The organism is Paenibacillus lemnae (assembly GCF_012933385.1).
Classification (GTDB): Bacteria; Bacillota; Bacilli; order Paenibacillales; family Paenibacillaceae; genus Paenibacillus_AQ; species Paenibacillus_AQ lemnae.
On record NZ_JABBPN010000021.1, the window covers coordinates 1 to 57,671 of the forward strand.

Annotated in this window: 47 protein-coding genes (1 of these 47 running past the window's edge); 8 read left to right on the forward strand and 39 right to left on the reverse strand. The window is 46.6% G+C overall.

What is annotated here, in order from left to right; all coding sequences use genetic code 11:
- Positions 1–130: 130 nt before the first annotated feature.
- The 6 genes from HII30_RS17900 to HII30_RS17925 form a co-directional block, all read right to left on the reverse strand.
- A complete protein-coding gene (locus HII30_RS17900; protein ID WP_169506415.1) occupies positions 131–853 on the reverse strand; it encodes a class I SAM-dependent methyltransferase in 723 nt (240 codons plus the stop codon).
- 111 nt (positions 854–964) lie between these two features.
- Positions 965–1,927 carry a hypothetical protein gene (locus HII30_RS17905; protein ID WP_425496007.1) on the reverse strand — a complete coding sequence of 321 codons (963 nt, stop codon included), beginning with the start codon at positions 1,925–1,927 and terminating at the stop codon, positions 965–967.
- Positions 1,928–2,199: 272 nt separating this feature from the next.
- Complete coding sequence (locus tag HII30_RS17910) at positions 2,200–3,600, reverse strand: aldehyde dehydrogenase (protein ID WP_425496006.1); 1,401 nt, start codon at positions 3,598–3,600, stop codon at positions 2,200–2,202.
- A 73-nt stretch (positions 3,601–3,673) separates the two neighbouring features.
- On the reverse strand, positions 3,674–3,982 hold the full coding sequence (locus HII30_RS17915; RefSeq protein WP_169506418.1) for an ArsR/SmtB family transcription factor: 309 nt from the start codon (positions 3,980–3,982) through the stop codon (positions 3,674–3,676).
- Between the two features lie 132 nt (positions 3,983–4,114).
- The gene (locus HII30_RS17920; RefSeq protein WP_169506419.1) at positions 4,115–5,278 is read right to left on the reverse strand and encodes an AI-2E family transporter; all 1,164 of its coding nucleotides are present in this window, start codon (positions 5,276–5,278) and stop codon (positions 4,115–4,117) included.
- A gap of 95 nt (positions 5,279–5,373) precedes the next feature.
- Positions 5,374–6,573 (reverse strand): MFS transporter, encoded by a 1,200-nt coding sequence (locus HII30_RS17925; protein WP_169506494.1) that lies wholly within the window; start codon positions 6,571–6,573, stop codon positions 5,374–5,376.
- A 276-nt stretch (positions 6,574–6,849) separates the two neighbouring features.
- Between HII30_RS17925 and HII30_RS17930 the strand changes: the two genes are divergently transcribed.
- From HII30_RS17930 to HII30_RS17940, 3 genes are all read left to right on the forward strand, one after another.
- Positions 6,850–8,814, forward strand: coding sequence for an asparagine synthase-related protein (locus tag HII30_RS17930; protein ID WP_169506420.1), 1,965 nt, complete (start codon positions 6,850–6,852; stop codon positions 8,812–8,814).
- 5 nt (positions 8,815–8,819) lie between these two features.
- Positions 8,820–8,966, forward strand: a complete 147-nt coding sequence (locus tag HII30_RS17935) for a paeninodin family lasso peptide (protein WP_169506421.1) — start codon at positions 8,820–8,822, stop codon at positions 8,964–8,966.
- A gap of 92 nt (positions 8,967–9,058) precedes the next feature.
- Positions 9,059–10,942, forward strand: coding sequence for an ABC transporter ATP-binding protein (locus HII30_RS17940; RefSeq protein ID WP_246246663.1), 1,884 nt, complete (start codon positions 9,059–9,061; stop codon positions 10,940–10,942).
- A gap of 124 nt (positions 10,943–11,066) precedes the next feature.
- Here HII30_RS17940 and HII30_RS17945 read toward each other — a convergent pair whose 3' ends face one another.
- The 9 genes from HII30_RS17945 to HII30_RS17985 form a co-directional block, all read right to left on the reverse strand.
- A complete protein-coding gene (locus HII30_RS17945) occupies positions 11,067–11,447 on the reverse strand; it encodes a winged helix-turn-helix transcriptional regulator (RefSeq protein WP_169506423.1) in 381 nt (126 codons plus the stop codon).
- 88 nt (positions 11,448–11,535) lie between these two features.
- Positions 11,536–12,102, reverse strand: coding sequence for a 6-phospho-3-hexuloisomerase (hxlB, locus tag HII30_RS17950; protein WP_169506424.1), 567 nt, complete (start codon positions 12,100–12,102; stop codon positions 11,536–11,538).
- A gap of 4 nt (positions 12,103–12,106) precedes the next feature.
- Positions 12,107–12,736: a 3-hexulose-6-phosphate synthase gene (hxlA, locus tag HII30_RS17955; protein ID WP_169506425.1), complete on the reverse strand. Its 630-nt coding sequence runs from the start codon at positions 12,734–12,736 to the stop codon at positions 12,107–12,109.
- Between the two features lie 221 nt (positions 12,737–12,957).
- Positions 12,958–13,488 (reverse strand): DinB family protein, encoded by a 531-nt coding sequence (locus HII30_RS17960; protein WP_169506426.1) that lies wholly within the window; start codon positions 13,486–13,488, stop codon positions 12,958–12,960.
- Between the two features lie 77 nt (positions 13,489–13,565).
- Positions 13,566–14,699, reverse strand: coding sequence for an NAD(P)/FAD-dependent oxidoreductase (locus HII30_RS17965; protein ID WP_169506427.1), 1,134 nt, complete (start codon positions 14,697–14,699; stop codon positions 13,566–13,568).
- A gap of 20 nt (positions 14,700–14,719) precedes the next feature.
- Positions 14,720–15,826, reverse strand: coding sequence for a DNA alkylation repair protein (locus tag HII30_RS17970; RefSeq protein WP_169506428.1), 1,107 nt, complete (start codon positions 15,824–15,826; stop codon positions 14,720–14,722).
- Between the two features lie 207 nt (positions 15,827–16,033).
- A complete protein-coding gene (locus HII30_RS17975; protein WP_169506429.1) occupies positions 16,034–17,806 on the reverse strand; it encodes an extracellular solute-binding protein in 1,773 nt (590 codons plus the stop codon).
- A 109-nt stretch (positions 17,807–17,915) separates the two neighbouring features.
- Positions 17,916–18,806: a carbohydrate ABC transporter permease gene (locus HII30_RS17980; RefSeq protein ID WP_169506430.1), complete on the reverse strand. Its 891-nt coding sequence runs from the start codon at positions 18,804–18,806 to the stop codon at positions 17,916–17,918.
- Positions 18,807–18,837: 31 nt separating this feature from the next.
- Entirely contained in the window at positions 18,838–19,794 is a 957-nt protein-coding gene (locus HII30_RS17985) for an ABC transporter permease (protein ID WP_169506431.1), read from the reverse strand.
- A 153-nt stretch (positions 19,795–19,947) separates the two neighbouring features.
- Here HII30_RS17985 and HII30_RS17990 point away from each other — a divergent pair, with 153 nt between their 5' ends.
- The gene (locus HII30_RS17990; RefSeq protein WP_169506432.1) at positions 19,948–20,814 is read left to right on the forward strand and encodes a helix-turn-helix domain-containing protein; all 867 of its coding nucleotides are present in this window, start codon (positions 19,948–19,950) and stop codon (positions 20,812–20,814) included.
- An 84-nt stretch (positions 20,815–20,898) separates the two neighbouring features.
- Here HII30_RS17990 and HII30_RS21950 read toward each other — a convergent pair whose 3' ends face one another.
- The 11 genes from HII30_RS21950 to HII30_RS18045 all read right to left on the reverse strand — a co-directional run bounded on the left by HII30_RS21950 (position 20,899) and on the right by HII30_RS18045 (position 33,120).
- Entirely contained in the window at positions 20,899–21,948 is a 1,050-nt protein-coding gene (locus HII30_RS21950; RefSeq protein WP_169506433.1) for a redoxin domain-containing protein, read from the reverse strand.
- A 113-nt stretch (positions 21,949–22,061) separates the two neighbouring features.
- Positions 22,062–23,231: a staphylopine family metallophore export MFS transporter CntE gene (cntE, locus tag HII30_RS18000; RefSeq protein ID WP_169506495.1), complete on the reverse strand. Its 1,170-nt coding sequence runs from the start codon at positions 23,229–23,231 to the stop codon at positions 22,062–22,064.
- A 51-nt stretch (positions 23,232–23,282) separates the two neighbouring features.
- A complete protein-coding gene (locus tag HII30_RS18005) occupies positions 23,283–24,029 on the reverse strand; it encodes an ABC transporter ATP-binding protein (protein ID WP_169506434.1) in 747 nt (248 codons plus the stop codon).
- A complete protein-coding gene (gene cntD / locus HII30_RS18010) occupies positions 24,016–24,840 on the reverse strand; it encodes a staphylopine uptake ABC transporter ATP-binding protein CntD (RefSeq protein ID WP_169506435.1) in 825 nt (274 codons plus the stop codon). Before cntD ends, HII30_RS18005 begins: the two co-directional genes overlap by 14 nt.
- Before the next feature lie 3 nt (positions 24,841–24,843).
- Positions 24,844–25,737 carry a staphylopine uptake ABC transporter permease subunit CntC gene (cntC, locus tag HII30_RS18015; protein ID WP_169506436.1) on the reverse strand — a complete coding sequence of 298 codons (894 nt, stop codon included), beginning with the start codon at positions 25,735–25,737 and terminating at the stop codon, positions 24,844–24,846.
- A complete protein-coding gene (gene opp1B / locus HII30_RS18020; RefSeq protein ID WP_169506437.1) occupies positions 25,738–26,670 on the reverse strand; it encodes a nickel/cobalt ABC transporter permease in 933 nt (310 codons plus the stop codon).
- 25 nt (positions 26,671–26,695) lie between these two features.
- The gene (gene cntA, locus HII30_RS18025) at positions 26,696–28,282 is read right to left on the reverse strand and encodes a staphylopine-dependent metal ABC transporter substrate-binding lipoprotein (RefSeq protein ID WP_169506496.1); all 1,587 of its coding nucleotides are present in this window, start codon (positions 28,280–28,282) and stop codon (positions 26,696–26,698) included.
- Positions 28,283–28,322: 40 nt separating this feature from the next.
- Complete coding sequence (locus HII30_RS18030) at positions 28,323–29,681, reverse strand: opine metallophore biosynthesis dehydrogenase (RefSeq protein ID WP_169506438.1); 1,359 nt, start codon at positions 29,679–29,681, stop codon at positions 28,323–28,325.
- Entirely contained in the window at positions 29,678–30,481 is an 804-nt protein-coding gene (locus tag HII30_RS18035) for a nicotianamine synthase family protein (protein WP_169506439.1), read from the reverse strand. Before HII30_RS18035 ends, HII30_RS18030 begins: the two co-directional genes overlap by 4 nt.
- 25 nt (positions 30,482–30,506) lie before the next feature.
- Positions 30,507–31,328, reverse strand: a complete 822-nt coding sequence (locus HII30_RS18040; protein WP_484549380.1) for a histidine racemase CntK family protein — start codon at positions 31,326–31,328, stop codon at positions 30,507–30,509.
- Positions 31,329–31,554: 226 nt separating this feature from the next.
- Entirely contained in the window at positions 31,555–33,120 is a 1,566-nt protein-coding gene (locus tag HII30_RS18045) for a glycoside hydrolase family 43 protein (protein ID WP_169506441.1), read from the reverse strand.
- 165 nt (positions 33,121–33,285) lie between these two features.
- Between HII30_RS18045 and HII30_RS18050 the strand changes: the two genes are divergently transcribed.
- Both HII30_RS18050 and HII30_RS18055 read left to right on the forward strand, forming a co-directional pair.
- The gene (locus tag HII30_RS18050; RefSeq protein WP_169506442.1) at positions 33,286–34,056 is read left to right on the forward strand and encodes a protein kinase family protein; all 771 of its coding nucleotides are present in this window, start codon (positions 33,286–33,288) and stop codon (positions 34,054–34,056) included.
- Positions 34,057–34,117: 61 nt separating this feature from the next.
- On the forward strand, positions 34,118–34,327 hold the full coding sequence (locus HII30_RS18055) for a hypothetical protein (RefSeq protein ID WP_169506443.1): 210 nt from the start codon (positions 34,118–34,120) through the stop codon (positions 34,325–34,327).
- 83 nt (positions 34,328–34,410) lie between these two features.
- Here the strand turns inward: HII30_RS18055 and HII30_RS18060 are convergent, their stop codons facing one another.
- Both HII30_RS18060 and HII30_RS18065 read right to left on the reverse strand, forming a co-directional pair.
- Positions 34,411–37,653 carry a DEAD/DEAH box helicase gene (locus HII30_RS18060; protein ID WP_246246665.1) on the reverse strand — a complete coding sequence of 1,081 codons (3,243 nt, stop codon included), beginning with the start codon at positions 37,651–37,653 and terminating at the stop codon, positions 34,411–34,413.
- Positions 37,654–37,805: 152 nt separating this feature from the next.
- On the reverse strand, positions 37,806–38,105 hold the full coding sequence (locus HII30_RS18065; protein WP_246246669.1) for a Dabb family protein: 300 nt from the start codon (positions 38,103–38,105) through the stop codon (positions 37,806–37,808).
- Between the two features lie 130 nt (positions 38,106–38,235).
- Here HII30_RS18065 and HII30_RS18070 point away from each other — a divergent pair, with 130 nt between their 5' ends.
- Positions 38,236–38,418 (forward strand): hypothetical protein, encoded by a 183-nt coding sequence (locus HII30_RS18070; protein WP_169506446.1) that lies wholly within the window; start codon positions 38,236–38,238, stop codon positions 38,416–38,418.
- A 111-nt stretch (positions 38,419–38,529) separates the two neighbouring features.
- Here the strand turns inward: HII30_RS18070 and HII30_RS18075 are convergent, their stop codons facing one another.
- The 10 genes from HII30_RS18075 to HII30_RS18120 all read right to left on the reverse strand — a co-directional run bounded on the left by HII30_RS18075 (position 38,530) and on the right by HII30_RS18120 (position 56,597).
- The gene (locus HII30_RS18075) at positions 38,530–39,354 is read right to left on the reverse strand and encodes a DUF368 domain-containing protein (protein WP_169506447.1); all 825 of its coding nucleotides are present in this window, start codon (positions 39,352–39,354) and stop codon (positions 38,530–38,532) included.
- A 168-nt stretch (positions 39,355–39,522) separates the two neighbouring features.
- Entirely contained in the window at positions 39,523–39,900 is a 378-nt protein-coding gene (locus HII30_RS18080; RefSeq protein ID WP_211184676.1) for an RDD family protein, read from the reverse strand.
- 198 nt (positions 39,901–40,098) lie between these two features.
- Complete coding sequence (locus tag HII30_RS18085) at positions 40,099–44,673, reverse strand: S-layer homology domain-containing protein (RefSeq protein WP_169506449.1); 4,575 nt, start codon at positions 44,671–44,673, stop codon at positions 40,099–40,101.
- 45 nt (positions 44,674–44,718) lie between these two features.
- Positions 44,719–48,408: a glycosyl hydrolase gene (locus HII30_RS18090; protein WP_169506450.1), complete on the reverse strand. Its 3,690-nt coding sequence runs from the start codon at positions 48,406–48,408 to the stop codon at positions 44,719–44,721.
- A gap of 69 nt (positions 48,409–48,477) precedes the next feature.
- Positions 48,478–49,320 carry a carbohydrate ABC transporter permease gene (locus HII30_RS18095; RefSeq protein ID WP_169506451.1) on the reverse strand — a complete coding sequence of 281 codons (843 nt, stop codon included), beginning with the start codon at positions 49,318–49,320 and terminating at the stop codon, positions 48,478–48,480.
- Entirely contained in the window at positions 49,310–50,209 is a 900-nt protein-coding gene (locus HII30_RS18100) for a carbohydrate ABC transporter permease (protein WP_169506452.1), read from the reverse strand. The genes HII30_RS18095 and HII30_RS18100 overlap by 11 nt, the downstream gene beginning before the upstream one ends.
- Positions 50,210–50,286: 77 nt before the next feature.
- Positions 50,287–51,615: an ABC transporter substrate-binding protein gene (locus tag HII30_RS18105; RefSeq protein WP_169506453.1), complete on the reverse strand. Its 1,329-nt coding sequence runs from the start codon at positions 51,613–51,615 to the stop codon at positions 50,287–50,289.
- A 94-nt stretch (positions 51,616–51,709) separates the two neighbouring features.
- A complete protein-coding gene (locus tag HII30_RS18110) occupies positions 51,710–53,227 on the reverse strand; it encodes a response regulator transcription factor (RefSeq protein ID WP_169506454.1) in 1,518 nt (505 codons plus the stop codon).
- Entirely contained in the window at positions 53,205–55,016 is a 1,812-nt protein-coding gene (locus tag HII30_RS18115; protein WP_169506455.1) for a sensor histidine kinase, read from the reverse strand. Before HII30_RS18115 ends, HII30_RS18110 begins: the two co-directional genes overlap by 23 nt.
- Before the next feature lie 69 nt (positions 55,017–55,085).
- On the reverse strand, positions 55,086–56,597 hold the full coding sequence (locus tag HII30_RS18120) for an L-fucose/L-arabinose isomerase family protein (RefSeq protein WP_169506456.1): 1,512 nt from the start codon (positions 56,595–56,597) through the stop codon (positions 55,086–55,088).
- Positions 56,598–56,731: 134 nt separating this feature from the next.
- Here HII30_RS18120 and HII30_RS18125 point away from each other — a divergent pair, with 134 nt between their 5' ends.
- Entirely contained in the window at positions 56,732–57,604 is an 873-nt protein-coding gene (locus HII30_RS18125) for a helix-turn-helix transcriptional regulator (protein WP_169506457.1), read from the forward strand.
- On the opposite strand, the gene pgsA is transcribed toward HII30_RS18125, so the two are convergent.
- Positions 57,601–57,671: the end of a CDP-diacylglycerol--glycerol-3-phosphate 3-phosphatidyltransferase gene (gene pgsA, locus HII30_RS18130; RefSeq protein ID WP_169506497.1), read on the reverse strand. The gene runs 523 nt beyond the window's last position; only the last 71 of its 594 coding nucleotides appear in the window; its start codon lies off the right edge, out of view; the stop codon is at positions 57,601–57,603. The genes HII30_RS18125 and pgsA overlap by 4 nt on opposite strands.

Here is a 57,671-nt window from a genome sequence, read left to right on the forward strand (position 1 = left end):
GACCGCCGCTCGTTTTTTCTTTATTGTACACAAAAAAACCTACAAGATGACTTTTTTCAAAGTGTCCATCTTGTAGGGTACAGTTTAAGTAAAGGCTGCCTTTTTTATATTCACCTTTGCGATTGTAACGTTAATTCTGTGGCTTCCGAGCCGCAAATACGACCGTGTTCGCAGAAAATTCAGTAGGTTCTTCGTATTTTTCTTCCTTGATCGCTACCTCATCCTCATCCTCACGAATGATACGCCAATCCGAATAGGATTCCTCCAGCAGCGAAATGGCTTCTTGCTCGGATAAATTCAGCTCAATCTGTGCAGATTGTTCCTCTCCTGTTGTCAGCTTGGTTTCACTAACTTCGGTGTTCATGGTGATACAGTGAATGCCGCCGGGAGTCGTAGCATATTGCAGCCTGCTGATCACATCTCGCAGAGCCTCCTTGGACGATACATGCTCCAAGCAGCCGCAAGCCACAATGTAATCATATGTGTTGTGTTCATAGTCACCATGCTCCACATCGGCCTGCATTGCTTCAACGATCTCAGCTACACCGTACTTGTCTGCATTCTCTTTCAGCTTGCACACCGCTTCATCCAGCAGATCCGTCCCAACCAGACGTCCCTGTCCTGCCTTCTGAAGTTTCATCGCAATGGGAATCGCGTTCCGTCCAGGACCGCTGCCCAAGTCAAGCACGACGGGATTGGGATTTTGATCCAGTACGCTCTCCAGCAGTTCCATGACAATTGGCAGCGGCTTGGACATCCAGGTGCCTGGCTTTAAAATCTCTTCTTCTTCATACAGCTTGGCATGATAATGCTCTTCTGATTCTCTGGCTTTCTCGAATTCAGCCGATGACATTGCCTATCCCTCCTTATATCTAAACCCATCCTATTAGAAGTATCACTCCTACATACCCCTGACGGCAATGTCTGTAACAGTTACCCGAATGCCATGATGCGCTGCAATCGATTAAAATATACTATCTGAGACGTAATAGATCTTCTGCGTGTTTTTCTTGTTCACGGGGTCTGGCACAATGGTAAAGTAAACGTTGCCGTTTTTCGTCTGTACGCCTTCAATTTCCCGATTGCCTACATTTGTGATTTTGACTAGGCTTTTGTATGCGCCAGTGTTGGACATCATGGCTATCTGAGGGGTTTGGCCATCAGCACCGCCTGAGGTGAAAATTCTAGTGCTGCTCAGCATATCTGTACCCTGAAAAGAACCATTGGGTCTCACGATTGCGCTGCCGGACTGTGTAAAACTTCGAACAGCCGCGTTAACCGCTGCCGTACTGTCCATACGGACCTGATCATTGTTGTCGAGCAGCTGATTCAGAGTTGCTGTATCATAAATGGTCCAGGTTACCGTGCCCTGAGCGGTCTGCACCCGAAAGACCGTATGTGTGCTGTTTCCTCCTCCGTCAACACGGTAGGTATCGCCCAATCTTGTGCCTGTATCATTCGCGTAATTCATATAGGTGAAGCGCGGGAGATCTGTATAATCCAAAGTTACACCGGGTGAATACTGGAGCCTTGCTACCTGGAGGGACCAATAATAGTTAGTGGAGGGATCTGCTTTGGAACTGAAATAAAAATAGTTAACGCCATTGTAGGTGTACATATCGAGGGTTTGACAGTGACCTGTGTTCGTAACCGTCATTTCATCCACATAGTTGGCATCATTGCCGTCAATGAGCAGTCGGGAAAGATAACAGTTCCCCCCGGAACGCTGAGTCACATAAATGTATTTAGAAGCAATATAAGCTTTCTGGACAACCACATTGTGGTTCAATCCCTTGAGGTTATAAGCCAATTGAGCTGAAGCGTTGACTGTTTTTTCGGGCGTTGCGGCATATGCAGGCATACCTGACATACTAATCACAACAATGGCGAGCAGAAACGATGTGAACATTTTGAAATTCCTGAACATGTTCAGCAGACTCACGGGTTTCATTAAAAAACCTCCCATTTTAGATAGTGATATGAAATACTACATACACCCGGTTTATTTTAAAACATTTCATAAAAAAAGCCGCCATAAAAGGCGACTTGAATTAACGGTTCGTGACCGCGCAGTTATAGTAATTCCCATGATTTATGATGACGGACGCGATCAAAACCAGCATATCCGATCCATCCTCCTCTCTCAATCTTAAACCAAGTGTATGAATACTCCATACCCAATTTTAACAATTAGAAACATTATTTGAGAAGACGTTGAATCAGTTTTAACTTCTTATGATAAGGAGGGTATAGAATCTGCAGATTGATCCGAGTGCTCTTGCGCAGGATGCTTTTTTCGTGAGAGAAGGTATCGAAGCTGAATTTACCATGATATGCTCCGATGCCTGAATTCCCCACACCTCCAAAAGGCATGTTGGGATTGGCTACATGTGTAATCGTATCATTGATGCACCCGCCTCCAAAAGACACTTCGGACATTACCTTATCTTGAACTGCACGGTCCGAGGTGAAAAGGTACAGTGCCAGCGGTTTAGGCCGCTTCTGAATCTCATCGATTGCCTCTTCGAGATGATCATAGCTGATAATTGGCAGAATCGGGCCGAATATTTCATCTTCCATACTCGCAGCATCCCACGATTGAGCAAGAATCAGAGTCGGCTCGATGAATCGCTCATCCTCCACTGAACCTCCGCCATAGATGACCTGATCCTGGTCTCTTTCGATGAGATTCGTAAGCCGCTTGAAATGCGTATTGTTTACAATACGCCCATAGTCTGAATTATGACGAATATGGTCGCCGAAAAATGTATGGATGACCTTGATCATCTTCGATATCAGTGTATCCTTTACTTCTTCATGGACTAGCAGATAATCCGGCGCAATACAGGTCTGTCCGGTGTTCAGCAGCTTTCCCCAGATAATACGCTCCGCAGCGACTTGAAGATCTGCCTCACGGTCCACGATAACAGGACTCTTTCCTCCCAGCTCCAGTGTAACTGGAGTCAGGTTTTTGACGGCAGCCTCCATGACCACCTTCCCTACCGGAACACTCCCCGTGAAAAAGATATAGTCAAACTCTTCATGGATCAGAGCAGTCGTCGTTTCTTTCCCACCCTCTACTACCTGCACATATCCGGGATGAAACAGGCCTGAAATCATTTCCCGAATGACAGCGGAGACTGCTGGTGTATTCTCAGATGCTTTAAGTACGGCCGTATTGCCAGCCGCCAATGCTCCGACCAACGGCTCGATCAACAATTGAAACGGATAGTTAAACGGGCCAATAATTAAAACCGAACCATACGGTTCCGAGATTACGAAGCTCTTCGAAACCATAAGATGTAAAGGAGTTTTGACACGCCGCGGTCGTGCCCACTTTTTAAGGTGACGGATGGTATCGCGGATACTCTTCTGCATGAAGCCGATTTCTGTGGTATACGATTCGAATCTGCCCTTCCCCAAATCCTGATACAGCGCTTCAGTCAGTTTGCTGTCATACTGCTTGATCGCTTCTCCCAGCCGTTTTAAATGATAAATCCGTTCTTCTATTGGACGAGTTGCACCTGTAAGATAATATTGTCTCTGCTGTTGAAGTAACTGATGAATTTCACTTTGGTTCCACTCGAGATGATCTTTCAACATATTTCTCTCCTTTGATAGCCAATTACGATTAAGTGTTTAAACATTTAAACGAATAGGACAAAAATAACATTTATTTTAAAAGGCAGTCTTCTTCCAGCGCAGCGACTAGCTGTTTCAGCATGTCGATCGAGGATTCCAAAGAAATGGAATAATAACGCTGTGTCCCCTTTTGTTCGACGGTGATCAAACCTTTCTCCAGCAAAAGCTTGAGATGGTGTGAAATCGCTGGCCGTGAAAGCTTGGATTGTTCTGTAATTTCATTGACTGTCAATGTCCCCCGCTCATTCAGCAGCAGCAGGATGCCTTGGCGATGGCTGTCGCTTAGAACTTGAAACAACGGGATACAGGATTGAAAAATAGATATAGCGCGTTGACCCATCGTTACCCTCTTTTCAAACAATGTGTGCCTTTAATAGTACCTGATCTGGAGGTGTATTTCAATCATAAATAAGAACCCCTGTCATTGGCGAATGGCCATGAGTCAGGAGTTCTTATCGAAAGAAAGTGTTCATTATCCAAGATGATTATTGATTGGCGGCGGCGGTGGATCATACCAGCCAGACGTATCTTTGAACCATTGGAAAATATGCGTTACGCACACTTTAAGGACCGCATAACCAGGAACCGCCAGCAGAATGCCTACCACGCCGAACAAATTACCAGAAGTCAGAATGACAAAAATAATTGTAATCGGGTGAATTTTCAACGTCTTACCCATAATTTGAGGTGAAATGAACTTGCCTTCAATCAGCTGCACGATTGTCCAGACCGCTACCATTTTGAGGAGCATGATGGGCGAAGTAACCAGAGCTACAATCAGTGCAGGCGTAATGGCAATCGCAGGTCCCAGATATGGCACCACACTGGTGAATGAGGCAATAATGGCGAGAATCAGAGCATAGTCCAGGCCAATAATCATGTACCCGATGTAGAGCAGAATCCCTATACAAAAACTGACAATAATCTGTCCGCGTATGAATGAACTAATCTGATGGTTGATGTCCTGAAGGACATTCAGAATGCCCGCACGGCTTTGTGTAGGCAGAAATGACAAGATTCTGACGGGAAGTTTTTTACCATCTTTGAGCATATAAAACAGAATGAATGGCACCGTGATGATCGACACGACAGTTTCGGTAAAAGCACCCAGAAATCCGCCTACTCGTGACCAGGTTTGATTCAGAATATCCGTCGTTTTCGTCGTTACGGTCCCCCACCATTCTTCGGAGTTCAGGTTCGCCGCATCTTGAATCTGATTATACAGCTGGCTTCCTGTAAGGTCTTCAAACTGCTGTCTGATGTTCTCGCTGTATGTAGGAAAGTTGGTGATAAGCCCCATAATCTGGTTACGAAGCACGGGGATAACAGCAAGTACGACGACCGTGAGTATACCGGAAATGACCAGGTAGAGAATGAGGATCGACCATCCTCGCTGTATTTTCCACTTTTCCATCACATTAACGAGAGGATTCAGCAAATAGTACAAAATACCGGATAATATAATTGGTAAAATGACCGTTTTGATCAGCACTGCTATAGGGTGCAGCACAAATGTAATCTTGCTCATTACGAAAATATTAAGTCCAACCAGCAAGAGAACCAATAGCAAGATCACAACTTTGTTATTTAGAAAAAAACGTTTGAAACGATCCGGCCAAATGCGGGGTTGTTCCATATATGTCCTCCCTCGGATATACCTAACTAACTTATCCTTATTACTATAATGTTAATTACAGGCTCATGTCCAGTTGGACAATAAGGAAGTATTCATTAGATCAGCTGTTTTCTCTTCTTTAAAAATCTTAACAATACGATCCCGCTGCCCGTACAGATAGCAGCACACAGCCCAATGAATCCGTAACCGGCTTGAAGTCCGCGCAGCAGACCCAGGGAAGAATCAGCACCATAGTATCTTTTGACAAGTTCAATAATGCCGCCGATCATGTAGTTTCCAACCACACTTCCCAACCCCATCAGGGTTACGGTAAACGTAATGGCGGTATCACTTTCGTTAGGGTATCTTTGGGCGATAAAAGCCATCACCGTCGGATAAATCATCGCAATTCCAATCCCGGATAATGCAAACAGAAACGCAGCCTTTTCACCGCCCAAGAGCGCTAAAAATGTACAGACCGCTGAAAAACCCGAGAACAAGATCAGGGAACGAACAAAGCCGATACGATCGGTCAGCGGACCAAGCAGAATACGTGCCAGTGTAAAACATAAGAAAAATGTAGACAGCATGCCTGAAGCCGTGACCGTATCCCACTGATAAGCCTTCTCCAGAAAATTGACCAGCCACCCTCCGACCGCCAGTTCGGATACAACACCGGATGACAGGATGATAACCATAAACCACAGAACAGGGTCACGCACCAGATCTTTTAACGGTACCCTTACACTTTCGTTAAGATCATCTCCTGGAAACTTGCTGAACAGCGCCGAGATCATAGGCAGAAGAGACAATGACAGCACGATGACATACATCCCGCGCCAATCCAGGGTATAATCGCCAATCGTAACGTTCATCAGACCCGTTGCGACCAGCGGCGCTACCGTCGAGCTCAATCCATAAAACCCGTGACTCAAGTTCATCATGGTCCCGGTATTCTTCACAAAGATACGTGCTCCAAGAATCGCCAGTGCGATTTCGAGCATTCCGTTACCAATGTACATTAAAAAGTACGACGATGAAAACAGCGCATAGCTTTGAGAAAGAAAAATAAAAACGCCGGATAACATCATTAAAGCAAAAGATGCAATCGTGATGATCTTGATACCCCAGATTCGTGTAAGGTACGCCGTAAAGGAACATGCAATGAAGTAACCCAGCGCATTCAGTGACAACAGGGTCCCAAGCTGGGATTCACTTAACATAAAGTCAAACTGAATTCTCGGTATCGCAGGTCCTTTAATATTTTCTGAGAACCCGAAAATAACAAACCCTAAAAACACGGTGAATATCTGCATTATGTATGTCTTGTTGATTGTTCTGGTAGCTTTCTGTTTCTGCACGTTGAATTCTCCTTAAGATTTAAAACGTTTGATAGATTGGAGTGTACGCCCATCCGGAAAGCTGGTCAAGATAAATAATGAAGACTGCAGATTTCAATATTCAGGACTAAGGTATGATGCTTACAGGTCTCACGTCACTTGTTATCTGAACAACATTTGATCCAATACGTTGCATGTTACTGAGTATAATGATACAATTTGTATCATAAGACAGTGAATAGGAGCATGTTAATGAGTGCGATTGCCGGGATTTGGACACGCCATCCCTCTCCACTTCTAAATCAACATCTAGATACAATGATGCAGGTTCTGTCCCATTTTCCTGCTGACGATGCGGGGATATGGAGCAGCCCCGTAGTTGCACTAGGCTGTCATACAAGATGGATCACACCGGAATCTATTCTTGAATGTCTCCCGTATCATCACCCGACGTTTCGAAACAGCATTACCGCGGACGCAATACTGGACAACCGGGAAGAGCTGTTTTCCCTCCTCCACATTGATTACTTCAAGAGGCGTCATATGACCGACAGTGAACTCATTCTGCGCGCATATGCAAAATGGGGGATCAATTGCCCCCGCTATCTGCTAGGTGACTTTAGTTTTGTAATTTGGGATGAGTACAACAAGCGTCTTTTTGGAGCACGAGACCTGCTTGGAAACCGCACACTGTACTTTGAACATCACTGTGATCAATTTGCTTTTTGTACAACGATGAGCCCTCTGCTCGCTATATCTGACCAGAAACCCTCGATCAACGAGTCCTGGCTGGCAGAGTTCTTGGCGATCCCTGTCATTCTCGATACGATCGATGTGAAGAGTACAGTTTATCAAGGAATTCACCAGCTTCCCCCTGCTCACTTCTTTACTGTGGAAGATGGTCGATTGAAGATCGACCAATACGACGGGTTGAAAGAGCCTGCCGAGAAGCTGCGCTTACGTTCCAACGGAGAGTATGAAGAGGCTTTTAGAGATGTATTTCAGACTGCTGTAGCCAGCAAACTCCGGACATTCCGTCAGGTGGGTGTTAAATTGAGTGGAGGTCTGGACTCCGGATCGATTGCAGCTTTCGCTTCAAAGTTCCTTCATCAGGAAGGTAAGAGATTACATACATTCAGCTATATACCACCTTCAGATTTTGCAGACTGGACAAACCGGTATATGGTTGCTGACGAAACACCCTATATTCAATCGATCGCCCGGCATGCAGGTAATACCCGAAATCATTTCCTTCGATTTCCTGAGCGGAATTCAATAACTGTCGTGGATGAATTGCTAGATTCTATTGAAGCGCCGTACAAATTTCTGGAGAATTCTTTCTGGCTCACGGGGATTGCGGAACAGGCACAAATGGAATCGATAGGGGTCATGTTAACGGGTGGCAGAGGAAATTACACGGTGTCATGGGGACCTGCCTGCGACTACTACGCCCAGCTGATGCGGAAGGTGCAGTGGATTAAGCTTTATCGTGAAATGAAACAATACAGCCGGATTGAAGGCATCTCACGCTTTAAGCTGTTCCCCTTTGTCGGCTCTCACGCGTTCCCGCTTGCGGCACGATGGATGAACAAAAGTAGAGAAAAGGATTCCATGAGGCCGATGCTCATTCATCCTGAATTCGCCAAGCGGACAGAAGTCATGGAAAAGCTGCAGCCATATTATGGTCACGTTGATATGAACGGCATGCAAACCGATGATTTCTCCGAACGCCGTTTTCAATTTGAGCATCTGGCTACGTCGAACCATTATGGTACTTCTACCACCAAGCTGTCACTTCGTTACGGCATTGCCGATCGAGATCCTACAAACGATCCTCGCGTCATTCGCTTCTGCCTGTCCCTGCCCTATGATCAGTTTGTGCAGCACGGCAGGGACCGTTCCATCATTCGCCGTGCTGTATCAGGACTGCTTCCTGATGACGTCCGGATGAATCAGCGTGTACGGGGCGTTCAGGGAGCGGACTGGCTCTACCGGCTGCGGTCTTCCTGGGACACGTTAACAGATGAACTGCATCACATGTGCCTAGACCCGGTAGCCTCAGCATACTTGCATATCAATCAGGTGAAACAATCCTTGAATGTTGTCGGAGCTTCTCCCAAATCCGAGCTGGCGTTTGATCCTCATGCGAGACTGCTTATGCAGAGTTTGATTGTTTATCGGTTTTTGAAGCGCACGCATTCTCTGGAAAGGAGGTGATACATATGTCAGCAGAACAAAAGAAAGAATGGCAGCAGCTGTCGTTTGAAGTACTCGACGTTCAAGAGACCATGGGCGGTCCGAATGGCCGGGTGCCGGATTCCAACGGCAAGGGTGCCAATAACCGTCATGTTCCTCTTGATCCTTCTTAATACCCCTGCGCCCTTATACATTCGGCAGTATAAGGGCTTCTTTACACGTTAACACAGCACAAGTTAGTGAGGCGACGAGGATGACCCATGTCATGGAGTATATTAAGAAGCTGTATACTTTTTCAGGAAGGAAACTGATTCTGGGGATTGCGGGAATGATGCTGGTCAGCCTGCTGGAAGGAACGAGCATTTTGCTGTTAGCCCCGATGCTGAGCTTGACGGGACTGATCGGTCCAACATCGGACTCCCTGCCGTTCCTTGTAATTCTTACCGCTCCGATTATGTCCTGGAGCGATGAACAGAAGCTGACGCTCATGCTGGGTATATTTGTTTTCTTATTTGCCTTGCAAGGTGCAGTGCAGCGTCATCTGGTCAACATGAATGAGCAGATCGAACAAGGATTTATCCGGCATTTGAGACTGGACGTGTATGAATCGATGATATACGCGAATTGGTCTTTCTTTTTGCGTAAACGGCGCTCAGACCTGGTTCATCTAATGACCAGCGAATTACCGCGCGTCAGCTATGGCATTTCTCTGCTGCTCGGACTATGCACTACTGTGGTGTTTACAGCCGTTCAAATCGGCTTTGCGCTGTATCTTTCCTTCGAACTGACAGCAGCGGTATTAGTCTGCGGAATAGCGCTGGCCTTGTATTCAAGACAATTCATTCGCAGATCAAGAAAGATCGGTGCACAGGCGACGGAGCTTTCCCAACAGTGTTATGCCGGCATAACAGATCATTTGAACGGCATGAAAGACATAAAGGCCAATATGCTGGAAATACAGCATTTGAACTGGTTTCAGCAGCTATGTCATCGACTGGAGCATAATGTTGTCAGCTTTACCAAATTGCAAACGACCTCGCAATATTATTACAAGCTGGCTTCTGCTGTTCTGCTGGCCGTCTTTGCGTTCTTCTCATTTGTTGTTTTTCATGTTCAGCCGGAGCGGCTGATGATCATTGTGTTAATATTCTCACGGCTGTGGCCCAAATTTACAGGTCTGCAGACCAGTTGGGAGCACTTGGCTCAATCGGCACCGGCCTTTGGACATTTGTCAGCAATGCAGAAAGAGATTCAGAATGCGCGCGAGCTTGAACTCCCTGACATGAACAGCGGTAACTTTGAACATACCATACGTTTCGACGAAGCGATTGAATGTCGTCACGTCTGTTATCGATATCATCAAGAGCATCATGTGCATAAAGAGAATCAAGGGCATCAAGCTCATCATGGGCATGAGCATCATGTGCACCTAGGGAATCATAAGCATCTAGGGCACCCTTCGCCTTATGCACTGAAGGACATCCATCTGCGTATCCCGGTTCATACCTTGACAGCCATTGTCGGCAAGTCGGGTGCCGGAAAGAGTACTTTGGTTGATCTGCTGATCGGCCTGATTAAACCAGATCAAGGGGAGCTACTTATTGACGGCAAACCCCTTACAAATGAAGTAGTGTATCAGCTTCGCCAAAAGGTCAGTTACGTCTCCCAGGATCCGTTTCTTTTTCACGGCACTCTGCTTGATAATTTGCTCGCAGCCGCTCCGAACGCCACCGACAAGCAAATATGGGATGCCTTGCATTTTTCCGCTGCTGAAGCATTTGTCCGCAAGCTGCCCGAAGGTTTAGATACGATCGTCGGTGACCGGGGCATCCGATTGTCAGGGGGTGAACGTCAGCGTATTGTACTGGCCCGCGCCATTCTTCGCCAGCCTGCCATCCTCATTCTCGATGAAGCAACAAGTGCGCTGGACAGTGAGAATGAAGCCCTGATCCAGAATGCACTGATGCAATTAAGGGGCAAAATGACCATTATTGTGATCGCGCATCGTTTGTCGACAATCCGACATGCAGACCAGGTGTTTGTCCTTGACGGTGGCATGATCATTCAGCGAGGCGGGTATCAACAGCTTGCCAGTGAACGCGAAGGCCTCTTCGGCAAGCTGCTGCATGTACAGACCGGCACCAATTAAGCCCAGTGGACACCGCCCGCGCGCCGCAATACAGCGTCTTGCAACAACAAAATAGGGCCGCCCCACAAGATCTATAAAGATCTCAGGAGCAGCCCTTTATCTTGCGCGTTGCATTACAATACAGCTATTTTATCAAACTAGCTGCAGGTTCGTCCTTCCAGACAACCTGCTCACCGTAATTTTTACCCCAGTCGTACATCAGGTTCAAGATTGGCATTAAGCTCTCACCATAAGGTGTCAGCGAATATTCAACCCTCGGCGGAACTTCAGGGTAAACAACCCGTTGTACCAGTTGATCTTCTTCCAATTCACGCAGCTGGTTGGTCAGCATTTTTTGGGTGATATGAGGGATGAGTTTATCCAGCTCACCGAAACGCTTTACGCCCTCCAAACCGAGATGCCATAATATAATGAGCTTCCACTTTCCGCCGATCACAGCCAGTGTCAATTCCTTATGACAGTTAATTTCCTTCAATTTAATACGGTCCTTGACTTCGTGAGCCATTAAACGCCCCTCCCTTCTTTAGATAGTATACAACGATTGAAGTCTGATCATCAAAAAAAGAAGGGGTTGTTCGCACAGAAGTTCAAGTCTATTCCAGGTTCGCATGATTGCCGAACATGTTTCCTGAGGACAAGTCCTGCTGTGACATGAGCTTCAAAATCACCGCATCCAGTACAATAAGAAGGGTCTGTTCAAACAAGGAAGCCATCGGTTGAACCGTCTCCATGGTTATCCCGCTCTGGTCTTTCGTAGCACCAGGCAGCTGAACCACTGCATCAGCCAGTTGGCCAATGTTTGATGAAGGCTGAACGGTAAGCAGAGCAATACGAGCTCCGAATTGTTTGGCTTTCTGTGTCATAGACAGCAGGCCTTGCGTCTCTCCTGAACCAGAACCGATGATCAGCAGATCCTTTGGTCCGATCGCAGGCGTTACGGTCTCACCCACCACGTGAACCTGATACCCCATCTGCATGAGACGCATCGCGAAAGCGCGTGTCATGAGGCCTGATCTTCCTAATCCGGCCAGGAATATGGTTTTGGCGGAAGTGATGTGATTAATTAGCGTCTCGACCTCATCTTTATTAACGAATTGAATGGATTTTTTAACTTCTTCAGCAATCTGAATGGCTTCATGTAGAATAGATCCATTTTTCATAAATTTAGGCCTTGATCATTTCTTGCATACGGGATGCGGCTGCTTTCTTATCAGACTGACCTGTAATACCGCCGCCTACAATGACCAGATCCGGATTCGCCTGAATAACTTCCGGAAGTGTCTCCAGCTTAATTCCGCCTGCAACTGCAGTCTTGGCATGCTGGACGACACGTTTGATGGCAGCCAGCTCTTCAAACGAGTTTTTACCCTCTGCTTGATGATCGTATCCTGAATGAACACAAATGTAATCAACGCCCATGGCATCAATCTCACGTGCTCTTTCTTCAATGTTCTTCACATTAATCATATCCACCATAACCTGTTTGCCCTGTTTGGCTGCTTCTGCTACGGCTCCCTTGATGGTAGAATCGTCGGAAACACCCAGAATGGTAATGATGTCCGCTCCCGCTTCGGAAGCCTTCATGACTTCATACCCTCCAGCATCCATCACTTTCAAATCAGCCAGAACGCGCAGCTGAGGAAAAGCTTCCTTGATCGCTTTTACGGCATGCAGCCCTTCATTGATTACCACGGGAGTACCAATTTCTACGATATCAATATACTCTGCTACCTCAGCCACCACTTGTTTAGCTTCAGGGATGTTTACCAAATCCAATGCCAATTGAAGTTCCATTATATACAATCTCTCCTCTATCACTTAAAGTATGTTCCTTATGAACCTATTGTAGGGTCCTTGCTGAACTTTTTGGAAGTACGTACTTTAAAGTCAGATACTTACCTGGAGGTATGTAATGTGATGGATCAAGGGAATCTGGCTGTCAAAAATTATTCAGGCAAAATAAAATAACCTCACTTTTCATAAGAAAGTGAGGCCAATGTTCACTATTGAGCAGGTTACCGGTTCGCTTCACGAATTCGAGTCAACTGCTGAATATGACGAGTTTCGTGAATGGCGATGAAATGAGCCCATTGGTTCGCGTTCAATTCAAAACCCGAAGGATGCGGAAACTTAAGATCATTCGTATTGCGGTTTTCCAGCTGATCAATGACTTCTTTAGTTTGAAATCGAACCTGATTTAGCTGATCCATTGCTTCCTCGTAGGATAATCGGCCACTTGGAACAGATGGCTCAGGGGCATTAATCTTCTTGGTACCGATACCGCTTGTTTGCAATACGTCCTGCACATCGGTCACTTTTTGATCCAGGGGCTCCGATGCCATAACCGGTTCCTGGGCAAGCAATCGTTGAAGCTGATACTGAATCATGCCCTCCAGTTTTCCCAGGTGCTCAACTACTTCGGTCACGCTCCAGCCGCCGGCATGTTCTCTCAGGTCCTTCTCATCGGCTCCGAAGGAAGCCAGTACATTCAGCAGTTTCTGCCGAACCTGATCCATAAAAGGATGGATATCTTGAAATTTCACCATGTTTATATCGCCTCCAAGTGCTATCATTATATGTCTGATGTAACATAGTGCTTTTCGATTATACCATCTCTTAGATATCAAACTCCAACTTCACCCAGAGCGATGAGAGGGTCATAATCCTGAAGGTCAATGTCCAATTCCATTCCCAGGGCCAGTTTAGCAAGCTGATCTCCAATAAATGGACCCGTGGTCAAGCCTGATGCTCCCAGGCCATTCGCCGTAATCAGCCCTTCCCAGCCTGGAATATTGCCGATTACCGGAAGAAAACCTGGAGTAAATGGACGAAAACCCACTCTCATTTCCTGAAAGGTACTGTCTGCCAAGCCAGGAGCGATATTCAGGCCTTTATTCAAAATTTCCTGCATTCCTCCTGGCGTCACCTTGGTATCAAAGCCTTGAGGTTCATTTTCGTGTGTCGATCCGATCACGATTTTCTGCTGGTCAAAAGACAACAGGTACTGGTCCGTCGGCGGAATGACTACAGGCCAGGAGCCTGTGTCGAATGCGTCATCCACCTGTACATGCATGATCTGCGCTTTCTGAAAATGAACGTTAAAATGAATGCCTAGAGGCTTCAATAACGGACGAGCCCAAGCGCCCGCGCATACAATGACAGTATCTGCTGATAAGCTCTCTCCGTCTATCATCACTCCAGTTACACGATTATCCTGAAACTGAAGCTCAGCATCCCCGTGAATGACCTCTGCCCCACTTCGCTGGGCAGAGCGGACCAGCGCATCCCGCAGAGCACGGCCATCGATGCGGGCGGCCCCGCTTATATGCAAAGCTTGAACCCCCTCGGCCAAAAGGGGCCAAAGCAGTTGTGTTTCTGCCTCATGCAGTGGAGTAATATCCCCGATTTCGGGCGCGTCCTTTTTACGCAGCTCAGCCCGTTCCTTCATCTTCAGCATTTTGTCCGGATCATGGTGGAGACTGAGCGCACCCACTTGAGCATAACCGGTCTCACTTTCGCCATCCTGCTGAAGCTCCTTAATTAGCCCGGGATAAAAACGTGCGCCTTCCTTGGCAAGCCGATACCAGGCTTTGTTCCTTCTTTGAGATAACCAGGGGCAGATAATGCCGGCCGCGGCATCTGTCGCTTGTCCTGGGTCTTTGCGGTCCACGACGATCACTTCTGCGCCTCTCTTGGCTAACTGATATGCGGTAGATGCTCCAAGAATGCCTGATCCAACGACAATGACTTTTTTCATGTATACAATCCTCTCACCTTTCAACTATCCAGTAAATCTAGCTCAGTTGCAGCGACTTCTTGACCATTGACCAGCAGTACAATCCGGTGCAGGCCGGGATAGTGCCGCCTTGTCGTCAAGTTTGACCACCGATGTACCCTTGTACCATGCACCTTAGCGCCACCTGAAACCGTTTTGTCAGACAGCAAGAAAGCTTTGCGGGATACTTTGCCTCCCGATTTCACAAAATCAATGCCATATTCGATCCGAATCCGGGCAGCGTCACCTTCACGAAGATGAATTTCATAGTTTAATCGGCTTTCTCCCCCAATGGAAACTGAAGATGGATTCACCTCAAGTTGAGCATGTGTGATGAGCGCAGAATCAGCCGATGACTCGGAATACCCGAATAATGATAGCACCTCGGGATTTGCTTTACGAATCAATGTTCTGCAGCCGTGTCTGACAATCCAATCGGTATGCGGGTGACTGCCGAGCCATCTGCGGGCGATATCCAGCACAAGTTCCGGATGATCTTTGGCGATATCATTCAGATTGTTAGCCACACTCTTGCGCACATAAAGAGAAGGATCTGCTTTTAGCTGTTCCAGGATTTTGATAATTGGCTCGGGGTCTTTCTTAAACATCACAAGAGCTTGCCCCCAGGGAAGCCGGGGCCTGCATCCTTCACTGGATAAGCGTCGTACATGTTCGTTCTCGCTGTGGGACCAGACTGCCATCTGTTTCATCATGCTTTCTGAATCATCCATGATGAAAGGTCTGACGGCAAATTCTGCACTGGAATGGGTTGTGAATATCTCCAATGCCCGTATAGACAGGTCCCATTCCTTCTTCTCTCGTCCGTAAACCTCCACAAAATCCGGAAAGATCAAGTACGGAAATCCCTGACAGGACGGATGAATCTTAAGCAGGATCGAGATCGCTTCATTGTAAGACGATGGAAGACTTGCTCCCAGCGAGAGCGTAATGGTTCGCATACGCTCTTTCAGGCCTTTCTGTTCCCACTGAGGATCGAGAATATTGTCTATAAAAGACTCTACAGAAAATGCTGGAAATACACTTTGGATTTTCTGTGCAAGCTGGAGGAGAAATTCCTCATTATACATATCTTTAAGGGGCTCTGCCAAGAATAGTCACCTCCTATGCATGTTTAGATCCTTCTATCATAATCAAAATCATCCCATACATAAAGTCAGGTCAGATCACCATGCGGCGGGTATCAGATTTGTTCTTTCACCCATACCGCCATCTCGCGCTAATGCGATGATAAAAAAAACCTCCTGCAACCGTGCAGCACGGATACAGGAGGTTAGCTTTACATAATGTAAACATATTTACTTATCGTATAAGGTGAAAACTGTATTTTTCGTTTGTTCAGTCTGCCAGTTGATGACATCGTCATAACCCAAGCCTTGAGCTTTCTTAACCAACTCTTGCTTCAGCTTATCAAATTCTGCCTCATCTTTGGCAAACATCATCTTCCAGGAGTATTCTTTGATCGTCTTACCTACTTGGCTTCGTTTCAGTTTGATATCAGAAGGCTCATCCGCTGGCGGCTGTCCGTTAAAGAACGCTTTTGTTACTGCCACCTGATCGTTTTTAACGAACCATTCTTTATCTGTGAGCACGCCCATAGCTTCACGCCAGCTCTTCGTCACTGGATCTGGGTCACGAGTCAACTCAGAAGTCCAGCTTCTGAAATCATACGGTTCACCGTTATCCGGATTGATCTGGGATGTTGAGAGCGTTGTGTTATTCAGTTTCCCAAAATTACCGGCTCCGTCGTTCCAGATACCGCCGCCGTATTCATCCGGAACCGCTGTATCGCCATTGTACATTGCATTCTGTCCAAGCTCGGTTAACATCGGCTTTCCATCAGCATCCAGATCCCAAGCCAAACCTTTCGGACCGTTAAAGCCTTCCATCACGCCTTCGGGCGAGTACATCCAATCAAGAAAAGCCATAACGCGCTCGGGATGTTTTGTTTTGGAGCCGATGGACCAGATCCAGCCGCCGCCATAAGGGTTGAAGCCGGAAGAATAGATTTGCTGCTCCTGGAACGGTACCAGTGCAAAACCTTTGCCATCTGCTGTATTTTCCGGTGTGTTATACGTCGTGGTCAGCCAAGGAAACTGTGCGAACAGCACTTGGCCATCCTTGAATTTAGTCGACACATCACCGAATGTCTGGGTCAGAGAATCCGGATCCAGCAGACCCATCTGATTGGCATCAAAGTAGAACTTCAAGCCTTTCATGTAATAGCTGTTATCATCCAGCATCGGCTGAATATCAGGTTCGTCAGCTTTGACCAGAATCAGGCTGCCGGGGTTGAAACCATCACCTTCTGAATAACCGTGAAGCTGCGCATGTACTTTAGGCAGTGTAGCGAAATCACCATCCCAATCCGACCACAGAGAGAAGGCATACACTTTTTTACCGGATTCAGTTGTCGGCTGCTTTTCCTGCATCTGCTTCAACACCGGGAGATAGTCGTCCATTGTTTTGATTTCAGGACGTCCTAATTCCTCATACAGATCCCAGCGCAGATATGGACCGAAAGTCATCGTAGCGCCTTCACTTGGTCCGTCACCAGTTCCGACATTATGACCGATGCCATAAATTGCTGTTCCGCTGCCGTATTGCGTTTTGTTTGCTTCAAGAGCATCGGGAGCGTATTTCTGCATGTTTTTACCATAGTTGTCGAGCATGCCATTCTTGGTCCAGTCCAACAGCAAGCCAGCTTTGACTGCATCGGTATAATCCTTGCCGCCCATACCCACGATCAGATCACCCAGATCGCCGGAGGCCATCTGTGTAGCGAGCTTGCCCTCAAGTCCACCCTGAATAATATTTAATTTAATATTAAATTTGTCCTTTACTACCTTGGCAAACCAGCCTGGCTGTTCACCTGTAAAGTTAGCCAGCGTAGAAAATACATTTAACGTGACTTCTTCCTCTTGTGACCAATCTGTGATGACCTCTTTACTGCTTTCAGGTGTTTGTTTATCCCCATCGCTGTTATCTTTGTTTCCGCTGCATGCCGTTGTGAACACCAGCATCAGACATACAAACGCGATGAGTGCTGACCATTTTTTTTGTTTAACCATGCTTCTGGTAACCTCCCTTTAATAAATGAAAAGAATCAGCTTAATCCGCCCCTCCGTGCAGGCGTCTGCCCCACCTCCCTTCAAATATCAGAAAAAGAACAATTACACCTTATCCTTTAACGGCACCAATCATAATGCCTTTCACGAAGAACCGCTGAAAGAACGGATAGACCATCAAAATCGGGATCACCACGATCATCGTGACGGTTGTCCGGATGGAGGTTGCTGTCGGCATCATGGAAGCATCCACCCTCATCGCCCCGCCGGATTGTTTCATAATTTCCGCCACCGATGTCGCCTCATTCAAATACCGCCACAAAATAAATTGAAGTGAGAACAGCTTCTGGTCTGTCATCAAGAACAACGTGTCATAGAACTGATTCCACTGTCCAACTGCAGAGAAAATAGCGATGGTAGCCAGAATGGGTGTAATCAGCGGCATAACGATCTTCAGGAAAATCGTGAAGTAACCTGCGCCGTCCATCTGCGCCGATTCCTGCAGAGCAATCGGTGTTGACTCCACATAGGTTTTGACCAAAATGATAAAGAACGGCGATACGATCGCTGGCAGGATATATGCCATGAAATTGTTGATCATACCGAGGTCTCGCATAATTAAATACCAAGGGATCAAACCTGCGTTGAAATACATCGTGACGACGAGAAACCGGTACCAGAATCTTCGGCCCCACATCTCCTGCTTAGTGAACAGGAATCCGAGCAGCCCCGAAGCCGCTACGGTCACCAGCGTACCGATCACTGTCCGTCCGACAGACACGACGGCAGCTTGAACCAAACCGGGAATCTTGAACACATGGACATAGTTTGAAAATTGGATATCTTTCGGGTAAAACATCACAAGGCCCTTACTGCTCAGGTCATTATTGCTGATTGTATTAATGAACAAATAATAGAAAGGAAAAAAGCATGCCACCGTAATTAAGGTCAGTACAATATAGTTGATCACATCGAACAAGCTGAATTTCTCTCGGATTGCCATATCTATGTTTTCCCTCCATTTCTCTATCCTTCTAGATGATTGTTTCGCCGCGGACCGCCTTCGACAAGCCGTTGGCCAAGAACAGAAGGAACAGGCTCACGATAGACTTCATGATACTGACCGCTGTTGCAAAACCGAAGTTAGAGCCGGTAAATCCGACATTGTACACGTACAAGTCCAGTACCTCGATATTCGCCATGTTCATCGCATTTGCGAATACAAAATACTGCTCCATGCCGTTGTTAATAAAGTTTGCGATGGACAAGATCAGCAGGACAAAAAACGTAGGAATAATACCAGGCACCGTCACGTGCCAAATCTGGTGAAAACGGCTCGCACCATCCACTTTGGCCGCTTCATACAGTTCGGGATCAATACCTGTGATAGCCGCAATGTACATGATTGCGCCCCAGCCAAGTCCTTTCCATACTCCCCATAATGTCATGGCCAGCCATGTATTGTTGCTGGAGGCAAGGATATTGGTTGGCGTATCGATGAGCCCTAAGCTCATTAACAAATTGTTGAGAAATCCGTTATCTACCGAAAACAACATAAAAGCAAAGGAGTATACTAACACCCAGCTGATGAAGTTCGGCAGTGTTGTAAGGGTTTGCACCATTCTCTTAAATTTTGAGTTTCGCACTTCTGTCAGCAGAATGGCAAAGATCACCGGCAGCACGGATGTCAGAATTCCTAAAGAGCTGATAGCAAATGTGTTACGAAGCACCCTGATCATTTCATCCCGCTGCACCTCATTGGAGAACATGGCGGTAAACCAGTGAAAACCGATAAATTCACTTTTCGACAATGGAATCCCGGGCCTGAAATCATAAAACGCATATACCCAGCCGAATAAAGGCAAATACGAAAATATAAATCCAAGCACCAGAAATGGAAAAGCCATCAAAAAGAGCTTATATTTGTTCTTGATTTGAAAACGCTCTTTTTTTCTGGGTGCATTAGAAGCTTCTGTTAGACTGGCACTCATTGAAATCCCCCTTTTTTCTGTAACTGGCAATTTATAGGCAATCACATCTATACTATTTTAGTTTCAGTTGCATTTCGAAAACCTTGATTATATAGTCGTAAAATAGCATTATATAGACATGCATGGATCCGCTTATAAGGAGGGGAACACGTTTTGCGCCGTGTTTATTTGGATTGGTTTACAAAAGATGAACAGTTTCCGTTCTATATTGAGTACGGTGGTCATGAGGAAGACATGTATGTTCATAAACATCACAATTTCACCGAGCTCGTTATCGTACTCCATGGAAATGCAGCACATGTGATCAATGAACAATCCTATTTTGTGAAAAAGGGCGATGTCTTTGTCATCAACGGTGACACCCTTCACGCATATAAAGAACCCCGGCATTTTAAAATCTGCAATATTATGTTCCGCCCGGAAATCCTAAAATCAGCAGGTTCAGATCTGAAAAAGGTGAATGGGTTTCAGGCACTGTTCGTTGTCGAGCCGCATTTCCGCAATTTTCATCACTATCAGAGCAAACTCAGTTTGCCGATCCCGAACCTGGAGCATGTCTCTTCACAGGTCGACATGATGATCGAGGAATACAATCATAAGCCGCAGGGTTATCAAACGATGTTAGTCTCGAAGTTTATGGAACTTGTGGTTTACTTATCAAGACAATACGGCAGCATGGAGGCTGGCAAAGAAAGCCATGTGGCGCATCTTGCTAGTGCGATCTCTTTCATGGAGGATCATTACCTTGAGGCAGTCTCTTTGGAAGATATTGCGCGTCAATCGGAGATTTCTGTACGGCATTTGAACCGGATCTTTCAAACTTATTATGAGACAACCCCCATCTCTTACCTGCACCATTTGCGCATGGAACACGCCTGCAAGCTGTTAATGATGACCAAGCTTCCAATAACAGAGGTTTCTTATAACAGCGGTTTTAATGATAGCAATTATTTCGCCCGGCAGTTTCGAAAGATGTATGGCATGAGTCCAAAATCGTTTCGGAACAATGGAGGACCCTGACCTTCTGAACGATAAAAAACCTTCATTCGGGCGTCTGATATCGACATCTGAACGAAGGCGGCTTATCATCGAGCATCTTTCTTGCTAAAGTTCTTCATACGCTTTTTTAAGAATCGAATAACTGACAGCTCCCTGATAGCGGTGCGTAATGACTCCTTCAGGGTTCACGACAAACGTGGTTGGGTATGCTGTAATTTTGTAATCCTTACTAACCTTACCTTGAGGATCAAACAGGACGGGAGCTTCAAATTCCATGTTCTCAATAAATTGCTTTACATCTGCGGTGGAAGATTCCGTATGTGTCAGGTTAATTGCGAGAACGACTACATTATCATCCTTGTATTGTTGATGGAATTTCTCAATATGAGGCATTTCGACCCGGCAGGGCGGACACCATGTGGCCCAGAAATTAAGAATAACGGTCTGTCCACGATAATCTGACAAGGTCACAGGGCTGCCATCGATTGAAGATAATGTGAACTCCCTCGCTGCATTTCCGATATCTATGCCTGGTACTGTATCATAGACAGTCTGCGCTTCATCCCACTTTTCCTGCTGATAATCCGCTATGGCCCAAGCTGCCATTCCAAGAAGCATCACAGCGACAGCTCCGTTTCGTATGCTCACGTCAAAAGTCCCGGGTGTTTTTTTCAAGAATAGCTGAAATCCCAGCATACTGAAGACGATTACACTAACTGTGATCGTGACAACGAATGACCCCTGACCAAAAAAATACATAAGCAGAGTAAATCCGCCGTAAGCCGCAGCCAGCCAGGTTATTACAGCATCAACATAGACAATGAATGGGATTCGCTGTTTACGGGAAGTTAGCCACAGACGGATCAAGACATAAATTGCCGCAAGTAGCAAGCCCGTGCTGCCCCCATCATAATAGAGTAGTGACATTGGCTGTTCCATAACAATCCGCGTTTCCGTAACAATCAGACTCAACTTCCAGATGAAAAAAGCCGTTACCGCATGACCCACCAGTTCATTGAGTATCGTGCTTCGATGTTCATAATGAGCCAGGGAAAGACGAAGCTTCAGCACGAAATAACCGACAATATGAGAAAGCATCAGCAGAACCAACGTCAGATTTAACGTCAGCGGTCCGAGAGAGAAGGTTTGCTGCACAAGATAATCCTCCTTTGTTAATGAAACGACCCAGTACTTCCTTCTCAAAGGTACTGTACGCCATATAAAAAAACAAGCCAACTCCTGTAAGGTGCCGGCTTGTTTTGCTAAGTTTACGATGGGACTTGCTTATGCCAGCGCCCCGGCTCCTTCCGATAAGCCAGTGCGATCAGGCTCGCAGCCATAAAAGCACATAACAGATACATACTGGAATACGACATAAGATCAGCCATCGGTCCCATGATGACTCCTCCCAACGAGACACCGAGATCCGCCATGGCAATGAACAAACCAATGAGGATATTGCGGTTCACCTCCGGGAGCACAAAGGTCAAATAGGTGGTGAGCGATGGGTAAATCAGTGCTTGTGCAATCCCCATCAAGAGAGCTCCGCAATAAAAAATGGCTGCTCCATAATGAACCGCCAAGCTGACGCACAGAGCTGCTGAAGTTAACAGCAGCATGTTCAGCATCATAAAGGATGCGTGCCATTTGCCGTCAGAAGGAATTCTCTTTCGCAGAACAAATCGGGACAGAACCACCGTGACCGCCTGCAGCATGAGGTAAATACCTGCACTGCCCTGCTCAAGCTCTGCAGCATACAACGGGATAAAAGTCGTGACCGCGCCAAATACGATCGAAGCGATCAGCATCAGGACACTGCATCGGAATAAATAAGGATTATGTATCAGCTGCCCAAAGGATCGGAATATCATGCTTCCTCCGGCTGCCTTGGGAGGTTCGGACCGTTTTTCCCCGTTGTTCATTTTGACCGTGAAGCCAAAGCATCCGGTGCCGATCGCAATCACGACCATCACAACGGTGAAGCCCGTCATATCTCCAGATTGCCAAAGTCCTAATGCCAGCAGAGGACCGAGAATCCCGGGAATATAAGAAAACAATGAGTATAACGATATTCCTTGCGAGCGATCCTTCTCCGGCAGCGCATCAATAATACCGATCTGCAGAGCCATGGAGAAAAAAGCTGTCGATACCCCCTGCAGCATACGGGCTGCAAAATAACCCGTTAATTCGGTGAACGTATACAAGATCAAAGCAAGACCGTTAATCAGTAGTATGATGCGCAGGACCTTGATCGGACCGTGTTTCTGAATCATCTGTCCTGCCCACGGACGAAAGAACATGGTGGTAAACAAATAAGCACCCATAATCAATCCGATCGTCGTGTTAGTGGCTCCCAGGGACTCACCGCGGAGCGGGATGATAACATTTAAAATCGAGTTCGCACTAAAATAAAACAGCGTAAGGATATACAATCGCATAAAAGGCCAGGATAATGCTCCACTAAACAATGTTTGTCTCCTTTTCTTTCTCTAATTCAAAATGGTCATCTGCAGCAGTTTTTTTGCATAGTGTGATTGGACATCTTTTAATTGATCGGTGCTGACCATCTCTTCAATGCTCCCGTTTCTGAATATCATAATCCGGTCACAAATGTACGCGGCTGCCTGAATGTCATGGGTGATGAAGATGTAAGCCGTATTGATTTTGGATCTTAGATCTTTCAGTAAATCAAGGATTTGAAGCTGGACAGAGCCGTCCAGTGAGCTGATGGCTTCATCCAGCACAATACACTTGGGCGAAGTCGAGATCGCTCTTGCGATACAGACCCGCTGCGTCTCTCCGCCGGAGAGCTCGTGCGGATACTTTTTGCGATAATCCGAATGCAGCCCCACCTGCAGCAGTAAATCATCAATCAGGTCTGAATGTGATTTCAAGCCAGACTTCAGATTGTTTAAAGGCTCTTGAATTGCCTGCTCCACGGTAAAGAATGGATTAATGGATGACGTATAATCTTGAAAGACTGCGCTGATATTTCCGGCACGAATCTTTGCATCGCCTAGCCGCTTCCCTTCAAAGAGGATCTCTCCTGTATCCGGCCTCTCAATCCCCAATATCAATCGCCCGAGCGTCGATTTTCCACTTCCGCTTTCTCCGATAATCCCCAGGCATTCTCCCTGCCCGCACTGAAAGCTTACATCCTCGAGAACTCTCTGCTTATCTTTCTGGAACCATCCGCTTTTGTTATAAGATTTCGAAACACCGTTAACGCTTAGCAACTCCTTGTCCTCCCATGACCGATTTAAAATGATCATTCAATGTCTGTTTGGTTGAGACGAGATATCTTGTGTATTCATGCTTAGCAGCGGTGAATATCGACTCCGTACTTCCCTGCTCGACAATGACGCCATTCTTCATCACAAGCACTTCATCTGCCAGCTTCCTCACCATCCCTAAATCATGGGATACAAAAATCATGGAACAGCCCAAACGTTCACGCAGCTGAAGGAATTGTTCCAGTACTTCATATTGGGAGATGGTGTCCAGCGCTGTTGTTGGTTCGTCAGCAATAATGAGGTCTGGTTCAAGCACCAAGGCAAGCGCGATCATGATCCGCTGCAGCATACCGCCTGACAGCTGATGGGGATACTTATTCATGATCTCCATCGGTTCCTTCAGCATCACACTTTTCATTGCGATACTCATATGACCTGCAGCCTCGTGCTTGTTCCAGCCAAAATGCTGCTTCAGCGTTTCATACAAATGAACACCGACAACGGTAGAAGGGTCGAAGGCGCTCATGCCATGCTGCATGATCAAATACATGGTTTTTCCGCGCTTCTGCCTCATTTCCTTGTCTGAGAGAAAACTCAAATTCTCCCCATGCAGCAGAATCTCCCCTGACTGAGATACCCAAGGCTTGTTTAACCTCATGATCGCTCTGCAGGTGACGGATTTCCCGCTTCCGCTTTCACCCACCACGGCCAGACAGCTCTCCGCATTCACCTTAAAGGAGCTGTCATGCAGGATCACTTCACCACTGCTTTTATCCCATACCTTCAAATGATTAACTTCCAGAAAATTGGGCAAAGACTACGCCACCTCCTTCTCCTGAAGCCTTGGAGTGGTTGTTCCAGCAAAGTCACCGGCCTTGTGTTTCGAGGTCCTTAATTTCGGGTTAAGCGCAACCTGTAAATAATCAGAAAAAAAATGGATGGCCGAAACAACAATCATAATACTCAGTGCCGGGGCCACCATAAATTCCGGTCTGGAGAACATGACCCCTCGTGCCTCATTCAGCATCATACCCCATTCGGCGTGCGGCGCCTGGATTCCAAGTCCTAGAAAAGAAAATCCGGAGATCTGCAAAATCATAGAGCCGAATGAGCTGCTGGCTGTGACCGCAATATCCGATAACGTGACTGGAACAATATGCCTGTATATAATCTTGAAAGGCTTAACACCGATCGCTTTGGAGAATTTCACATAATCCGACTCACTATACTGCAAGACGGCTGTTCGTATAACACGTGCAAACCAGGCCCATTTCATCAGAATGAAGGCTGTTAATATATTTTCCAGACCTACGCCTAGAATGCCGACAATGGCCAGTGTCATTACCGTTCCTGGAAATGACAGCATCACATCGCAAATTCGCATCAGCAGTGCATCGATCTTTCCTCTAAAGTATCCGGCGATGAAGCCCAGCATTGCTCCGATCCCGACGGAAACGGCCAAAGCTGCGAACACCCACAAAATACTGGGACGAATGCCGTAGATTAAACGGGATAATATACATCTGCCCAGATGATCATTGCCTAACCAATATGTCCAGGAGCTGCCTGCATACCGGAGGACCATATGGACCTCGTAAGGATCGTGAGGTGCAATGAATGGAGCGAACAATCCTGTGACCATAACAAGTGATATGATGGAGAACGACAACAGGGCCAGCTTATCCTGCAGCATATTTTTCCACATCTTCATCTACAAGCCTTCTCTCAATTTCGGGTTTATTGCTGCATTGATCATGTCCGATACAGTGTTGAACAGGACAAAGGCTGTGGCAAGCACAAGTACATACGCTTGAATCATTGGAAAATCCCGGCTTAGAATCGACTTCACACTAAGACTCCCAAGGCCCGGCCAAGCAAACATGTTCTCGACTACTACAGTGCTTCCCAGAATAATTGGAACCGCCATGCAGAATACAGAAACGGCGACCTGAAGTGAGTTCCTTAATATGGTCTTCGTAATTTTATGCTCAGGTAAACCGCATGCTCTGCCGTACATCACATAATTCTCATTCAGATTATTGAGCATGGAGCTTCGAATAATCCGGAAGTAGAGACCTGCATAACTGACTGCAATGACAATCACTGGCAAGATGTAGCTGGATAACGAGTTCATTCCGCTTGTCGGCAGGAGATCCAGCTTCACAGAGAACAGCCAGATCAGAATCGCCGCCAGCGCGTAAGAAGGCATTGCGGTCACAAAGAATGAAATTCCCCTTACGGTTTTATCTGTCATTTTACCTTCTCTTAATGCGCACACAACACCCAATACGATAGACAGCACAATGATCAACAGCGCTGAAACCATCGTCAACTTTACGGTATTAAGAAAGGCAGGGGCCAGGAGTGACCATACCGGCTGCCCTGTGACGTAAGAATCTCCGAAATCCAGCTGCAAGCAGGAAGCAAACCACGCCAGATAACGGATCAGGAAGGGCTGATCCAATCCCAGCTCCTGCTTGGTCTGGACCATAAGTTCCTCCGTAATGACTGGCACACCCTGAGCCTGCAGGACCACCTCAGCCGGATCCAAAGGAGACAAATGAATCAGCACAAAGGTCAGAAATGAGATGATCAGGAGCAGCGGAATGGATATTAAAAAACGTTTGATCATGTATTTATACATAGACATCTCCTCTGGTTAAGCAGCATTACTTAAAGCTCATACGCTCAAATGGCAGCTCGAACTGAGTTTGTTTAAAGGTAATGTCCTGCAGATCTGCTGGAGCTACAATCGTGACACTGCCGTTAGTCAAAGGGATAAAGACTGCTTCATCGTGTACCATCGTCAGAATATCCTTGTAAAGTGCTTCTCGTGATGGCTCATCCTTGGATACCATGACCTCTTCAATCTTTTGATACAGCTGGTCTGCGTTTGACATGCCCTTGGTGGTGTGCAGATATGAAGCATCGGATGTAAAGGCTGATATCGTGCTTTGTGGATCGTATGCGAGTCCCCAGGTCTGATTAAACAGCAGATCGTAATCCCCCGTTGATCTCCGGTTAGCAATCGATGAGGATTCCTCCCCGACCAGTTCCATCTGCACGCCGATCGTTTTTAAGGAGCTCTGAATAAACTCAGCCTGCGTCTTCTGCGAATTGGAATGAATATCGAAATAAACCTTCATAGCCAGCGGATTTCCATTTTTGCTCCGTACAGCTTGACCTTCTTCTACAATCCAGCCTGCTTCTTCAAGAAGTGTCTTTGCTTTCTCTGGATCATAAGCGCGCTTTTGCAAGTCAATATCAGCGTAGTTCACGTTGGATGAGAAAAGGGTTTCCGCAGGTGATTCAGAACCGTTCATAATCTGCTTGCTGATCGTCTCGCGGTCTACGGCATGCCAGATGGCTTCACGCACAGCCTTTTCACTCACGGGATGACCGGATTTGCTGCTGTTGACGACAATCATCTTAGTGTTCATCGGCTCACTCCGAACGATCTGATAATTACCGGAATCTGCTAATGTGTTCATCGCTTCCACATCCAGACTGTCAGTACCTCGGTCATCTGTGAAGACAAAATTCACTTCCCCTTTTTGCAGCGCCAAATACGTTGTTTCTCCGGCTGGAAGAACCTTGGATGTGATTTTTTTGATCGATGGTGCTCCCCCCCAATAGTTTTCATTGGCTTCGAAAGTAGCGTATTGATCAACCTGATGTTCCTTTAGGATGTATGGACCGGTGCCATTGAAGCTGCTGACCCCATCCTTGGTTTCGCCATTGATAAAACTTTTGGGCGAGATAAACACATAAGGTCTGGTCATGGACAACTCAACTAGTGCAGGATAATAAGCTTCCGACAATCTCAGCTCCACGGTATGTTCATCGATGACATTGCAGCTCTCGATCTTGGTAGACAGCTTGATCCAGGAATGCTTACTGGCATTGCTCTGCACAGCCTCAATATTTTGCTTCACGGCTTCAGCATTAAAGGGCGCTCCGTCGTGAAACGTTACATCCTTTCTCAGATGAAAGGTATATACTTTGCCGTCTTGCGAAATGTCCCAGGATTCGGCGAGCAGAGGCTTGATTCCTCCCTTGGTGTTTTCCACGAGTGATTCATAGACCTTCCCTTGTGCCGGCATTGAGCCTGGATACAAATGCGGGTTCATATCGTTAATATCTTTGGAAGAGGCATAGATGATTTCTTTCGGCGTGTTCTCGGACCCGCCTGCTGTAGATTTTTCGCTGCAGCCTGCAATCAGAACCAGGGCTGCGGTAATTAATGATGTGAACATTCTTTTTTTCACGTTAAAACTTCCTCCTAATGGGTGCAATTTATGATGTGCTTGCTTCCAGCAGTGTTTCAATTTCACGGCAAATCATCGTGACATCCTCTTCAAAGCTCTGAACGAGAAAGGCATTGGACAGCCGAACATCAGACTTGGCGGCAGCAGCTGTTTGAAGCTTATGCTCGTAGGCCGATATAAACTGGTCGATCATGGGACAGTCCACCTGCAGAAAGCGCGCGATCCCTTGTATGATTTTGATCCGGTAATAATCCTCTTTCGGCATTCTCGGGACTTCCAGCTCCCCATCTCTGTTGACAAACAACGTTCGGATTGGAACTGCTGAAAAATCAAAATACCTACCTTCAGCATCCGGCTCTGAGAATGGGTCTATCAATAAGGACGTATAACGGACATACAGCAAATACTGCTGATGGATGGAATCCAGTTCCGTGAAATGGTCAATGTCCTGCCTGGACAAGCTCTCTGGCCGTACCGGATAATTATCGTCGGTCATAAACTGAAGGAGATTTACACCTTTGAGACTCATCTTCTCTACAACGGACGTGATTTCTTTCCACAGGGCCAGCATAGTACTGATCAGTGTCTGAGTTATAGGTCCTTCGGGAAACATTTTGTATACATACTTCCGGACGCTGTTATCTCCAAAAATGGCGTTTAATGAAAACTCATTCATGAACAGCGGCGGATGAACATATAACGAAATGTTTCTTGTTTCTGCTTCTATCGGTGAGTCCATGACGCCAAGTGTTAAGCCTAACGATTGAAGCAGTTCACTCCAGCGGCTTATCGCTTGGGATGACTTATGCGTCGAACCGATGTACAATTTTTTCTTCACGCCTGTGGTGATCACCTGATGTCCCGGTTTGTCGTCTTTCCACCTTGTATCCCCTAAGTACGTGGAGAAGCTGATGACTTCGGCTTTACTTTCAAGAGTACTTAAATAATGTTTGACCAGGCTGTTTGAGCCAAGCGTAGGTGAGACTAATAGGAGAGTTTGTGCTTGCTTGAGAACATCTCGGTGTATCTTTTTTAACACTTCAATGTAAGCATCAGTCGTTACGGCGAGGATTAAAGTATCCCATGCCCCTGACACTTGCTCATACCCCTGAAAAATATGATCGATTACGCATTCACCTTTAAGCGGTAAATGTGCATCATTTTGCACCTCGGCTGAAATAAGATAGCCCTTTTTCTCAAGCGACTTGAACAGGGTCTCTGAGCGGACAGACACCCTCCCGGCGATTCCTACACAAGCCTTCCATTTCTGCTTCATCAAGACAGCCAATTGGAGTGAAGCGGGTCCGGTGCCTAAGATCAGCACGCTTTGAGTGTTATCTGCTCCCGGTGTGCAATCTGCCGGTAAATGTTCTCTATGTATGTTCATTGTTCGCTCTTCCGGTACAACGCAATGTCGAAGACCTGTTGAGGCTGTGAAACATTATGGACCATGGTCCATTGTGAAGAATCCACATCTTGTAGGGGATAATTAAACAGTGATTTCAGGCCGTCTCCGTATCGCATCGCGATGACGACATCTTCCCGAGATAAGGCATGAAGCTGGCTCAGCAGCTGAAATTTCTCTTTGATCGTCGAGGCAAATACGATATGAGTCGCTTCCCTCGTGAATGGCAGCTGATCCACTGTCACCTGTTCGATGCGTATGTCTAGAGAATCTCCTAGCAGCGTAATAACCTGTCTTGCCAGTTCATTTGCTTCCGGGTCAATATCGATACCTACCACTTCTGCACCTGTACGTTCAGCGATAAGCAGTGGTGTCATCGGGAAGGCACCTGATCCGATCATAAGCACCTTGGAATCCGATGAGATCTCAAAACTGCCAAATTCGGTTTCAATGCAGGATTCAATATTACTGAAATAGTCTGCAATCTCATTTCTGTTTTTCAGAAGTTCAGCAGCACGGTGCTTTTCCATTGCCCAAACGCAGTAAGCAGACTGCTCTCTTAGCTGAGAAACGATGCTGCTGAAACGAAGATCAGAATTTTGCTGTACAGACTCCCAGAGAATTTCGTAATCACGGTTCAATACAAATGAAGTAAACGCACCAATGACGTTTTCCATCTCCTCATAATTTTCTTTTCCTTGCTGAAACGACAAATTAAGTTCACGGAATTGCTGGAGAAAAGAATTCAGCTGCTGCAGCAAGACTTCTTCTGTTGTTATCAAACTTTTCTAACCCCCTGTCCTGTTCTTATACATAGGCGATGCCCGCAGCCGAAATGTCGACATGACCTTGGATTGATAAACCGAAAATTCTGCCATTATCGTATTGAGCCCATACCTCCATGCTTCCGCCCGGTTGTCGGATATGGATATGTAAACTGATTTCCGCTTCTGCTGCCAGAAAAGCTCCCAAGGCCGCTGCGCCGGAACCGCATCCCCGCTCCCAAACCAGGGAATCTGCTTCCGGGATGTAGATCAAGGGGGTCATCTCACGGGATTGACTTTGGTACAGCATGATGCCAACAGCGCTCTCTCCTTGCAGCAGATCTGGTGAAGTAATTAACTTCTGTGCCATGGCTTTGGTTCTTTCATCCACACAGGGAGGCTGCAAAATAACATGCACAATCCCCGAAAATCGAATCACTGCCGCTGGAACATGACATCCATCAATCAGAAACGATGTCTTTACAATTGAGGATGGGAGCGGCATATCCACTTTGCAGGTGAACCCACTCGGATCAGCTTTCACCTGGCAGAGCAGCAGCGAATGAGAGCCGGATACCTCAAGTGGAATTAACAACTGCTCACCGGGCAGCAGGTTTTGCTTCCATGCCATTACAACGGCCAGCGACATGGCAGCATTCCCGCAGAACTCTCCAGCCATCATATGCAGCCTGGCCCACGCACCATCACTTCGAGGAGCTTCAATGAATCCGACCTGCTCTGCAAAAACATGATCATATGCCATTAGGCGGGATGCGACTTCTTGATAGCAGTCTCGATGGTGATGACTCTCAACAAGAATTGTCATGTTTTGAGTCGGGTTGGTTTTGATAAACTTCACTTCCATTCCGCACGTCTCACCCCATAATCAATAAGATTGCGTGTTTAGTACTCCAAATCATGATGGACGAAGGTGACTCTTTGCACTTATTAGTAATAATTACGATTAAGATTAGAAATAACTATAATCCCAGCTATTTACATTGTCAACAATAAATTTGCTGTGCCTCGTGCTCGACTTATCAATACAAAACAAAAAAGCCGCGAAAATCGCGGCTTTTAGGCTAACTTAATTAAATGAATTTGTACTCGAACCATTCGAAATGAGCGGGACTCTGGGCTTTTTTCCCGTTCCCCGTGGCATACATTGCAAAATAAACACCTGTAAATCCGCCAGCCACCTCTGTTCCCAGAAACGCACACTCGCCTTCTCCAATCAGAGTCGTAACGGATGGATTGCTTTCTTTCGCATATCCGAATTTGTATGTTTTCTCATCTGCCTGAATACTTAAAATCACACGATCCTGATTCCATTCCTGCTCATGCTCAACCTTCCACAAGCTTCCGATCCGGCGTCTCTGAATCAGTTTCCGCTGACCGCCGTCATTTAATATGGCGATTTCATAATGGAACTTCTCATTTGCCCTTATCGTTAATCCAGCCTCTTCCCCTTCATTCTCGGGATTGAATTCCAGTAAAGCGGACACGCTGCAGTCAAAGTGACGCTGTCTCTGGCCGACAAAAGCTGGTGAATCCACATCATTTAACGTGACGGCTGAACCTCTCAATGTCAAAGATCCCGGCTTCTCAGTCAAGGACCAGTCTTGGGAATACGGATTGCGTAGGAAATTCCATGAGAGTGAAAGTTCCGGTGTATCAAAATCATCGCGGATGGTTTCGTTCGATGAGACAGCCTTAGGTGCATAGCCACCCGGCAAGCGGTTCGTACTCATCTCTTCTGATACCGTTCCTTGATCGCCTATAACTGGCCAGCCCTGCTCATTCCAAGTAACCGGAGCAAGATAGGTTTCCCGGCCCAAATGGTGACTTCTCGGATAACCGATCGGCCGAATGCCGAGAAACACAGCCCACCAGTCACCATGCTCTGTCTGTACGAAGTCGGCGTGACCTGTAGCCTGAATGAAATAAGATTGACTTCGATGCGTCAGAATCGGGTTGCCGGGGCAGGATTCATAAGGTCCTTCAGGCTGCTTGCTTCGGGCGATCGTAACCATGTGACCATACTCTGTACCGCCCTCGGCGATCATTAAATAATAATAATCACCGATCTTGTACATATGCGGAGCTTCGGGATACTGGCCCCCAGTTCCTGTCCAGATACGCTTGTAATCCGTCAAACGCTCCCCTGTATGTATATCAATCCGGCTTTGATATGCACCATCCCCGCCATAACTTGTCGTAAAGTAGACGGAACCGTCTTCGTCAAAGAACAGGTCCGGATCAATCCCCGGCTGATCCACCCAGATTGGATCCGACCACTCTCCCGCCGGATCTTCAGCTGTGACATAAAAATTACCGCGGTCTGAAACATTGGTTGTCACCATATAAAAGAGGTTGTTATGATATCGCAGTGTTGGTGCATAAATTCCGCCAGAGCTGCCTGTCTTATTCAGTTTTAACTGTGAAGGCCGGGTAAGGCAGTATCCGATCTGATTCCAGTCCACCAGGTTCTTGCTTTTGAAGATAGGCACTCCAGGAAAGTACTCAAACGTACTTGTGATCAGATAATACGTGTCCCCTACCCTGCAGATGCTTGGATCGGGATGAAAACCGCTCAAGATCGGGTTTTTGTATGTTACCGTTTTTAACTGTTCTTTAGTGTGCTGATGCGTGTTCATATTTGTATCTCTCCTCTCTGTTCGTGATTATAACACCGATAGTAAACGGTTTCTACATGAAAGAATTCATCAATTGATACCATGAAAGGCATAAGATAAACTAAATAAGAAAGGTGAAGTTACGAGAGAGGAGATCAGATTCTGTTAGCAAAACTGAATTCCTTTATGCGGGCTTGGCGGGATTACCCTGCTGAACCCCGAACACAGCTTGCAAGCCGATATACAGTACTGAAACTTATTGGAGAAGGAAGTTATGGATTAATCTATTTATGTGAGGATGCTATTTCCGGCGATTTTGTAGCCGTAAAGCAGGCCAGGTGCAGTAAAGGACGATTTGCCAGGCAGCTGCTTGATCGCGAAACGCACATCCTGAAATCATTGAAGCACACACAATTTCCTGCTTACCTGAATCACTTCACAGAGAAACTACACAGCTATTTGGTTATGTCTTATTTGAGCGGAGACACACTTGAGGATTTGATATTCGAACAAGGAAAAACCTATAACGAGAGGCAATGCCTTTCTGTGACCATACAGCTGCTTGAACTGGTCGTTCCATTGCATCAACAGGGGTGGGTACATCTCGACCTGCGTATTCCGAATGTCTTATTTCAGAAAAACAAACTGTATCTTATCGATTTTGGTCTGGCCAGACGCATCGGTGAAGCTCCCTGTCCATCCAGCTCTGCCGAAGACCACAAACCTCCCGAAGAACAATCGGACCTTGAAGATATCGGTCATTTTATGCTGTTTATGCTGTATTCATCCTTTACTCCGGACGTAAACACAGCAGCTGACGGAACAGCTAGCTGGCAGGAAGAATTGAATCTTTCCTTAAAAATAAAACATATCATTGAACGATTGCTCGCAGTCACAACACCCTACGCTAGTTCTGCTCATGCTTTGGAAGAAATACGAGCCTCGCATAACGTTTGAAGTTGAAGGCAGGATTCAGGTTGTGTTAGGATAATTTTGATGAAAGGAGGATGCGCACGATATGTTTAAGAAATTTATCAATAAATTTCTTCACTCCTCTTCCTCAAGTCATGGACGGCGGAGATACAGCAGTTCTGCCAAATTAGGGCGTAAAAGACATAGCAGCAGTCACGGGTATTCAAGACGTAAAAGCTCCTCATCAGATTACAAACGCAAGCACGGCCGTATGGGTCACGGATACTACAAGAATCGGAAATACAGCTCAAGCTAAATAACTATCACAAACAAAAGAAGTGCTCTGCAAGATCTGAACAAGATCTCAGGCACTTCTTTTATGCTCCATTGTTTCACGAGCTATTCCTCAGATAACAGCTTTAAAATATCTTCCTCTGTAAAAGAGAAACGAGCTTCCTCCCCTGGCTGAATGACTTCTTCCAGGAGCGTCTTTTTCTTCTGCTGCAGTTCATACATCTTGTCTTCCATCGTTCCGCGTGAAATGAGCCGGATCACCTGCACAACCTTTTTCTGACCCATTCGATGCGCCCGGTCTTCTGCTTGTCTTTCTACTGCAGGGTTCCACCATAAATCATACAACACGACCGTATCTGCCCCAGTCAGATTCAGACCGGTTCCTCCTGCTTTCATCGAAATCAGGAACAGGTCACGCTGCCCCTCATTGAATTTTGAACAAAGCTCTACCCGATCTGCTGCTGGTGTAGCGCCGTCCAAATAGAAAAACGGAATACCGCGTGTACCAAGCTCTCTCCCAATCAAATTCAGCATTTCAGTGAATTGTGAGAATACCAGCATCCGTCTTCCCGCATTCCTGCAATCATCAATCATTTCCAGCAGCTGCTGCATCTTGGCAGACGATCCCTTATACCCTTCCACAAATAGAGCCGGGTGGCAGCAAATTTGGCGTAGTCTGGTTAAGCCGGCCAATATTTGAATTCTGTGACTCTCAAAATCGTCCTGATCCAGATGCTTTAACGTTTCCTGGCGCAGTTTGGCAAGGTATGCCGTATACAGCTTTTTCTGCTCAGGAAGCAGCTCGGATATCTGAACGGATTCCACTTTATCAGGGAGTTCCCGCAAAACGTTCTTTTTTAATCTGCGCAGCAGGAAAGGCCGTGCCCTTCTGGATACAGCTTCGCGGGACATATCGGAGTAACTCTTTCGATCCGGGAACAATCCGGGAAACACCGCTTCAAAGATCGACCAGAGATCTTCCAGAGAGTTCTCGACAGGTGTACCCGTTAAAGCGAACCGAAAGTTTGCCCGAAGCGCCTTTACCGTGCGAGCCGTTTGCGTATAGTTATTTTTAAAAGCCTGGGCTTCATCCAGGATCAAGGTGTGAAACTCCGTTTCGGCATACTGATTAGAGTCTTTGCGAAGCAGTGGATAGGATACGATCACCACATCAGCAGCGCCGATGTTTTGAAGCACGGCATTTCTTTCTTTTTTTGAACCATCCGCAATAACGACCCGGATATCAGGCGCGAAATTATGCAGTTCATTCTGCCAGTTATACATGAGCGAAGCAGGAGAAACAATGAGTGCCGGCCGCGCCTGTGAACGGATCTCTGGCAGCACAGATAAGAGATAAGCGATGCTTTGGATGGTCTTGCCGAGTCCCATTTCATCAGCCAAAATACCTCCAAATCCATAGTGCGCCAAGGTCTTCAGCCAATGGTAACCATACTGCTGATATTCTCTCAGCATCGATGACATACTTGGCGGCAGCTCAAAATCCAGCAGGTCCGGATGCCTTAGATGCTCCAGCAGCCTGCGGATCGATTTGCCAAGCTTTATGGTCTGTTCACCGTTTCGATCACGGGCATCCAGAAGGTGAATTCCTCTGGCTGCTGGCAGCCGGAATTGCTGGCCGTTTACGTCTTCGCTCGCCATACCGGTCTCATTCATAAATGCAATGATTTTCTGGAACTCCTCCGTCTCGAGGGGAAGCAGTCCGCCTTTTTTTAGCCGATGATACTTTCGTTTCTCTTCCAAAGAACGCAGTACCGCTTGAATCTCAGATTCCTGGATACCTTCCATTTGAAAGCGAAATTCCAACCAATTACTGCGTTCGTCGATATTGACCGAAATATGGGGCGGCTCATGATTCGTCACTAAACGCTCTTTAACTGCTGATGTTGCATAAATCTGAGCAAGCTGTTCCAGCTGAGGAACGATGAAGTATAGAAAATCAAACTCATGATCTTCATCCTGCATATAAAAGCCGCTTTCCGTTTTAGTAAAAGCCTCCATTTCCAACAGCTGCAAAATACGAGACTCTTTCTCCCCTTCACGGATCAGGATACGGCGCTCTACCTGACGAGCTCTTTCTTCTTCAAGAGGGTTCAAGACAATATCCCCGTACTGAAACTCAACACTTACAAGCAGCTTGTCCCGCACACGGTCCAGGTAAATGCGAGCCTTCAAGGGAGTTTGCAGAATTCGATCAGAAACCGCCTTTTTCATGCGAACATCGCCGAGCTTCATCAGTCCAGGAACGACGCGTTCCATAAAAGGCTCCATTTGATTAGGAGGAATATGGATGGAATCCGAGTTCTGCTCCAGAAGCAGCCGCTGTAAACTGGACAATCGGGTACAATCCTCGGCTTTCAGCTTCATGAATTTCCCTTTCCAGAGTGCCATACGATAGACTTCCAGCAGAGTGATATCACGAAGGCCTTTAACAAGTAATCTAAACCCTTCTTGTTCGTTCTGATCAAATTCAAACTGCAGCGGGAGTGGTTCATGAACATAAGTTATTCTGTTATGCGTCTTGTTACTGTCATTCACCTGAACCCGCTTGGCCTCACTTAATGACTTAACCATTTCTTCCCAAGCAGATGGAGGAATCGGAAGTGTTCGAACATCGTGGATCTCACCTGTGTACAATGTCCCTATGGCTTCTCGCTGCAGCTTTTCATCTTTGCGTACATCCAGCAGCCGCTGGAGAATCTCTTGATCTGCCTCAGCGAAGCAGTGCTGGCTTGGATCGTAAGAGAAATATCGTGAAATGACACAATGCTCCCCCCGCTCGTAATGCGATAGAAATTCCCGAATATCTGGTACTTTATATCCTTTGCCAGGTCCGATCTTCAATTCGATACCAAGCAGATTGTCTCGGGGTCCGCCCTGATAAATGAATACCAGAAATTCCGCATATAATTCGGTGCGAAATTCCAGTAGTGCCCGGCTTCCGCTGCGTATTTTACTTGTCGGACCAAACAGCTGCAGTACCTCCTGTACCAGACTGCCGTTACTTCCGGCAGTATTTACGGAAACCTCCGAATCAACCCACTCTGTCTCATTTTCATACTGATGTTTCTGCATAATCAGATACAAGCTAGCCGCAACATGTTTGCAGTATTTGTCAAATGAAAACTGAGTTGAACATGCACATTTCGCTGCAATTTGACCATCCCTGCGGATCTCCACAGCCAAATGACAGCTGCCATGATCTCTAACAACTGCTTCGTAAAGCTGTGACTGTTCACTATTTTCGACCAGCACCGCCGTTACTTTTCCGGTCTGGCAGAATGCCTCACCCTTTTTGCTGGAGCTTATACCACATATGGACTGAATCATTTTTTTATTTATCGATTGAGCAAACCCTGGTTCTCTCATAATCTCCCTCAATTCAATGCATGTGTTTCGTGTGTCATCTCTTCCTTTCATTGTATCAAATACTCCAATGAAAAAAAGCCAGTCTCGTAAGACTGACTTGTTCCCGATATTTTTTAAAGAAGTACAAGATCTATTTCCTGGAACTGGCTCACTTTTGTTTTCCATTGTTCTTCGACATATGAGATATGTACGGGGTGCTCATTGTAAGCATCGTATGCTTTTTGATCCGCAAACACCATAGAAAATCCATAGTCATATTCATTCTTGGGACTGACCTGACGAAACACCTCAAATTGCTCTACTCCGGGAATAGCAGACAATTCCTCTCTGCTCATCCGTAAGAATGTTTCGGATTCATCATTATCTTTTCCAGCAAGCAGTGAGAATGTCACCATGTGCTTAATTTTACTCAACCTATTTCTCCTCCTTTGTCTGTTTTCCATATTATAACACCTTTTTTGTTCGAACGCAGACGCTTCTCTACGACCAGAATGGACAACTAATCTTCTTCTGAATGGATATTCAGAGTCCTTCTTGTCATCGATGACGGATCGATTCCTAATGCCTGGATGGCTAAATGGTTATGAAGCGGTTCATGATCACGAACATCCCATCGCAGATGTATTGGATGCATCTTCTGGCGCAGAGCAGGACACCAGCATAATTAATGATGAAATCATCACCATCCATATGTATTTTTTCAAGTTTATCTCTCCATTCGCTTAATCTGTGACTCACAGCCCATATAAAAAAAACAGCCCGCCACAATAAAGAACTTGTCGCGGGCTGCTGCAGCAGCTTATCTCGGTAGAAGATATTTAAATGTAATGTGATGTTCTACTGCCGTGGCAGTCGTTTAGGTGATCCAAAAAACATAGCAATCGCAAGACCAGCTAAAAAGGTGACCACACTGATCAACAATGACTCAACACCGCTATCGACTCCCGGAAATATTACAAACACTGAACCTCCAATGAGACCGATCATAACGGCATACATCATATTCGGATACGCAGATAACAAGAATCGGATGCCCTTGCTGCTGAAATAAAACCCGCCAATGACACCGGCACCAATGACCATAATGATCGGAAAATTCATGGAGGTCAGCGCGTTAATCGCCGTAGGGTATACACCCACCATCAGCAGCATAAAGGAACCGCTGACTCCGGGAAGCAGCATGGCCATGCTGGCCAGCCAACCGGCAAAGAACATACCAATACCCGTCATCCAATTCAGCGTGATCAGGTGTCCACTTTCTTTATCTGCTTGGATAAATGCGAGCAGTGACATCAATACGATGCACAGAATCAATGAAAAAATATGTATGCCTGAAAAGTTACGTCTGACATCCGCCTGCCTCACCAGCATCGGAAGAACACCAAGGATCAGTCCTGTGAAGAAAAATTGTGTTGGCGCATAATGATGTTCCAGCAAATATTCAATTAGCCGGCTGAGAGACCCGATTGCGATAACCATACCCAGCCCAAGAGGCACAATAAAGGCCCAGTGACGTTTCCAATCCTTGCTGAATAATCCGCTAATCGCTTCCAACAGCCGTTGATAGATGCCAAGCACAACAGCGAGCGTCCCGCCGCTGACACCCGGGATTAAGTCCGTCGTACCCATGGCAAACCCGCGAAAAATATTTTTCCACTCCATACTCTCTCTACTCCTTATCTGCGAAAAGATTACAAAAAAAGCCCAATCTAGCAACTAAGTCTACCATAACAGTGTAGTAAATACGAATTTATGCAGGTTACAAATCAGCAGTTATTGGATAATAAAAGCGCACCCGTTTGATGTTTCAGGTGCGCAATTCAGGCAGCATCAATCGTATATAACCTCCGTACCTGCGATGAAATCATGAAGAGCGCGTTTATCTTCACGAAAGATAACCATAAACGCACTGATGATTGCCCCAATACCTAATGTTAGTCCGTAGATCACACCGCTTACAACATTTCGAAGGAGCATAGTTCCAATGCCAGGAGCTTCCTCGGTATCGTATTTCTGAATACGGATCCCGCTTATCTTTTTCCCTACCGTTCGACCATTCCAAATGACAGGCAGCAGCAAAGTGTATAATGCAAGCAAAAACTTACTGATGGGTTCGTCTTCAAAGTTGCCTGTCATCAAGCCGGCAAGTATTGTAATTGGAAGAGCGATCAATACAGCATCCAATAAACTTGCCCATAAACGGATCATAAAACCTGCTTCTGACAAAATAATTCCCCCTCTTTGGTCTCTCTTTATCAAACTTTGAGCGAGTATCTTTTGGCCTTATCTTATTAACACCATTAACAAGTTAAAAGTTACAGATAAATTTGCACTAAAGCCTCTCACAACAGCAAAATGGCCGCCCCGCAAGATCAGAGATCTTGCAGGACGGCCTTCCGCTGAAAGTTAATCTACTGTGTTAAATATATTGAAGATGATCACTGCCGCTTCCGCTCTCGTCATATTGTGCTTTGGCAGGAATTTGTTCGCACCCGAGCCTTGAATGACACCTGCATCTTTCAGTGCCGTTACGGCTTTTAATGCATAGCTCGAAATCTGGGCTTTGTCGGAAAATCCATTCTCAGAACCTCTTACTGGTTCCAGTCCTGCCAGCATGGCTGCATTGTAAATCATGACTGCTGCATCCTGTCTGCTGATTTCATCGTTTACACCAAAGCTGCCGTCCGGGTTACCATGAACAATACCCAGTTTTTGTGCACTGGCTATTGGCGTGTACGCCCATGACTGTTGGTCAATATCACTGAAAGCAGCCGATGCCGATTCGTCTAACAGATCCAAAGCAGACAGCAGTATTTTTAAAAACTCCGCTCTTGTTACCGGGCCGCTCGGATTGAACAAGTCATTCCCCAATCCGCTGATCGCTCCCCTTGCGGCTAAGGCTTCCACACTGTTTCTCGCCCAAGAGGTTTGGCTTAAATCCTGGAACGAAACCTTTGCAAACATAGCGCTGAATTGTCCTGGATGTTTTGGCTTGAAGGAGAGTAATCCTGTTGAGATGTTGTATTTCCCGTTAGGTACGACCTCCAAAGTATTTCGGCTGCTAATCTGATAGACAACAACCTGATTTGGTGTCTCTCCTGCCAAAAGCTGGTATTTAAAATGAACCTGTACTTTATTCTTGAAATCGCTGATCGGGGTCTCGTCTATTTTCAGTGTCACTTCATAGACGTCTGCATTCCCCAATTTTTCTGAAGCGGGCTTCGGCAGTGAACTAGAATCAGTTTGAGCAACGGTAAGCTGCACCTTATCCGAGGCAGTTCCTGCATGGTTTATAAGCAGATCTACACCTACCGTAATCATCGCCAGCCCGGTATCCATTACGAATGTTTGAATGCCTGCGTTTTTAGCTTGTTTCAACGAGGATACCGGCAAAGAAACATCCACGGATTTTGTACTGGCTGAAGGCTGAATCGTAATCGTAACCAGCTTATCCTTCGCAGAGCTTATTGCACGCTGCAATGTGTCCTCGTTTATACGAATGACAGTTTTACCTGTGTTGTCTGCATCAGCCTTCACTTCGATTTTGCCCGAATTTACAGCCGCCCCGTTGTTAGACCCGGAGTTTCCGCCGTTATTCCCGCCAGCGTTACCGCCGGAGTTCCCACCAATGTTTCCACCGTTATTTCCACCCGTGTTTCCACCGGAGGTTCCACCGTTGTTCCCGCCATTATTCCCGCCGTTATTTCCGCCTGGCTCTTCACCGCTGTCTCCGCCGCCTGAATCTTCAGAGGTCACGGTTACAGCTGCAATGTCGCTGTTGGCAGATGCTGCGCTAGAACCATTATTCATATGGTGTTCTGTATTTGTGACAACGCAGTAATAGTAAGTGGTTCCTGCTGTCCCAGTTGGGACCTCAATCTCTGGGCCAGTTGCATTTTCAATCGCCGCGGCGCCATCTGTGCGGTTACTGCTGCTGCTGTACCACTGATAGCTCAGTGTTCCGCTGGCGGAAGCCGCCACAGAAAGCTTCACTGGATCGTTCACTTTAACCGATCTGCTCTGCGGCTGCTGGCTCAGCACGGGCACTGTTGCGTCATGATACACCCCTACCTCAGCAAGCTGCAGACGATATTGGTTGAAGTCTTTAGCGTTAATCTTCAGCTTGGCAGCCTCTACTTTAACGTATCGTGCACCGGTTTCCGAAAAATGAAAAGTCTGTGGTACAGCGCCCGGATCAGGATAGCCATTCTCCGACGCCACTGTCGTCCAGTTTTGCAGATCTGCAGACAGCTGGATGGAAAAATCAACAGGGAAACTGGCTCCTTCGTTGCCGCTGTCTGTTCTCGGGAACAAGGTTACAGTCGATATCGGCTGATCCTCACCCAAATCCACGATCGCATACTCCGTATGGTTTTCATCTTTCAGGAACATGCTGCTGGAATGGCCCATTGAAATACCTTTAATTGATTGATAGATTCCATCTGTCAGCTTCTGCATCCCCCAGCGATCACCATCGTGATCCACGCTGCTGGAAGCATACACTAGTTTTCCTAACGCAAGGTTACTGCTCTTGCTGAGGACTTCCAATTTGATAACGGTGTCATTGACATCCCAGGAATCGGAGTCATTCAGTTTGAGCGTCACGCCTTCCGCAGTCTGGCTCAGCGCAACTTCGTGACCGTTCGATAGCAGCGTTGCGCTGCTAAAGACTTTACCGTCTCGAGGAGACGGAAGCGTTAAGGTTTTACCGGTCGGCGGCTTAAGAACATGAATATATTCATAAGCATCATCTGTTGACCGGGTTGCTACTCCCCATTCGATACCTGCTATGGTTGACCTTGCGGGAGTCGGATATGAAGTGCTTGGGAATGTATTTTTGATCGATTCCTCAATCGGCTCAATAAAACTGCCTACTACAGACATGGTAGATACGACATCTTTTTCAAAACCGCCTCCAGCATATGGTCCAGCAGCCCATTGAACACCAAGGCCATCTGTGTTGGTTCCCGCTTGCAGTACTGTGTATCTAAACATGCTTTCCGGTGACCAGGTTATGACATCTTTCGTAATCGGTTGTTCCGCCCACCAGTTTCCTGCAAAGGTAGGACCCACACCTCGATTAAATGATGTCCACTGGGTACCGTCTGTTCCTTTCTCAAACGGGGCCCAGAAGAAGAATTCCTGGTCGCCAATGTCTGTCGTATAAATGTTGCCATAGTAGTTATTTTGGAACATCAGCACATCTGGATTAACGTCCTTTACTGTCTTCCGCAGCCTTACGTAATCCACGTAATCCAGGTTGTTACCACCTTCATCTAAATAGATACCGTCAATCTTGCTGCCATACCTGGCCATCATATCACCATACACATCGTTGAGAAAATTATTCCACATGGTTCGATCGAATTTCCCGTCCTTATTCCAGCCTGTCAGGGCCTGATCGGTCGGATTGAAGTCATGGCCGTCACGCGGATGGGTGTACAGCATCACACTGATCCCTTTCGCTTTGACAGCAGTAATCATGTCCTTCAGCATATCCCGTTCGGTGGTATGTCCAGTAGGAAGCCATTTCTTCATGGCTTCACTTGGCCATAGAGCTACCATGTTTTTATGCCATGCCGTGAAGATAACAAACTCAACATTCATAGCATCCAGATCTTCTGCAAACTGATAAGCATCAAAGTTATCTGCAAGCTCATCCGGATCATCAACGATTTCTCCGGAAGGATCTACAGTCAGTCCTGGAACGTAATGGACGAAGAAGCCATATTTCATAGCACGTGACTTATCAATGGACTGGCCATCTTCGTCACCCTCAGGCAGCACCTCGATGTCTACGATCTCACTCGATGCTGTCGCTTCCTTGTCCAGCGGCATATTGGGATCGGTGTTGGTTACTTCGGCATAATAATACATGGTTCCTACCGTGTCCGTCGGCACCTGAATCGTACTGCTTGTAGCTCCCTGGATCGGGGATGCCCCCTCTGCACTCGGCACCGTGCTGCTGTACCATTGATAACTGAGTGTTCCGGTCGCCGTCGCATTTACGGTGATTGCAGCATATCCATCCTCGTAAACCTTGCGGCTTGGCGGCTGTGTCACAACTGAGACTTCAGGAGGCATAGCATTCGATGCCACCGTCACGGCGACAATATCAGTCGTGATGGTTGCTGTAGTGTTCTCCGTCATGTGAGGATCTGTATTGGTCACCTCGGCAAAATAATAAGTAGTGCCTTCGGTGTCTGTCGGTACCTGTAAAGAAGATCCGATCGCATTATCAATGGCTGTGGCACCGCTGGTGCTGCCGGTATCGTTACGATACCATTGATAACTGAGTTCCCCGCTTGCCTCTGCGGCTGCTGAGAGATTCACCGTCTCGCCGGGAATTACAATTTTGCCTTTGGGCTGTTCGGTAATTTTAGGTGCTGGCGCATGTGTAACGTTGTAAACACCGATCTCGGCAAATTGTAATCTCCATTCTTTCCATGGATTCGTCAAGTTTTGAGTCAAGCTTGTCGCGTCAATCATCACGTATCGGGCATCCGCTGGCGCAAAATAAAATGTCTGAGGAGCCGATCCGGGATTCGAACCGTAAGTACTGTTTACGACAGTTGTCCAATTCTGATCATCACTCGATAATTGGATGGTAAATTCGGCAGGAAACCCTTCCCCTTTGGCGCCGCTGTCATCTCTAGGAAATAAGGTCACGGAATTCATGGTCTCAGACGTGCCAAGATCGACTTTTACCCATTCCGCATGATTATTGTTTAAATTGCTGTGACTTGAATATCCCATGGAAGAGGGACCGGAGCTGGTATTTCCATCTACAACTTTTGCCACGCCCCAATCTCCATTTTCAAGCGAACTGGAGGCGGTTATGGTTTTACGTAAGGCAAGATTCTCCTCCCCGGCGGCAAAAGCCTGATCGCTGTTCATCATTCCGAGCCCAAGCAGCGGGGTGATCATTAATACAGCTGCTGTTACCATAGAAACCGTCCGAAATAAACTCCTTTTGAGCATTTGTTACCCTCCCAAGATAAGAATAGAGTACTGTCCGCTTCTTTCTTATTGCTGATGACTGAGGATATCAAGGCGAACCGGTCCCATCATTCCTGATGTCAGATCTCCGCGGTAACGGGTTGGTATTGTAACATAATGATTGGCTAAGGTATTGAAAACCTTCACTTCGATGGTGTTCTTTCCTGGCTGCAGCCAAGGAGCAATATTTGCAGACCAAGGTGCATGCAGCAGCGTACAGACATGCTGATCATTCACGGAGATCTCTGCTGTTGCCGAGACCCTGCCTAAATCCAGTTTGGCAGTAACATTCTCAGAGCTTTCCTCCAGATCCCATTCGATCTCACGCCGATAAACAGCTCCTCCGGAATAACAGGTCAGACCGTCGATCTGAGACCAGTCTCCCGGAATGATAATTCCCTCACCGCATTCCAGGCGGATCGGTTCTGGAATAGCGCTGCCTTCATAAAATGACGGATGATCGTATTGAATGCGAACTGCCACAAGGCTGACAAATGCTTTCTTTTCCGCTCCTGCAACACGGTACACAACCGAACCGTCTGGTTTGTGACTCTCTGTGTGAACATCCCATTGCTCACCGTCTACCCATACCTGGACATTTCCGTGAGCATGGATTTGCATGGTATGGAGTCCTGGTGGAGCCGTAAACCGGTACCATCCGGCTGTTGGCCTGCACTCACCCGGAAACACATCATAAGCAAGTACACCAGGTTTGTTATGCCAGGACATAGCAAGCGGCATCGGCTGTACCCAGTCGGCTGGGGCATCCATGCGTTCAAAGATGACGTGTCCTCTGCCAGGACGTTCATAACACAGGAGTACCGTGTTACTACCTTCCTGAACGCTGACCTCTCCCGGCTCAACATCTATCAATTGACCGTTCAGCCATAAGCGCTCTGGAGCAATGCCTCCTATACGCAGACGAACCGACCGATCCCCGCCGGCATGAAATGTCGTCCAGAGGTAAACGACCTCACCCTCTGTCTCAGACACGTAATGTGTATCAGTCAGCGTGAACTGCTTCTGACCAATGGCGATGAAATCATCTGTAATCTCTCCCTTTAATCCGTGGTACCCTTGATGGCCCGGATCGCCTTCAATACCAAGTCTTGTGGAATAGGAATACGAGCCCCATTCATAGAGATTACCAGCCACGGTCTCTTGCCTTGTGTCAGGTGCATGTGAGAGCTGAGCTAAAGTCTCTTCCCATTGCTTCGGACAGCCATCCTTCGGCAGCGGTCCCAGCTTCCAAAAATGAGGGCCATATCCATAGGTCACTTGTCTCCATGAAGAATCATCCAGTGACGGATCATGACACATTATAGAGGTTTGATCCTCACCTTCCGACTCAACCCACTCGGCTGCATAACTGAATCTGCGGGCTTCTGCCCCAATAAACCCAGGCTCCGGCGGTTGGCGGAAATCGCCGAATCGGTTATCCATTGTCGGCTGCAGCTGGAACGACCACACTCCATCCAGCAGCAGAGTCTTCCTGATTCCGGAACCATATTCTCTTGGTTGGATCGCCTCTGCGCTCTCTTGGACAGAACGGGAATCTGAAGGCGAGAATACGATCAATCGAATATCCTTACTTGATAAAGGGAGTTTGACGTAAGTGCCCTGACTTGTGACACGTTCAGCCTGAATCGCCTTAACCGAACCATCCCACGGATTCCACAGCTCCATGTCGCCATGACACCGAAAGAAGCATTCAGCTTCATGGGTTTCGCCATAGACTGCGTAAATATCCCGTTGACCGATGCGGCGGTGCATAACGTATGGGTAGTCATGATCTTGAATTGCAGCCATGCAGTCGAAGTCTCGTGGGAAAGCGGAAGCGATAACTTCTTCTGCTTCCGAGAATGAACGGGCGGTCATGGCGATGCCTCCTGCCGGATTCTTGCAGATTCGCATACCGGCTTTTACATCAGCTTCAGATGCTGACCAGCCAAACATCTCCCGGACCATCCCGTCAAGCACTGGATCTGAAGCGCCCGCTCTTTCACTTGCTTCCGGCAGCCTGTCGAGCGCGATGACAACGCCCCCCGCTTCCTGGAACGCCTTCGCCTGCTGCAGTGTGGAATATCTAACAGACCGCATCGATGGCAAAATCAACACACGGTATCCTTCTCCGGAAACCCGAAGCTCCCGGTCTTGAATGGTTGCCCGCTCCAAAGACTGAAAGTCCATAAAGTCAAAATCGATGCCGCGCGAATATAAATGCTCACCGAATCTAAAGGCCGTCTCCACGGAGACATTTCCGTCCAGACCGCCTTCCATCGCCGCAACTGGGTATAGAATTGCCACATCGCACACATGAACGCCTTGGCTGAATAAATAGCTGAGCCGCTCTGTACATGCCAGCAAATGCTTCATATGCTCCCAATAAGGCATCCGAAAATGATTGCATGGCGGTGCCCATTCCCACCAGCCGCCATAGGTGGTGTAGTATAGACCGTGCAGAGTCAGCAGATTATGCCCGCTGACGAAATTCCGGAATATCGCATCGGTAACATCCTCTGTTGAGGTTCCCCATCCTGTGCCATAGAAGCCCTCGAGCCAGGTACGGGGGCGCTCATACAAGTGCGCGATAGAGCTGGCTACCTTGTTCTTGATCAGATCACTTTCAAAGGAAGGCTGATCACAGCCCGGCCCTTGATTCCAACGCTGAGTACGGAAATAATCACCGAATTCCGTTGCATCTTTTCCCCGGCCGCCATGGTCACATCCATATGTCATGCCTCTTTGCTCATGCCACTCAAATACAGGAATAAAGTAACCTTCCTCGGACAGCTCCACCATCACATCGTTATAATCGAGACGGATCTTAGGCGTACGCGGTCCAATATCCGTAAACAATGCCGCCAGCTCAGGCACCACATCATATCCTTTGCGGCGGAGAAATTCCTTTCTGAAATCACCATTCCACAACTGACCGCGAATGCCGAAATCCAGTTCGTCAGAGAAGAAGAAGCCGAGCTTTGCATTGTCGATCCCCGACAGCCGGTCTTCGAAGCGTTGAAAGAAATGTTCGATGACCATGGCTCCGCTTTCACGATGCATGGGATCAATCGATTTAGGCTTCGGTTCAGCATAGACCACCACCAAGCGCCATGATCCTGCAGGCTTTTGCCAATGCAATATAGCGCTTTCAATAAAAGGAGTGAGGTCGATCATACCCTCACGCTCCAGCTTTTCATCGTTCAATGGAAAGGCACATATGGAAAGGGTATTCTCCGGAAGCTTCAATTCTGTTACCTTCTCTTCAGCGTCCTGCTCGAAATGAGCCAGGTTCCATCCGGCAGCATCCGGTCTTTTAGCCAAAATTTCGTCCGTATACCAGCCCTGTCCCGGTGAGCAGAGTGTGTAGTCGCTAAGACTGACAGCGATGCCGTACGATCCGGCTTTCTCCGCAAACCAGGTGAACAATTCCCACCACGGTTCAGAAAACAGCGGTGGATCACTCTCATAAGTGAGGCCCCACAATTCTCCGCCTTCATCACTGTGAGCATAATTGATCTGTAGTCCCGTAATATGATGATCCTTTAACTGTTCCAGCTGCCAGGACAACCTTTCCTTGGTCAGCTTCTCTCCCACCCACCAATAGAAGGCCACTTCACCGTAACCCTCCGGGGGCGAAACAAATCCTGGGTAGACATCAAAATCTTTGTTCCGGCTGCTTAACTCCCTGCTAGTGCCGGTATGTGCTGTTTGCAAAATGGTCACTCCTTTCATATTTCTTACTTCTGAAGCTTCGTCATCTGTGTTCTATTACCGAAGCAAGAATCACCCTTTCACCGCCCCTCCCGTTATACCTTGTACGAAATACTTCTGAACAAATAAGAAGAATACAATCAGCGGGATCAAAATCAGACAAATCGCTGCGGACATCGGTCCCCAGTCCGTCCCGAACTGAGATTGGAAAGATATAATGCCGAACGGCAGTGTTCTCAGATCCGACATGGATAACGCGATCGAAGCCCAGAGCAGCTCACCCCAAAGTCCAACAAATCCGAATATAGCACATGTAGCCACGGCCGGCATCATGAGAGGGATAATAATTTTGCCGAATGCTTTCATTTCCGTACATCCATCCACCCTGGCCGCCTCCAGCAGTTCCGAAGGCAAAGACTTGAAGAATCCATAGAAAATATAAATCGTGATAGGAAGACCCCAGCCTGTATAAGGAATAATCAGACCCGCTGCCGTCCCAACCAAGTCCAATTTGCTCATCATAATATACAGCGGCATAATGACCGTTTCCGACGGCAGAAATGTGGTCGACAGCAGCAGAAATAGAATAGTCTTTGAGAAAGGCACTTCCAATCTGGCCAATGCGTAGCCCGCCAATGCGCCGAATAATAAGATGAGAAACAAGCTGATACTGACAACATAAAGGCTGGTAGCAAAATACTCGCCAATCCTAGCATCCACCCATGCTTCTTTAAAGTTCCCCCATGCCGTTTTTTCCGGGAGCCACCATATGTTCGTGTAAAACTCTTCGGTTTCTTTTAACGAGGTTAATACGACGAATAGAATCGGATAAATAGTAATCAGGATAAACGCTAACACAATGATACGATGAAAAGAAGCCGTTTTTCGTTCGGTGCTTATTGAATTAGTACTCATAGTATTCACCTCTTAACAACCTTGACGTGAGCAGGATGATGATGGCCACGATTACCGTCAATATGAATCCCATCGCTGCAGATACACCGAATTCATTATAAGTAAATGCCGTGTCGATCATATGCAGCGGAATCGTTTTGGAAGCACTCCCTGGTCCACCCTGCGTCATGACAAATACCAGGTCATACGTCTTGAACTGCATAACAAGTGTAAACACTGCAGATAACTGCACGATCGGTTTAATCAGCGGCAGCACCAGTTGAAAAAACTGTTTCATAAAGCCTGCTCCATCCAGCCGGGCCGATTCGAACAGGGATGCTGGTATGTTCTGTATAGCTGCAAAACATAACATCATCGTCAATCCGGCAATTCGCCAGATCCCTACAATGACGATGGACCAGAGCACGGTATCTTTATTCTCGAGCCATGCTTTGGCGAACGAGTCCATTCCAATCGCTCTCAGAAACGCATTGACAAGACCCATCTCGGGGTTATACATAAACGTGAAAAGCAAACCAATAATAGCAATCGGCAGCATGGAAGGCATAAACAGAATCAGTCTGTAGACCGCCCCTTCTTTTCTCCCCAAACGGTAGATCAGTGCCGCGAGCGCAATACCGATAACTACAGCAAAAAATGTAGATATTACAGCTATGAATATCGAATTGTATAAACTGTTTCTCGTCACACGGTCTTCAAACGCCTGCACATAATTGGCCATTCCAACCCATCGATACTGCTGGAAGCCGTCCCATTCCTGAAACGAAAGAAGAAAATTCCACACAGTTGGAATGAATATGGAAAAAAGAATGAATGTCAGCGCCGGAAGAAGAAATAAAAGACCCGTAAATGTTGTTTTTCGCTGCAATGATGATCGAGTATCGTTCATCCCGAGTTCCCTCCAAATCGGCAACAGAAAGGATAGGGTGAGCTGACGCTCACACCTATCTGCTACTTTGTATTTAGTTACTTCTTGGCATCCGAGATAAACTTCTCGAACTGCTTTTCAACCTCTTGATCTGTCGCGCCGCTGAGCACATAAGCAGGAATCGCTTCCTTTTCAATGTAATCATTTAATCTAGGGCTGAGCTGCGTGATTTCTTTCGGATAGATGTATACCGCGTTCTGCATCACGTTCGTAATGACAGGATCGGATACTTCAACATTCAGGTTTGCCGTAGCGTACCCTTCTGCTGCATGGATTTTTTGAATATCTTCGCTCAGGTACGTTTTCAGCACTTCAACGGAAGCATCAGGATTTTTCACATTTGCCGGGATAAACAGACCATCTGCGCCGCCCAGAAAAGCATTCTCTGTTCCCATGGAAGGCCACAGTACAACAGCAACTTCAAAGTTTCCGGCACCTTCAACGATCGATGTTGCATTGGTTGCTACTTCGCCCAGCATCGCTGCTTTTCCCTGGTAGAATGCAGCCTGTGCTTCATCCCGGGAAGTTGAAATCGCCCCTTCTCCCGGATACCACATTTTCTCATCATAAATTTGCTTGATATTTTGCAGCGGTTTGACATAGATCGGGTCATTGGCAGGAATGTTACCTGCAGCCAAATCCTCCAGCTTATCCTCTGTCTTCGCCAAGCTCAGCAGACCGTTACGATATAACCAGGCTTGAAGATCCTTGCCGATGGCGAAAGGATGCACACCTGTTTTCTCCTGAATCTGCTTTCCGGCTGCCATAAATTCTTCCCAAGTCCATTGATCTGGTACTTCAATGCCAGCATCGGCAAAGATATTTTTGTTGATGTACATAACGGAGAAATTAGAAGACAATGGAACGTTGTAGTATTTACCATCGTATTTCCCGATTTCCATCAGTGCTGGATTCAGTGTTTTCAGCCATTCACCGTCATTGGCTTCCAGATAAGGAGTCAAGTCCAGCGCTTGGTTGTTCTCGACAAAAGTCGTCATCTGCTGCGGCCAGAATTGATACACATCTGCCGGTTTTCCGGAGGCGATACCTGTCTTAACGACCTTTTCCAGATTCGCCCAGTCCACTTGAATACCGTTGATATTGTACTTATCTTTTAATTTGTCTTGTAACGCAGCCACCATCGGCTCTCCTGAAGTGAACTCAACGATCTTGCCGTAAAAATTAATATCTGACTTCTGTGCCGGCGGTTCGTTCTGCTCCTCTTTTGGAGTCTCTGTAGTATTGCCGCCGTTATTCCCTCCATTAGCGGTTTGGCTGCCATTGCCGCTGTCCCCTCCGCAAGCGGATAACAGCAAGATTGTGCAGAGCAGCAGCATGATGGATAATCCGACTCTTTTCATACTCATGATAACGACCCCTTTCAAATTGATTACGCTTTCATTATAAGTTCCTTCTGCCTGTTGGCAGGAGGCATGAAATCTACAATTTGTTCCTAATAAACTACAGTTCAATACAGGAATACTGCTTCCGATAATCCGTGGGCGACTGTCCTGAGTACTTTTTAAACACAGAAAGAAAGTATTTATAGTTCTGGAATCCGACCCTTTCGGGGATTTCATAAGCCATCAGATCCGTGGAGGATAACAGTTTTTTGGCCTCCTCTACACGCAAACGGTTCAAATATTCATTAAATGGCACACCGGTCTCTTTCTTAAACAGATGGCTGAAATAGTTCGGCGTAATGGCAAGAACATCGGCCAGCCGTTCAATCGTAAGCGATTCCTTATAATTTTTCTTGATGTACTGCACGGCTTTTATGATGATGGGACTGTGCTTTACATTTTGTACTGTTTTCAGATCTTCCAGCTTACTTTGATACAACTTCAGAACCCAGTCCATATATTCGTTCATCGTTTGAAAATGCTTGAAGGACTGCATCTCCAGTGCATCTATATAATGGAGCCCCTGCAGTGAGCGAATCAATATATTGACCAGATCGAGCGTCATATTTCTGACTTTATCAAGCGTTAAACCTGCCTCTTCTGAGAGCCTGGAAAATTCCTCATAAATGATTTCCTGCACAGGAGTAAAATGAAGCATGGATATGCTGTCACGCAGCTCCTTTTCCTTCCGTATCAGGACATGACGGTGCTCATCGATATTTTTCTTCTGATAGGTGTATATCCCGTTTCCTTTTATGATTCTAGACGCTAGAGCAGTGGCCGATTCCTCCACTAACTGCTTGAATTGTGATAGCTTTCCAGTCGAACTCAATCCCGCAGATAAAGAGATTCCACATTGCTGTCTCACTTTGTTTCTAACCTCATGCAGGAACTGATACGTCTCTTGCAGCGCATTTCCATGAAATTTAGGCTGAAGAATCAACTTGGTGTCTCCGTTAGTCTCCATTTGCACCGCAAAGATCATTGGTGAGCCTGTTTCTTTCATGACTTCTTCCAGACGTAAAACCGTGTGCTTCTCTTCAGCAGCAAACGTTGACAGCACGAAGATGCCCTTCGGGTCAAAGCCGAACAATTCAAACAGCTCTTTTCCAAGGAAGTTCAGGTTCTGGTAATCTTCCTGTTCCAGCATCTTCCAAAGTTTTAGTTTACGGTAGTGTATAACCTCCTGCTGCTGTTCCTGCTCTGCCTTAATCTCATTTTTTATGGATTTTACCAGTTGAATTAAATGTCTGAGCTTTACAGGCTTCAGCTCATAATAATGAATGCCAATGGTCAAAGCTGATCTGGCATATTCAAATTCGGAATACCCGCTGAGCAGAATAATCTGTGTAATTTTTGAGGCTTTGCGAATTCGCTCTGATAATTCCAGCCCGTCCATCCCCGGCATACGAATATCTGTAATGACCAGCTCCGGCTTGATTTGATGGAAAAGCTCCAGCGCTTCAATGCCGTTTTCTGCTACAACGACTTCTTCAAAACCGAGCGTATTCCAGTCTATGCCGTCTCGAATGCCTTCCCGGATATGCACTTCATCATCCACGATTAGCAGTTTCATTCGAACGCTCTCCCCTCCATGGAAGATTGATAACAATTTTGGTGCCAACATGTGGTTCGCTCTTGATATTTAATCCATATCCTTCACCGTAAGTTAATTGAATTCGTTCATGAATGTTTCTTATACCATAGCCTTCGGTATTCATATTTCCGAGACAGATATGATTCTCTGGCATCCCTACTCCGTCATCTTCAACGACTATTTGTATTTCATCTGCTTTCCTTGTGATCAACACATGAATTTTTCCCTGTCCCATTTTCGGCTCCAGGCCATGCTGCGTCGCATTCTCTACAAGCGGCTGCAGGATCAGCTTCGGAATTGCCACTTCCAGCAGCTCCGGGTCTACCGTACATTCAAATTCAATCTTGCTTCCGTGCCGAATATTTTGTATAAACATATAATCCTCCAGATGCTTCACTTCCTGCTGAATCGTCGTAAATGTATCTCCATGATTTAAGACATGCCGGAACAGGTCGGCCAGCACCTCAATTTGTTCGCTCACCGCGAAGTCTTTGTTCTTCACAGCGGTCCAGCGAATGGAATCCAGCGTATTGTATAAAAAATGGGGATTAATTTGAGCCTGCAGCGCTTTTAATTGAGACTCCTGTTCCCGTATCTGGCCTTTGTACACTCGCTCGATCAGTTCTTGTATTTGCTTGATCATATCGACAAATATAAAGCTGACTCTTCCGATTTCATCCTGCTTCGTGATCGGTAATTTTACGTTAAAGTCTCCTTTTCTTACTTTGTTCATCTCAATATAAAGCCGCTTTAACGGACTCACGATGCTTTTGTGCTGAATGAATGAGAAAATCAATCCGAATATCAAGCAAATGATAATCCCTGCAAATATAAATAAATTGATAATTCCGACCGGGCCTATCAATTGTTTTTCCGGGATGATCTGGACCACTTTCCAGTCTGTCGTTTGAACTTCGTAATGAAACAGAACCCAGTCCTTTGACTCCCCGGAAAACTTCAGGTACCCGCTCTTCTGCTTATTCAGTTGTGTATAATACTTTTGATCTGTAATGGATTGACCCAGCTGTGTTTTATCTGATGAAGAAATGATATTCCCGGATGCATCCACGATGAAGATCGTTCCCTCATCCCAATGATGGATATCGGAATACAGTTTGGACAGCGTGGATTCATTCACATTAATTTTAAGCACTGCCAGTGGTTTGGACGTATCCAGATCATTGATCACACGTACGAAGGAAATGACCTGCTTATTCTGATTCGCTTTAAAGCGGCTCTTGAAAGGATAGACAGAAGTCCAGAAGGGAATTCCTTTCAGAGAATAAGCCTGCTCATGAAACTCTTCATTCCCATCCTCCTCCATGTCACCATACTGAAAGAGCATCCTGCCATGTCGGTTCAAACTGATGGAATCAATGTAGGGCCTGGAATCCAGCAGGTATTGAAATGGCTCATTGAAAGCTGCATACAATCTGTTTTTATGGATCTCGATTTCAAGCGGCGACGTATGATCATAATTCCGCAGGAAATCCTGCATCGATTCGTCCGATAAAATGGACAAAGACATATATTCTATTTCTTTTGTCATGCTCTCAATGTTAAAACGGGTCTGCTTCAGCACCTCGATCGCATTCTCATAAGTTTTATTGTACAAAGCGCCTGTCGCTTTCGAATTGATTAGAACCGCTGCTGTAATGAGAGGGATGATAATAAACAACACAAGATACAGCAGCAGCTTTTTACCCAGAGACAAGTCCTGCAGTCTTTGCACATAATTCCCTCCATTACCGTCGTAAAGTAGTCTCATTCATTTAAAAAAGACCAGCTTCACACGAATTCAATTCGAGCTCAGCCGGTCCCTAAATTGATCAATAGATCATAAGGTCACATGGGCGCAGTTCAATAACTCTGCAGTTTTGCGATATATTGACGCATGATGCCCTACTGCCAATGCACAATGATGTGTAGGCGACTCTCCGAACCATTGCTGCATATAATCATCCGGATGCTTACGGAATTTCACCGGAGTCTGGGTGTTGCCAATTTGCATGATCGGCCCGTCAATGGAATCCCCTTCGCTTATGATCATTTTCAATTTCCCGTCAACTGTCTGTGTAACGTTCAATGTAGTTATAGGACCGGTAATAACTTTGGCTTCGACGGATACACCCGTACCCTGCTTCCCATGATACATGCCCATACCTCTCAGAATCGGTTTGCCGCTGGCCAGTGCAATATGGAATGGTCCGTCATGACCGAGCAGAATACTTTTGTTCTCGTAATCCGTGACCACGATCTCGGAGAAGCTTCCGCCGGTACCCAGCAGATCGCATATTTTCATCGCTACTGCTGTCTTCAGGTCGCCTTCACCTGAACAGGGAATTCCCTTCGCGGTAAGCAGTGAGTGGCCGACAATGAATCCACCCTGCAGCTTCTCATAGGCGCCTCCAGGGGCCCCATGGTAGTAGTAAGTTAGTGCATCCAGGTCATACTCCCGGACAAGACGCTCCTGCGCTGCAGCCACACGGCACGACCAGTCCATCTGTTCCTCCGTTGGCTTTCTCGCAATCGGATCTGATGGCGAATTACCGCTAATTTGAAAAAAATGCTGAATTTCTTCTTGCTTCATCTTGATCTCCGCAGCGGTAACTTCTTTCATCATTCGGTCCAGATCACACATCTCCAGTACTTCAATATGGAGTCCTGTTTGAGCCTGTACCATCGTAAAATCACTGTACATATCCAGCATTCCGCTGTATGTATTGCCCAAAAATCCGAATCTGCTGTGCTGCAAACTGCGCTTTACCGCAGCCGCCCGGATCCACTCTTCAATCTCATTCCATGCAGAAATGGCTTCTCTGCGCTGCGCCGTGTTCTCGTCTGTCAGAGAAATCGCCGGCGTATAGTTCAATCCAAGCAGCCCGTTAATCACGCGGAATACGATACCGCTCCGCTGAAATACATTTGAAATCTCCGGCACGGGACAAGCGCCGCAGTGTGCGAGCCACTCTCCTGTCGTAGATGCTTCATAATTAATTCGGGCTGTCGGCTGCAGGTTCAGAATGACAGCAGGAGCTTTACATAGCTGATGAACAGGCAGCACGGTGGAGCTGGTCGAATAGGTAGCCGAGTGACAAAATACGAGATCCACCTGTCGTGCAGCAAACCATTCACCTGCTCTCCGCCCTTCTCCTTCCTCATCAACCATCCCGTAGTAGTGAACCTCTGCCCATTGGCCCATACGTTCGGCCAAAAATTGTCCGTATTCTTCTAATCGCTCTTTCAGGCCTGGAAACTGACTCCAATAAGCCTTAAGTCCAATGGAATATAGTCCGATTCTTGCCCGCTTTGCTGGCTTAATCATAGAAAGCTGATTAGTCTTTATCATGCCTATATCCTCCTGACTATTGCCTTTATAATGTCATTGTAATGGCTTACAATTGAAATAACATCCAAGGATATTGACAAAAAATCATAGGATCTTGATGAAGCAAAAGAAGAATTAGAGGAGGGAAGTAAGACATGGAATTTATAGAGAAAACCGTCTGTGCGTGGGATGAAGATTCGATTCGGCTGTTTGCCATGCCAAGCCATTTTGCCAAATCTCATTTTCTGTATGTTCAGGAGGTGGGTCATTTCCGTACACTTCCAGCTTACCGGACCGAACGAGCGTCGCTCCGTTCCTATCTCATCTGCTGCACCCTCTCCGGCCGAGGTTACTTGCAGTATGAAGGACAGCGGCATACCCTGGAGACAGGACAAGCCTTCTTCATTGATTGTATGCAGCATCATGAGTACGAAACGGACCCCAATGAACTGTGGGAAATATTGTGGATCCACTTTAATGGACCTATGTGTGCAGCCTATTATGAGTGCTTTCAACAGCAGAATCCGGTTGTGTTTCCAGCTGGAAATGATTCACCCATCCCTAATTTCATACGAGATATTCTGGACATTCAGCAGCGCAAAGATATCCGGACTGACATTCAGAGCTCCAAGATCATTATGGATATGATAACGGAAGTCCTGCAATCCACAATCACGAACACCCTTGGTTCATCAACCGTTCCCGAGTGGCTTGATATTGTTACAAGCTATCTGGACCGGCATTTCAGAGACAAGATTACCCTGCAGGAACTTGCCTCCATGGCCGCGTTAAACAAGTTTCAATTATCCAAGGATTTCAAGAAATACACCGGCATCACGCCGAATGAATATATCATTCGCAACCGGCTTTCCTATGCGAAAGAACTGCTCACTTACTCGGCATATTCAATAGCGGAAATCGCGCGTTTATCCGGAATCGACAATGCCACACACTTTATTAACCTGTTCAAGGCCAGGGAGAGCATGACGCCGTTATCTTATCGAAAGAAATGGAGGCAGCATAGTTAACATTGCTGTTCCAGCTCCAGTTTCTTGTAGTTCAATTTAATATAATTAAATCCCGAATATATAGTTA

Excerpts from the sequence above, each read along its gene's own strand:
- HII30_RS17900 (WP_169506415.1), bottom strand. The coding sequence starts at position 853 with ATGTCATCGGCTGAATTCGAGAAAGCCAGAGAATCAGAAGAGCATTAT.
- HII30_RS17905 (WP_425496007.1), bottom strand. The coding sequence starts at position 1,927 with ATGTTCAGGAATTTCAAAATGTTCACATCGTTTCTGCTCGCCATTGTT.
- HII30_RS17915 (WP_169506418.1), bottom strand. The coding sequence starts at position 3,982 with ATGGGTCAACGCGCTATATCTATTTTTCAATCCTGTATCCCGTTGTTT.
- HII30_RS17920 (WP_169506419.1), bottom strand. The coding sequence starts at position 5,278 with ATGGAACAACCCCGCATTTGGCCGGATCGTTTCAAACGTTTTTTTCTA.
- HII30_RS17925 (WP_169506494.1), bottom strand. The coding sequence starts at position 6,573 with ATGCAGATATTCACCGTGTTTTTAGGGTTTGTTATTTTCGGGTTCTCA.
- HII30_RS17930 (WP_169506420.1), top strand. The coding sequence starts at position 6,850 with ATGAGTGCGATTGCCGGGATTTGGACACGCCATCCCTCTCCACTTCTA.
- HII30_RS17935 (WP_169506421.1), top strand. The coding sequence starts at position 8,820 with ATGTCAGCAGAACAAAAGAAAGAATGGCAGCAGCTGTCGTTTGAAGTA.
- HII30_RS17940 (WP_246246663.1), top strand. The coding sequence starts at position 9,059 with ATGGAGTATATTAAGAAGCTGTATACTTTTTCAGGAAGGAAACTGATT.
- HII30_RS17945 (WP_169506423.1), bottom strand. The coding sequence starts at position 11,447 with ATGGCTCACGAAGTCAAGGACCGTATTAAATTGAAGGAAATTAACTGT.
- hxlB (WP_169506424.1), bottom strand. The coding sequence starts at position 12,102 with ATGAAAAATGGATCTATTCTACATGAAGCCATTCAGATTGCTGAAGAA.
- hxlA (WP_169506425.1), bottom strand. The coding sequence starts at position 12,736 with ATGGAACTTCAATTGGCATTGGATTTGGTAAACATCCCTGAAGCTAAA.
- HII30_RS17960 (WP_169506426.1), bottom strand. The coding sequence starts at position 13,488 with ATGGTGAAATTTCAAGATATCCATCCTTTTATGGATCAGGTTCGGCAG.
- HII30_RS17965 (WP_169506427.1), bottom strand. The coding sequence starts at position 14,699 with ATGAAAAAAGTCATTGTCGTTGGATCAGGCATTCTTGGAGCATCTACC.
- HII30_RS17975 (WP_169506429.1), bottom strand. The coding sequence starts at position 17,806 with ATGGTTAAACAAAAAAAATGGTCAGCACTCATCGCGTTTGTATGTCTG.
- HII30_RS17980 (WP_169506430.1), bottom strand. The coding sequence starts at position 18,806 with ATGGCAATCCGAGAGAAATTCAGCTTGTTCGATGTGATCAACTATATT.
- HII30_RS17985 (WP_169506431.1), bottom strand. The coding sequence starts at position 19,794 with ATGAGTGCCAGTCTAACAGAAGCTTCTAATGCACCCAGAAAAAAAGAG.
- cntE (WP_169506495.1), bottom strand. The coding sequence starts at position 23,231 with ATGCGATTGTATATCCTTACGCTGTTTTATTTTAGTGCGAACTCGATT.
- cntC (WP_169506436.1), bottom strand. The coding sequence starts at position 25,737 with ATGAAGATGTGGAAAAATATGCTGCAGGATAAGCTGGCCCTGTTGTCG.
- opp1B (WP_169506437.1), bottom strand. The coding sequence starts at position 26,670 with ATGTATAAATACATGATCAAACGTTTTTTAATATCCATTCCGCTGCTC.
- cntA (WP_169506496.1), bottom strand. The coding sequence starts at position 28,282 with ATGTTCACATCATTAATTACCGCAGCCCTGGTTCTGATTGCAGGCTGC.
- HII30_RS18030 (WP_169506438.1), bottom strand. The coding sequence starts at position 29,681 with ATGAACATACATAGAGAACATTTACCGGCAGATTGCACACCGGGAGCA.
- HII30_RS18040 (WP_484549380.1), bottom strand. The coding sequence starts at position 31,328 with ATGGAAGTGAAGTTTATCAAAACCAACCCGACTCAAAACATGACAATT.
- HII30_RS18045 (WP_169506441.1), bottom strand. The coding sequence starts at position 33,120 with ATGAACACGCATCAGCACACTAAAGAACAGTTAAAAACGGTAACATAC.
- HII30_RS18050 (WP_169506442.1), top strand. The coding sequence starts at position 33,286 with ATGCGGGCTTGGCGGGATTACCCTGCTGAACCCCGAACACAGCTTGCA.
- HII30_RS18055 (WP_169506443.1), top strand. The coding sequence starts at position 34,118 with ATGTTTAAGAAATTTATCAATAAATTTCTTCACTCCTCTTCCTCAAGT.
- HII30_RS18060 (WP_246246665.1), bottom strand. The coding sequence starts at position 37,653 with ATGATTCAGTCCATATGTGGTATAAGCTCCAGCAAAAAGGGTGAGGCA.
- HII30_RS18070 (WP_169506446.1), top strand. The coding sequence starts at position 38,236 with ATGACGGATCGATTCCTAATGCCTGGATGGCTAAATGGTTATGAAGCG.
- HII30_RS18075 (WP_169506447.1), bottom strand. The coding sequence starts at position 39,354 with ATGGAGTGGAAAAATATTTTTCGCGGGTTTGCCATGGGTACGACGGAC.
- HII30_RS18080 (WP_211184676.1), bottom strand. The coding sequence starts at position 39,900 with ATGATCCGTTTATGGGCAAGTTTATTGGATGCTGTATTGATCGCTCTT.
- HII30_RS18085 (WP_169506449.1), bottom strand. The coding sequence starts at position 44,673 with ATGCTCAAAAGGAGTTTATTTCGGACGGTTTCTATGGTAACAGCAGCT.
- HII30_RS18095 (WP_169506451.1), bottom strand. The coding sequence starts at position 49,320 with ATGAGTACTAATTCAATAAGCACCGAACGAAAAACGGCTTCTTTTCAT.
- HII30_RS18100 (WP_169506452.1), bottom strand. The coding sequence starts at position 50,209 with ATGAACGATACTCGATCATCATTGCAGCGAAAAACAACATTTACGGGT.
- HII30_RS18105 (WP_169506453.1), bottom strand. The coding sequence starts at position 51,615 with ATGAGTATGAAAAGAGTCGGATTATCCATCATGCTGCTGCTCTGCACA.
- HII30_RS18110 (WP_169506454.1), bottom strand. The coding sequence starts at position 53,227 with ATGAAACTGCTAATCGTGGATGATGAAGTGCATATCCGGGAAGGCATT.
- HII30_RS18115 (WP_169506455.1), bottom strand. The coding sequence starts at position 55,016 with ATGAGACTACTTTACGACGGTAATGGAGGGAATTATGTGCAAAGACTG.
- HII30_RS18120 (WP_169506456.1), bottom strand. The coding sequence starts at position 56,597 with ATGATAAAGACTAATCAGCTTTCTATGATTAAGCCAGCAAAGCGGGCA.
- HII30_RS18125 (WP_169506457.1), top strand. The coding sequence starts at position 56,732 with ATGGAATTTATAGAGAAAACCGTCTGTGCGTGGGATGAAGATTCGATT.